This is a genomic window from Streptococcus sp. CCH8-C6, from assembly GCF_001557225.1.
GTDB classification, from domain to species: domain Bacteria; phylum Bacillota; class Bacilli; order Lactobacillales; family Streptococcaceae; genus Streptococcus; species Streptococcus sanguinis_C.
Genome location: NZ_LSJN01000032.1, coordinates 1 through 57,180 on the forward strand (window position 1 = coordinate 1; position 57,180 = coordinate 57,180).

A 57,180-nucleotide genomic window follows, 5' to 3' on the forward strand; every position below is an offset into this window, starting at 1 on the left:
TAGGATAGCTTTTTTGTTTTTCGTAATCAGAGATGGACTGTTTACCGATTCCTAAATCTTCAGCTAGTTGAGTTTGGCTTACCCCTTTTTCTATGCGTAGTCGTGCCAAATTGGGTCCAAAATTTTGAATAATAAAGGTCATGGGAAACTCCTATTTTTATTTTTAACTTATTTTATCACCTATAAACTTACAAATCAAGTTTTTAGTTGACTAACTAAAATATTTTTTATAAAATATATTTATAACTTAAAAATAAGTTATAAACGATAAAAATAGTTCATAAGTTTAGGGACAGTGAGTGAGGAGGAAGTTGAGGATGAGACTATGACTTATGACTATTCGAAGCCTTGGAGCTAGAAATTGTGTGGACAAGGACAAGGGACGAGCCTGACGGGAAGTCAGGCGAAGTCCTGAAGACTGCCGTCCAGACAATTTCTAGCCAAGCAAAAGCTGGCTATTCTAACAGCCAGCAAAAAGGTACACTTAGGGCAACGCCCAAAGAACGACGGAACGAGCAATCGTTGATTTGACGGTGTTTCTGAAACCTAAAAAATCTAAAAGAAGGGGGGACAATTTTGTTGGTTTCTATACAAGATTTAAAAAGTATTCAAGAACGATGTGATGTAGGAGAATTAGTACAGCGGTTAGATGTCAGTATTGATAGATTAACGGTTATCTGGGATACAGACATTGGTTCCCTAAGACAAATTTTTAAAAATCTGAAACAGGCAATAAGTACAAGAGTTGATTCATTTGAAATACATGATAACGTACGAGATGATGTCTTTACTTTAGCTAAAGATTTTAATGAGTATGATTCAATCAATATTATATTTTTTCAATTATCCACTTATGGAAATGAACAATTGATTCGAATTGATTTCAATCCTAATACTTTAAAAGAATTTGATGGAATGAAAGTATGGAGGCAATTAATGTACTTTGCTAGATTGAATTCATTGACAGTACGTTTGTCTCGTTTTGATTTGGCATTTGACATTTTCAATAGGCCTGAAATCGTTAATTTGCAACATATTAAAGGTGGTGTTACCCATAAGGTCTTCTATGGTAGAGGGGGTGAATTAGAGACGAAATATTGGGGTTCTAGCGGTAGTAATGTACAAGTTAGGTTATATGATAAGAATAAAGAAATCATTGCTCACAAGCGCGATGAGAAGCTAGATTTGGCTGTAAATCCGTTTTGGTGGAGACTGGAATTCCAACTTAGAACCAAAGCGATTGGTGAGGAGATGGTCCAAGATGTTATGAATCGACTTGATAATTTCGGATTTTATAAGCTAGAACATATTCGAGTGGAGCAAAGAGCATTTACAATTATCTTTCTCAACAATCCTGAACTGTTATCATTGGCTTTTCCAAATTTAAAATCAGACAGCATCAAAAAGAAAAAAACAAGAGTCCGCAAACTATTGAGAGAAGAAACGAATCAATTTGCGGAAGAACTAAAAGAAGTATTAATACAGAATCTCCCTAAATTAAATGCAGAATTACAACTACTTGTAGGCGAGTTTCTGAATTTAGAAAATAAATAAGGAGGATAACTATGGACAATAATTTAATTAGTAACAAAGAATTAATTGAAATGGGCTATCGCCCTCATACAGCAAATGATATCATTCATCAGGCAAGAGAATTACTTGTCTCACGAGGCTATACATTTTATAATCGCAAACGTTTGATGGTTGTTCCAAAAAGTGTTGTAAATGAGATTCTAGGAACTGAGGTGGCGTAATATGGCAAGTGTTCGTTATCGAAAGCGAGGAGATAGTAATTTATGGACCTATGAAATTCGTAGCGAAGGGAAAACAGTTGTTCATAATAGCGGTTTTAAAACAAAAAAACTTGCAGAGTCAGAAGCTGAACCGATTCTGCAAGAACTTCGTTTAGGGAAAAGAATTTCTAGAGATATTTCTCTTGTCGATCTATATCAAGAATGGCTTGAACTAAAAATTATACCGAGTAGTAGGTCGGAAGAGACAAAGAAAAAATATCTTCTCCGTAAAAACACAATTGAAAGATTATTTGGAAATAAAAAAGTCACTCAAATTCGTGCGAGTGAATACCAAAGAATTATGAATAAGTATGGACAAACAGTTGGTAGAAATTTTCTTGGTAGATTGAATACTGGGATTCATCAGAGCATCCAAATGGCAATTGCAGACAAAGTTCTAATAGATGATTTTACACAACATGTCGAGTTATTTTCATCCAAAGAACAACAGATGACAGAAGAGAAATATTTACATACAGAAAAGGACTATCTGGATTTACTTTTAGCAGTAAAGAGAAAATTTGATTACCAACGTTCAATTGTTCCTTATATCGTCTATTTTCTATTAAAAACAGGCATGAGGTTTGGAGAGTTAATAGCGTTAACTTGGAATGAAGTTGACTTTGACAGAGGACTGCTAAAAACATATAGGAGGTTTAATACCCTTTCTCATAAATTTGTCCCTCCAAAAAACAAAACGTCCATTCGGATGGTACCGATAGACGAAGAATGTATTAAGATATTACAAGCCCTAAAAATTGAACAAGAGAAGGCTAATAAAGAGCTAGGAATCAAGAATAGGTATAAAATGATTTTTCAGCATTATGGATATATTCACTTGGTACCAGATATTGCAAGTGTCAATAAAGCTTTGAGTGTTCTTTTAAATGAATTAGATATTTATCCAATTATCACGACAAAAGGAGCACGTCATACCTATGGAAGCTACCTCTGGCACAAAGGATTTGACCTTGGAGTTATTGCAAAAATTCTAGGGCATAGAGATATTTCAATGTTAGTAGAAGTATATGGACACACTTTAGAAGAGAAAATTTTTGAAGAATTTAATCAAATTAGAGATGTTTGGAAAGATTGCTCATAAAAAAATGTGGGGCAAATGATGGGGCAAATCAGTTATAGACAAGCAAAAAAGCCTTATAAATCAAGGCTTTTTCCTGTTGATTTAGATGCCCCCTGCAGGGATCGAACCTGCGACCCACGGATTAAGAGTCCGCTGCTCTGCCAGCTGAGCTAAGGAGGCAATAGAAAAAGCTGTATTGGTGCCGGACCTTCACGATTTGTATTGAACCCGCGCAATTAAGCAGGTGGGCAACTCGCTCTAACTGAAGCTGCTTCCGCGTGACACGGCTTGCATGCTGTTAGAAGTCTTTTGTTTCCCTAATAATACAAAAAATAGTCGGTCAACACTTAAGTGTGAAGTCGTACACCACAGCGTTTCTATAATTATAATACCATAAATTTTGAAAAATTCAAGAGAAAAATGTGATTTTTTGCAAACGATGTCATCATTTTTTTAAGTCATCAATCTTATCCTTAGTCATCCCAAGGGCTCGCTCGTATTTACCATTCTCATTAGGAGTGAAATAATTGGCGTCTTTTATCTTGTCGGGCAGATAGTCCTGCTTGACCCAATTGCCAGGATAGGAGTGAGGGTAGAGATAGTCCTGTGCGTTGCCCAATTCCTTGCTGCCGGCATAGTGTCCGTCGCGTAAGTGGCGGGGAATGGGAAGATTTCCATTCTTTCGTAAGTCAGCTAAGGCCTTGTCCATGGCCAGATAGGCTGAGTTGGACTTGGGCGATAGAGCTAGATCGATGACAATATTGGCAATAAGGATACGAGCTTCAGGAAAACCGATCCGCTGAGCTGCCTCCAGAGCTGTAACGGTATGGACTTGAGCGTCAGGATTTGCTAGGCCAATATCTTCGTAAGCGATAACGGTCAAACGTCGAGCTAGGCTAGGCAGGTCTCCTGCCTCAATGAGGCGTGCTGCGTAGTGGAGACTGGCATTGACATCGGAGCCACGGATAGACTTCTGTAGGGCAGAGAGGACATCGTAATGGCCATCCCCGTCCTTATCCATGGTGATATAGCTCTTTTGCAGGCTGTTTTCCATGACATCGAGCGTGATGTGGCGAATGCCCTTGCTATCTTCTGGGGTAGAGAGTACGGCTAGGTCCAGCGAGTTATAGGCGGAGCGCAGGTCTCCGTTGGTAGAGATAGCAATGAAATCCAGAGCCTCATCGTCTAGCTCCACTGGGAAATCAAATCCTCGTTCCTTATCCGTCAAGGCTAGCTGGATGGCTTTTCGGATGTCGTCGTTGCTGAGGGGCTCAAGCTCAAATATCTGAACCCGGCTTCGGATGGCAGGGGTGACAGAGAAGAAAGGATTTTCTGTCGTCGCTCCAATCATGATGACCAGACCGCTTTCTAAGAGCGGCAGCAGAAAGTCTTGCTTGGTCTTGTCCAAGCGGTGAATCTCGTCTAGCAGGAGCACCAGTCCGCCGGAAAATTTCGCTTCTTCAGCAATCTCTTGTAGGCGTTTCTTGCTATCTACCGTCGCATTAAAGGTCCGAAAGGCATATTTAGTTGTGCCGGCAATAGCCGAAGCGATGGAGGTTTTGCCGATGCCGGGTGGCCCGTAGAGAATCATCGAGGACAGGCGGTTGGCTTCAACCATGCGACGGATGATTTTTCCAGGTCCGACCAGATGCTGCTGACCGATAATCTGATCAATGTCAGTAGGCCGCATGCGCAGGGCGAGGTTTTCTGGCATAAGATTTCCTTTCTGCAAGTGTTTTTCTTGGTTTTTTGTGTTACTATTGTAGATAGTAATATTTTATCACAATGAAAAGAGGAAATCATGGCTAAGTACGGTTTTTTGGAGATATTGGACGAGGAAATGGGGAAGAGCTTTCCTTTTGACTATGAGATAAACTGGGATAAGAAAAATCACGCAGTGGAAGTGGCCTTTCTCCTTGAGGTGCAAAATCCAGGCGGGATTGAGACCGTTGATGCTGAGGGCAATGCCTCGGCTGAGGATATTTACTTTGAGGAAGCCGTGCTTTTCTATAATCCAATCAAGTCTCGTTTTGAGGCTGAGGACTATCTGGCAGCCCTGCCCTATGAGCCTAAAAAGGGGCTGTCACGGGAGTTTCTGGCTTATTTCGTGGATTTTCTAACCCAAACAGCTGAGTCTGGTCTCGATGCACTCATGGAGTTTTTAGCTGATCCAGAGGCAGCAGAGTTTGAGCTGGCTTGGAATGCTGAGGCTTTTGAAAATGGCAGAGCAGATTTGACTGAGACTGACTTTTATTCCTATCCGAGGTATTAGGAGGCGCTTATGGCAAATGCAGAAGGACTAGATTTACTGCACAAACAAATGGAATTTTCTGGCTGCAAGATTGCCTTGCTCTGTGATGATAAGCTACTGACTATCTTGCGAGACGATATTTCAACCATTCCTTGGCCCAATATGTGGGAGTTGCCGGGAGGTGGCCGCGAGGGTGAGGAGACGCCTTTTGAATGCGCCCAAAGAGAAGTTTTCGAAGAGCTTGGTTTGAAGCTTGAAGAAGCTTCCATTGTCTGGGCTAAGGAATATCAAGGAATGCTTGATCCTGACGAAACTTCTATTTTTATGGTGGGAACCATCACTCAGGAAGAATTTGCCAGCATCGCCTTTGGCGATGAGGGACAGGCTTATCAGATGATGGATGTGAGCCAGTTCTTATCAGATAAAAAGGTTATTCCGCAGCTACAGGACAGGTTGAGCGATTATTTGGAGGTGTGAGCATGATTTATATTGAACGGGCGGGAGCTGAGGATTTAGAAACCATTATTGCCATTCAGCGAGCAAGTTTTAAGGCTGTTTATGAGAAATATCAGGATCAATACGACCCCTATCTGGAGGAGCGAGAGCGGATTCGCTGGAAGCTGGTTGAGCGGCCCAATAGTTTTTATTATTTTGTCAAAGACGACGAGAAGATTCTGGGCTTTATTCGCTTGAATACAAATGATGAACAGACAGCGGGCTGGATTGGAACAGTGGCGATTTTGCCAGAGTACCAGAATAAAGGATATGGCTCTGAGGGGCTTGGTCTGATAGAGGAGAAATTCTCCACCATTAGGCAATGGGATTTGTGTACGGTTTTCCAGGATAAAGGCATGGTAGCTTTTTATGAGAAAAACGGCTATCATCAGACTCATACTGAGCCTGAAAAAGAGGGCATGGATATGGTTTACATGACGAAGACAATGAAATAAACAAAGAAAGGATTGTTCAGTTAAATTTCTAAACTGAACCCGCCCTAAACACTGTTCCAAAAAGATAAGGTTCTCTTAGACGCAAGCATTGTCAGAGAATTTCCTATTTTGGCTTTGTGTTTTACGGGCTTGGTATTTTAATGATGGACACTTGGCAGGAATTAACGATTGAAGTGAAGCGTGAGGCGGAGGAAGCAGCCTCTAATATTCTGATTGAGCTGGGCAGTCAGGGTGTAGCTATTGATGACAGCGCAGATTATCTGGGGCAGGTCGACCAGTATGGTGAGCTTTTTCCAGAAGTTGAGCAGAGCGAGCGGGTCAGGATTACGGGCTACTACCCAGATTCTGTGGATATAGAGGCTGTTGCGGCCCAGGCCAATGAGCGACTGGCTGAGCTGGATGGCTTCGGCTTGGAGACGGGAGATATTCAGCTCACTCGGCAGGAACTGGCTGAGGAAGACTGGGCGGACAACTGGAAGAAGTACTTTGAGCCGGCTCGGATCACCCACGACTTGACTATTGTGCCGTCCTGGACGGAGTATGAAGCGACAGCTGGTGAGAAGATTATCAAGCTGGATCCTGGCATGGCCTTTGGTACGGGCACTCACCCGACGACCAAGATGAGCCTCTTTGCGCTGGAGCAGGTCTTGCGAGGCGGAGAAACTGTGCTGGATGTGGGTACAGGCAGTGGCGTCCTCTCCATTGCCAGCTCTCTCTTAGGTGCTAAGGACATCTACGCCTATGATTTAGACGAGGTGGCTGTGCGCGTGGCACAGGAAAATATTGAGCTCAACCCTGATATGGAGAACATCCATGTAGCGCCGGGGGATCTTCTCCGAGGTGTGGAAATCAAGGCGGATGTTATAGTTGCCAATATCTTGGCAGATATTCTCATCCATCTGACAGAGGATGCCTACCGTCTGGTCAAGGATGAGGGCTATCTGATTATGAGTGGGATTATTTCTGAGAAGTGGGAAATGGTGCGCGAGTCAGCAGAAACGGCAGGATTTTTCCTGGAAACGCATATGATTCAGGGCGAATGGAATGCCTGTGTCTTTAAGAAAACGCAGGACATTTCAGGCGTGATAGGTGGTTAGATGCAGCAGTATTTTATAAAAGGAAGCCCTCAGTCTCCTCTGCTAGTCACGGATAAGGACACGGCCAAACATATGTTTTCAGTCATGCGGCTCAAAGAGGACGAACAAGTCACATTAGTCTTTGATGATGGTGTGAAACGGCTGGCTCGGGTGTTAGACCCCGGCCAGCAGAGCTTGGAAATCGTGGAGGAGTTAGCAGACAATACCGAGCTGCCGGTTCAAGTGACCATTGCTTCAGGCTTTCCCAAGGGTGATAAGTTGGAATTTATCACTCAAAAGGCAACGGAGCTAGGAGCCTGTGCTCTCTGGGGCTTTCCAGCTGACTGGTCGGTGGCTAAGTGGGATGGCAAAAAGCTGGCTAAAAAGAGTGAAAAGCTAGAGAAAATTGCTCAGGGAGCAGCAGAGCAGAGTAAGCGCAATCTGATTCCAGAGGTTCGGCTTTTTGATAAAAAGGCAGATTTTCTTGCCCAGCTCGGTCAATTTAACACGATCGTCGTGGCCTATGAAGAATCGGCCAAAGCAGGAGAATCTGCAGCTCTAGTCCGGGCTCTGTCGGGCTTGCCAGCCGGAGCAAAAGTTCTCTTTATCTTCGGACCGGAGGGCGGACTATCGCCAGATGAAATAGCAGTCTTTCGCCAAGCAGGGGCTGTGTCAGCTGGTCTAGGTCCACGTATCCTGCGTGCTGAAACCGCTCCGCTCTATGCCTTGACCGCAGTCAGTGTTTTGTTGGAATTGAGCAATGACAGTCTTTAAAAAGCAAAATCAGCAGCCATTTTGGCTGCTGATTTTTTAATCATTATTGTCTTTCACGTTTTTTAAAGGCGAAGATTCCTGCAAGTCCGGTCATGACAAGTCCCAAGAGTCCAAGTGAGGATGTCTTTTCTCCGGTTGCTGGGAAGCTTTCTGCTCCTGCCTGTCTGTGGGACGCTTGCTTGTTTGTGCTTGGGTCAACAGCAGTCAAGACAGGGAAGTCTACTCTACTATGCTGCAGATTGACTGCTTCGACTGCGATAGTCGGACGGCTTGGCTGCTCAATAGGAACCGGTTCAGTTTTCGGTGCGACATAGACGAATTTGTATTCGCCAAATCCTTCTTGGGCAGAAGCTGCTAGATAGACGATGTCTCCGTCTGTACCAATCAAGTTCTTGGCCTTATCAGCTGTCAGGAAGCGCAGGTCCAGTCCCTTGATGGTATCAGCGAAATGCCAGTTTTGATCTGCACTTGGATTGATATTTTTGACAGCTAAGATATAGTTGATGATAGCTTGGCGGTTTTCCAGATTGAGCAGACGGTTGAGGCTGGCTTCTCGAACACCAGGGAAATTACCGTTAGACCGGTAGTTGTTGGTCACGACGATAAATTCCTGATTGGGGTCAATCTCTTTGCCTTGGTATTTCAGATTACGGACCCGGCTGGCATTTGGGTTGGCCAGTTTGCCTTCGCGGTCGTATTTGTTCGGCTGGGTAATGTCAAACTCATAGGTAACACCGTCGATAACATCAAAGTTATAAGTCCGGTAGTCAGTATTGACAAGATTTTGCGGTTGGCTATTATTTGGATCAATGGTATTGAATTGTCCAGCTGACATTTCCAACCATTCTTTGAGCTGGGCACCGTTGACCTTGAGGATAGCTGTGACATTATCGTAGAGATAGAGGTCTGCTACATTCTTGATGGCAATAGGGCCAGCTGGAATGTCTGTGTAAGCCGTTGCGTCCCCACGAGTTCCTGCCTTGAAAGGCGCTGCTGCAGACAGGATAGGAAGATTGGCTTCAGGCGTGCCAGCCAGCTCTTGCTTAGCATACCAAAGCTGAGCATTATTGACGATTTGCACGGATGGATCGTCTTTGACCAGAGAGAAGTAGCTTGTAATGGGTGCAGTCGTAGTACCGACTTGCTGGCGGACATAGTTGATAGTCCCTTGGTGGGATTCTTTGGCAATGTCAATGACGCGCTGATCGGCTACATTAGACTTGGTATCTACCTTGCGGATAGAGCCCTTGCTGTCAGTGACTTTCCATTTGCCATCGGTATAGTTTAGCTTGAGGTCAATGACGCCCAGATGGTCGCCGTATTTTCCAGCCATGGTTACTGGAGTACCGTTGATTTTACCGTTGACACCGTCTACGCCAGGGTATTTTTCGTAGAAGCCAGTTCCGTTTCCGCTTGGGAATTCTGCGTGGGAATGGCCCGTTACAACAGCATCCACACCTGGCAGGCTAGCGATTTGATAACCTTCATTTTCCTCGCCTTTTTCATACTTGTCATCTCCGATACCAGAGTGAGAAAGTACCAAAGTGATGTCTGCACCAGCCTTGCGCATCTCAGGAATGATGTCTCGAATAGCCTCAACAGAATCGCGAACAACCACTTTTCCTTCTAGGTTCGCCTTATCCCAGTTGAGAATCTGCGGCGGTACAATCCCAGTCACACCAATCTTGACAGTCGTCAAGTGTCCCTGAGTATCCGTAAAGGTCTTTTCGATGATTTTGTAAGGCTGATAGATGAATTTACCAGTCGCTGGATCCAGCACATTGGCATTGACAATAGGCAGGCCAGCTGTCTCAATCACGCGGTTCAGATAGTCCAGACCATAGTTAAACTCATGGTTCCCTAGCGTACCAGCTTCGAAGCCCAGAGCTTGTAAGGCAGCGTACATAGGGTGCTGTTCGCCCTTCTCCACAGGATCTACAATTGCCTTATAGGTTCCCAGCGGCGTTCCTTGGATGGTATCGCCATTGTCGACCAAGAGGACGTTTGGATTTTCTTTCTTGGCCTTCTCGATCAGCACGGCTGTTTTAGCCAGTCCCAAAGTCTCCACCGGCTTGTCCTGATAGTAGTCGTAGTTGACCAAGTTGGTATGGAGATCGGTTGTTGCCAAGATACGCACATCAACAGTCTGTCCCTCCACGGGCTTAGTATCCTCAGTAGCTGCTACATTGCGAGCCATAGCCATCAGAGCATCAGTATTTCCACTAGCATTTTCTGGGGAAATAGCAGAGCTAGGCTCCGTGCTCTCTGTTGTCGCAGTAGTCTCAGTAGGACTTGCAGCAGTCGTTGGTTTTGCTTCCGCTGCGCTGCTTTCTACTGGAGCAGTATTGTCAGTGACAGCTGGAGCATTCTCATCAGCCTGAACAGCATTTACAGCTGCCGCAAGAGCTGCTGCGCTCAAAAGCACAACCGTTTTTTGAAGGGATGATTTAGACATAATATCTCCTTTGTTAAAATGAATTTCAGACTTATATTATACTATATTAAAACGCTATCATCAAGAAGAAATTTCCAGTTTAGAGCTTTTATGCTTTCTAATATTAGTTTGAAAATACTGAATGAAGACATCAGAGGATAAGTGAATAATCGGATGAAGGTAGAATAAAATAGAGTTTTAAAATTTATGGTACACTATACAGTGACTGAAATAAGTACTTTATTAAGTATAATAAACAAGGAAAATATCATGAAAAAGCGGATTTTTCTCAAAATATTATTTTTAGGGGGAGTGATGATAGGATTAATAGGATGTGGAGAAAAGAGCACCCGAGATTGGATTGAGAATCAGGTAGCTGAAATGAGTCGCGTCTATCCCACTGAAAATCTATTTGATTTGTTTAAGCAATTTCCGGATGGATTTAAAGTAGAGCAAGTGTATATCAAACGGGGGACCTATCTTATTGAAATCACTTTACAAGGAGATAGTAGTAATCACACAATTTCTGGAGTGCTAACCAAGACACGGGCTTCTGATGATATTACTGAAAAGCCAGAAGAAACAATAAGAGTTGATTATATAGACAGCAATTTTGTCTTTTCTGATGAGGAGAAAGCGAAAGAATTATGGCCTTTTGATGGATTCTTATTTCAAAAGTTAACAATTAATCAGTCTTTTCTATCTTCTTTATCTATGAAATCCAAAAGTTATAATGGCAACAACGGGGCGTTTGATATTGATTATTCGGTTCAAAATCAAACTATCAATCAGTATTTTCACAAAAACGAAAGAGAACAGGCAACTTTAGGTTTTGGAAGCTCAAACCGAAACGACGATTATTACTATTATTCAGTAACTGTCAACTACGACAATGTTTATTCATTTAGAGAAACCGTGTCAAATTAAGAGGAAAAAAATTTGTTAACAGTGACATTCCTACTTTAGATGCTTCAAATTTAGCATGTTATCTACTTTGATAAAATCATTATTAGGAGCAGCTGTCTCACTGCCTTGTATCCGCTTTCGTATTTTGGTATAATAGTGATGAACTCACTTGGGTAAGTCAGAAAGGAAAATAAAACGGAAAAAATCAGACTGCCTAAGCTGGGAAGCGTATCTGCATTTTGCCTGATAAGGAGAGGAGGTTCGCCATGACTATGTCTGCCTTATTTGAGTTGTTTGTCGCCCTTTTGGGTGTGGCATCTACTTGCTACCTTGTCTACGCTTATTGTCAATTTATCAAGGAAGAAGTTCATCACTTTCTTCACCACAACCCGCCCGTTTAAGGCGGGTTTTTATATGAACCGTCTTCTAGGTTTTCATATCGGGTTAAAAGTGATAAAATAGTAGGCAGGAATTGGAGAGACGAGATGCCAAAAGAAGTGAATTTGACGGGCGATCAGGTATTGGCCCTTACGAGAAAATATCTGGCTGCGGAGGATGTAGCCTTTATACAGAAAGCTTTGATCTATGCGATTGACTGTCATAGTGGGCAGTTTCGCAGGTCAGGCGAGCCTTATATCGTACATCCCATTCAGGTGGCAGGGATTTTGGCCAAGCTCAAGCTGGACGCAGTAACGGTCGCCTGCGGCTTTCTGCATGATGTGGTTGAGGATACCCGTGCGACGCTGGATGATTTGGAAAGAGAGTTTGGGACTGATGTGCGCGTGATTGTGGATGGGGTTACCAAACTGGGTAAGGTCAAGTACAAATCCCACGAGGAGCAGCTGGCAGAAAATCACCGTAAGATGCTCATGGCCATGTCAGAGGATATCCGGGTTATTTTGGTCAAGCTGGCAGACCGTCTCCACAATATGCGGACGCTCAAGCACCTACGCAAGGATAAGCAGGAGCGGATTTCCAGAGAAACAATGGAGATCTACGCACCCTTGGCTCATCGCTTAGGGATTTCCAGTGTCAAGTGGGAGCTGGAGGATTTGTCTTTCCGTTATCTCAATGAAGTGGAATTTTACAAAATTTCCCACATGATGAAGGAGAAGCGTCGGGAGCGTGAAGCTCTGGTAGAAGAGGTGGTTCAGAAGATTGAGACCTATGCTGGCGAGCGCAATCTGCACGGTAAGATTTATGGCCGGCCCAAGCATATCTACTCGATCTATCGCAAGATGCAGGACAAGAAGAAGCGTTTTGATGAGATTTATGATCTGATTGCTATTCGCTGTATCTTGGATACTCAAAGTGATGTTTATGCCATGCTGGGCTACATTCATGAACTTTGGCGGCCGATGCCGGGGCGGTTCAAGGATTATATTGCAAACCGCAAGGCCAATGGTTACCAGTCCATCCATACGACCGTTTATGGCCCCAAAGGTCCGATTGAGTTTCAGATTCGGACCAAGGAAATGCATGAGGTCGCTGAGTATGGGGTTGCGGCCCATTGGGCTTACAAGAAAGGCATCAAGGGACATGTAGACAGCAGAGAATCGGCCATCGGGATGAACTGGATCAAGGAGTTGATGGAGCTGCAAGACCAGTCTAACAATGCTAAGGATTTCGTTGACTCGGTCAAGGAGAGCTATCTGGCTGAGGAAATCTACGTCTTCACACCGGATGGAGCAGTGCGTTCTCTGCCTAAGGACTCGGGTCCCATTGACTTTGCCTATGAGATCCATACCAAGGTCGGTGAGAAAGCCACAGGAGCCAAGGTCAATGGCCGCATGGTTCCTCTGACAACCAAGCTCAGGACAGGTGATCAGGTGGAAATCATCACCAATGCTAACTCCTTCGGTCCTAGCCGCGACTGGCTCAATATTGTCAAGACCAGCAAGGCTAGAAATAAAATCCGTCAGTTCTTTAAAAATCAAGACAAGGAGCTGTCTATTTCCAAAGGCCGAGAGCTCTTGCAGGCTCAATTCCAGGAGCATGGCTATGTAGCTAATAAGTACATGGACAAGAAGCACATGGAAGAAGTGCTGCAGAAGACAAGTTATAAGACTGAAGAGGCGCTTTTTGCGGCGATTGGCTTCGGTGAGATTGGTGCCATTAGTATTTTCAATCGTTTGACAGAAAAAGAGCGTCGTGAGGAAGAACGTGCCAAGGCCAGAGCAGAAGCGGAGGAATTGGTCAAGGGCGGCGAGGTCAAGGTCGAAAACAAAAAAGACACACTTAAGGTTAAGCACGAAGGCGGTGTAGTCATTCAGGGGGCGTCTGGTCTCCTTATCCGGATTGCCAAATGCTGTAATCCTGTGCCAGGTGATGATATTGTCGGCTATATTACCAAAGGACGCGGTGTAGCCATTCACCGGCAGGACTGCATGAATCTCAAGGCCCAGGAAAATTACGAGCAGCGACTGATTGATGTGGAATGGGAAGACAACAACACGACCAAAGAGTACACGGCTCACATTGATATATACGGTCTCAACAGGTCTGGCCTCCTCAATGATGTGTTGCAGGTTCTGTCCAATACCACTAAAAATATTTCAACGGTAAATGCTCAGCCAACCAAGGATATGAAATTTGCTAATATCCACGTTTCTTTTGGTATTGCTAATCTGTCCATGCTGACGACGGTGGTGGATAAGATTAAGAGCGTGCCAGAGGTCTACTCGGTCAAGCGGACTAATGGCTGATTCTTTTCGGAAATCATTATTGAGCTGTAAGTTACCGTTAAATCAAAGGAAAAGATATGAAAATAGTGATTCAGCGCGTGAAACGTGCTCAGGTCAGCATTGACCAGCAGCTGCACAACAGTATTGGACAAGGTCTCCTGCTCCTAGTAGGCATAGGGCCTGACGATAGTCAAGAGGATATGGATTATGCAGTCAGAAAGATTGTCAATATGCGGATTTTTTCCGATGCTGAGGGCAAGATGAACCTGTCTATCAAGGACATTGGCGGAGAGATTTTGTCCATTTCCCAGTTCACTCTGTATGCAGATACCAAAAAGGGTAATCGGCCAGCCTTTGTCAAGGCGGCTCCGCCAGAGATGGCTAGCAGTTTTTATGATGCTTTCAATCTTGCCTTGCAGCAGGAGGTGCTGACTCGGACGGGGATTTTTGGGGCAGACATGCAGGTAGAACTAGTTAATGATGGTCCAGTAACCATTATCTTGGATACGAAGAATCGCTGAGAAGAAGTATGAAAAGGAGTTTGAACACTAGTGTTCAAACTCCTAATTTTTTTGCTTCTGTAGCAATGAATGTATAATTTCCTACAACATTTCTAAAAACCATCAATCATTTCTTGAGGAATGATTTCTTTGATGGTCGTTACTAGCTGATTGATAAGCTTTATGGCTTCAGCGGGCTCAGTGTAGAGTTTTTGAAAATAGGTCTGTATATTTTCTTCAAAATGCTGAGGCAATAGCGAGCAATTGGTTTTTGCAAACTCCAGCATTCTCTTTTCTCCAGGGTGCGTCTGTTCGTTTAGAGCGAAGAGCAAGTCAAAATAGGAAGCAAAAAATTCACTGCTACGGTGATTGATGCTGAGCAGGTCCTGACGCTTGAGCGCTTTTTCTATTTGTTTGGAGAAAGCTGGCATGGCTTGATCGAGTAGGAGGAGCTGCTTCTTAATAATATTCTTTTTGAGCTCAGCTGGATAAGGTCGTCTGTACTTGTTCTGAAGTGCCTCATAGTGACCATTTCGGTCGTAGATGATTTTACTGTGGAGCAGATTGTGCCACATACAGGTGGTATAGGCATTCTGGACTTGGTGGTCTAGGACTACAGTCTGGAGGTCTTTATCAAAGCTGTCCAGTGTACGGTAAATGAGCTCAATTTCGATCTTACTCTTTAGAACACAGTCATCCTCTAGTTCCCAAAACTGATTGCCGATTTCCATGTAGGAGCAGTACTTGCTGAGGATATCGCGTCGAGTCAGGGGAGCAATGGAACCTGTCAAGTAGATATAAACATCATAGTCTGAGTCTTTGTCAAAATGCTGTCCAGCACGAGAGCCACCGAGAACAATAGCTTCCACTTGATCTAGCTGGGCAAATTCTTTAAAGAGTTGTTGTGGCATAATTTTTCCTTACTGATTTTTGACATCATTGTAGCAAAATGTAAGCGGGTTGGCAAGAAGGGAAAAACAGCTTTTGGCATGGTACTAAGCCTGCAAAATTGAGGCCCCTAGGGGTAGGAAGTGGATGAGCAGGAGTTGGGAGACTTTGACTAAAAAGAAAATTATCTAGGAAAGGTAGGTTGAAAATTTGACTTTGTGTGCTAAAATTTTAGGACCTTTTTCCTCCTTTAACGCATTGTCAGTTTTCTATTTTTTAAACTCATCGCCTTATTTTTATCTGCAACTTTTCTTATATTGTTGAGATAAGTTTTTAAAGAGTTTTTGACATCATTTAGTCCAAAAATGAGAAGCATAGTAGGCAAGTGGAAGTGGCGATAATCCTTGATTTGTTTATGTTTATGATTTCTTTCATTCTTTAGAAATATTTTAGAATTACTTTATAAATTCTTGAAGTTTGTCTTGTATAATCATATTAAAGAAAAGAAAGGAGTCTCTTATCATGGAAAATCTAGTTCAACAGATGCTGAATGCTCTGATTCAAATTGCTTTGTTTGCTTTTCTTCCTTTTGTTTGGTGGTTGATAAGTGCTAGAAGAAAAAGTCCATTTTTAGAATGGCTTGGCTTAAAACCACTAAAAGATGCTGGCAGCCGAAAGATCTGGCTGTGGATTTTGTTGGGTTCGCTATCTTTCTTGCTTCTTTCGTTTTTGCTAGTATATCCTGCTGTAAAAAATCTGGATACAGCGACTTCGAATTTCTCAGGCCTAGGCTTTCAAGCCTTGCCAGCTGTTTTGATTTATGGTATTTTTCAAACTTCTCTGTCGGAAGAACTGCTATTCAGAGGTTTTCTTTTAAAGAGATTGGCTAGCCGCTTATCCTTTGTGGTAGCCAACACCATACAAGCTGCTCTTTTTGGTCTGCTCCATGGCTTAATGTCTATAACAGTGCTCTCTTGGCAGCAAACCCTGCTCATCATTTTGTGTACGGGTGGCATCGCGGCTTATATGGGCTTTGTCAATGAAAAGAAATCTGATGGCTCCATTTTAGCTAGCTGGATTATACATGCTTTAGTAAATGTGATTACGGGTAGTTTATTTGCTTTTATGCTGATTTGATAAATCGATAATTTCACTTCAAATCAAAAAGTTCCGATTTTCCTTGAGAATCGGAACTTTAGATTTAATGACAGGTGAGCAAAGGTTTAGGTGTAAGTCAAACGAAGCTGCTTCTACTGATTTGCAGGGCTGTCCAGTTTCATTTGCTTAAAAACATAAAGGAAGAAGTCCTTCGAAACTTCGAAATGTCCGTATCTTATCTGAGAAGCATATTGGCGCCACTGAGGATGTTGTCGGACTTGCTCAATGGGGCAGTCTTTGACAGGCTGGTAGTAGCTGACATCTCGCCGAAATGGGAAAAAGCCTTCAAACATCTCTACTTGATAAGCAGTGTCATCTAGAATCTTGCCAACTGCTGTAAAGGCCTGCAATTTTTCCTGACCGTTCAGTTGATACTTGGGGCTGTAGTACAGAAGATAGTCCCCCTTTTTCATTCGGTTCAGCGGTGCTTTCTTACCATGGCAGACTTGGCAAAATCCACCTTCTACACCTCTTAGGACGTGTTCTTTTGATACGACACCAATCCAAAATCTAGTCATTTTCTGCCTCCAGTTTGATTAAGAGTTGGTTTAATGTTTCTGTATTATTTTCTAATTTTCCAAAGAACGCCTGATCAATGCTTTCTACCAGAGGAAGGGCTTGGTTGACCTTTTGAAGCCCCGTATCCGTTAGAAGTATGATGTTGGCACGGCTGTCCTTGGGATGGACTTCCCGCATGATCAAACCTTTCTTGACCAAGAGGCGGATGATTTGGGATATGGTCATAACATCCATGTCAGAAAATTGGGCAATATGGGTCTGACTCACCCATTCTCGCTGACGCAGAAGCGCTGCAAGAGTGGTCAGAACGACAAACTGGGGATGGGTCAAATCAATCGTTCTCAGTTTGTTTTTTATCAGCCCATGCCACTTGTGGTAGGCACGGATAAAGAGCAGACCGGTTGATTTTTTGTATTCATCCTTGTAGATGGAGTTAAATTGCGATTTTTCCATTAGCTTCCCCTCTAGATTTTTATAAGTACACTTATTATATTCTGACATCTTATTTTTGTCAATAAAAACCCAGTTTAGACTAAAAAGTCCAAACTGGGTTCTGTTTATAGTTTTTCTACATAAATCTGCTGGGCAATCATAGGATTGATTTGGATTTCTTGGGTTTCTGTCTTGAGAAGATAGGCCTGAGCGAAAGAATCGTATTGGATGAAGGTGATGGTTTGGCCGATTTGCAGGTTATATTTTTCCAAGTATTTGAGCAAGTCAAAGTCGTCGTGTACGCGTTTGATGATATAGTCACCAGGGGCAGAAGCCTCTTCCAGAGTCAGTTGGTTTTCTTCGTCCAGAAGCTCTCCCTTGGCTGGGATGGTGCCTCCGTGAGGACAGGTCTTGGGGTACTGGAGCATGGCATCCAGACGCTCAACGAAACGCTCAGAAACAGTGTGCTCTAGGACTTCGGCTTCCTCATGGATTTCATCAGTCGAGTAGCCGAGATGATTGACCAGAAAGACCTCAATCAGCCGGTGCTTGCGATAGAGGTCGGAAACTAGCCTTAGCCCCAAATCAGTCAGCAGGTAGCCGGCTTTTTTATCCTTGACCAGAAGTTCTTCCGCCAGCATTTTTTTCATCATTTCCGTCACAGCTGGAGGTGAAACCTGCATGAGCTGGGCGATTTCTTTATTGGTGATTTTTTTGTGGCGGCTGCCAATCTCATAGATACACTTGAGATAGTCTTCTTTATTTGGGGTCATCTTGCATCCTCGCTGAACTTTCTATCATTAGTATAACAAAAATCGCTGCAAGAATACAGTGTCTAAGCCTTTCTTTGATGTTTAGATTTTCTTCATTCGCTTGTAATCGTTTTGCGATTATTATATAATCAAAGCGTACGATTTAAAAAATAAAAAGTAAAAATTCTTTAGCTGGTTTGCAGAAAATTGGCTTGCTTTTTACCTTTTTGCAAAAGGAGAATCCTATTATGAAAAAAAGACAAATGATGGCGTCTCGAGCAGAGAAGTTTACTCGTTTTGGCATTCGCAAATGCAGTCTGGGAGCAGTCTCGGTAGCGATTGCAACTGGTCTGGCCTTTCTTGGAAGTGGAGCAGTGCAGGCAGATCAGCTGGCACCTAGTCAGACAGCTGACAGTGTCGCTATCAGCCAGGCTGTGGAGAACCAAGCTAGCACAGCTACAACTCCGACTGTGACAGAAACCAGTCTGTCAAGTATGGATAAGGCTGCACCAGCACCGGAGGCTGTTAGTCCTGCAGCTAGTCAGATATCTACGTCTTCCGATACCAGTGCTCAGTATACTTCTTCAGATCCTGTAGAAAATGCCCAGCCGAAAAGCGATGTTGTAGCTTCAACAGAGAATCAACCTGCTGTAGCTGAGAACTCAGAAAAAAGTGATGCTTCTAATCAGCCAGCACAACCAGCTTCTGCTGCAGAGCACCCCTTGGCAGCAGCAGAAGTCAAAAAGCCACAGGGCAAGATCACTATTCAGAACAACAATCCGCAGACGGGTGAATTTGATATTGTCGTTTCTGATATTGTTGCCCCAGATGGTCTGAAGTCCGTTTATCTACCGACTTGGTCAGCTGCTAACGACCAAGATGATGTGCAGTGGTACACCGCTGAAAGACGAGCCGATGGGACCTATTTCAAACATGTCAGCTACCGCAATCATAAGAACTCTCTTGGTGAGTATAATGTGCACCTCTATTTTGTGAATGATGCAGGCCAGCTGCAGGGAGCAGGTTCGGCTAAGACGGTTGTTACTCGCGCGCAGCCACAAGGCAAGATTACTATTCAGAACAACAATCCACAGACAGGTGAATTTGATATTGTCGTGTCAGACATTGTTGCCCCAGATGGTCTAAAAGCTGTTTACTTGCCGACTTGGTCTGTTGCTAACGACCAAGACGATGTGCAGTGGTACACAGCCGAAAGACGCGCTGATGGGACCTATTTCAATCATGTCAACTACCGCAACCATAAGAACTCTCTTGGTGAGTATAATGTTCATCTCTATTTTATGAATGATGCAGGTCAGCTGCAGGGTGCAGGTTCGGCTAAGACGGTTGTTACTCGCGCGCAGCCACAGGGTAAAATTACCATTCAGAACAACAATCCGCAGACAGGTGAATTTGATATTGTCGTTTCTGATATTGTTGCCCCAGATGGCCTGAAGTCTGTTAGTCTTCCAACCTGGTCCACCGCTAACGACCAAGACGATGTGCAATGGTACACAGCCGAAAGACGAGCCGATGGAACCTATTTCAAGCATGTCAGCTACCGCAACCACAAGAACTCCCTTGGTGAGTATAATGTTCATCTCTATTTTGTGAATGATTCAGGCCAGCTTCAGGGTGCAGGCTCAACAAAGACGGTGGTTACTCGCGCGCAACCACAGGGCAAGATCACCATTCAGAACAACAATCCGCAGACAGGCGAATTTGATATAGTCGTTTCTGACATTGTTGCCCCAGATGGTCTGAAGGCGGTCTACCTGCCGACTTGGTCAGCTGCTAACGACCAAGACGATGTACAATGGTATACGGCTGAGCGCCAAGCTGACGGTACCTACAAAAAACATGTCCGAGCTCAGGATCATAAGTTTTCAGTAGGTGAGTACAAGGTTCATCTTTACTATCTAAACGAGGATGGCCAGATGCAAGGTGCAGGTGGCGAGAAGCTGATGGTTTCTGTAGCACCTGAAAACATCCGTGCGACTGGAAAAATCAATATCCAAAACAATAATGCTCGAACAGGAACTTTTGATGTAGTTGTGACAAATGTCTCCAATCCAGGCGGAATTCAAGCAGTCTATCTGCCAACTTGGTCAACAGATAAGGATCAGGATGATGTCAAGTGGTATTTAGCTCAAAAACAGGCGAATGGCACCTATAAGATAACAGTCCGAGCTAGTGACCATAAGCTTTCTACCGGCGAGTACAAGATTCATCTTTACTATAAACAGGACAATGGTCAGCTCATCGCTGTTGATGCTACAACGACTCAGGTCTCCAAAGCAGTTTATAATACTCCATACTACTCACAGCGTGATGGTCGCTGGGGTGGCAGGAAGTATGGTCCTTACAGCATGGATGCGACAGGATGCGTGCCGACAACGCTAGCCATGGTTATTTCTGGGATTACTGGGACAGAAGTGCTTCCGACAACTGTTGCGGATTACCTATATAACCATACCAATGAATTTAATAAAGATGGATTTGGCACCAGCAGCCGTGGTATTGTCCGAGCTGCCCAGCACTGGGATCTGACGACTGAGACCCTGTTTACAGCTTCTGCAGTCAAAGAAGCGCTTTCGCAGGGGCATCATGTCCTAGGTGCCGTTGGTACCAGCATCTTTGCCCACTATCCAGTCACTCATGAGCTGGTTCTCAAAGGCTATGACAATGGAAAAACCTATGTACGTGACCCTTATAATGCAGCTAATAATGGCTGGTATCCAGTAGACTATCTCTTTGGAGTCAAGAGTGTAGATCCGACGGATAATACTGAGGGCTCTCCCTTCATTGCCATCAAAGGATAAGAAATTCGTGAATAAGAGGACCGCTCGTTGCTTGACGGGCGGTTTTCTATGTAGGTATAATAGAAAAAAGAAAGGAGGGGAGCCATGTATCCGAAAGAAGGGAAAGAGCAGTTCTTTCAGCAATTGCAATCAATCGGTTGGTCTCAGACAGCGCTAGAACAAGTTTTTGCAGGGTTAAATAACGAGCAAGGGAAAACATTGACAGAAGAAAGAGATTACCTGCAGGAGGCTCAACTTTTTGGCAGTCCCTTCTTTCAAGAGCTCTGGCAGGCTGAGGAGACTCAAATCAGCAGGTTAGGAGCTCAGGAGCTGCTGGTTTTGGCTATGAATCTTGTTAATATGCCTGAGGAGCTGAGCGGAAACAAGGCAGAGACAGATCTTTTACTGGCTCGGATTGCTCCAAACCTAACACCACATGATCGCTTTTGGAAGATTTTTTCAAGCACCTTGCGCCAGGCTTTTCCAGCAGATGATTTTAGCCAAAGGGATGGCAATCAAAAGCTCAAAAGGCAGCTACATCAGTTTCGCTATGTCATTTCCTGCCAGCAGGCCCAGTGGGTCAGAGATTACTACCGTCAGACTGGTATGACAGATGCAGAAGCCTTGGCCTCCTATCTAAAGGCTTTTCCAGCGCTGCCTTATAACTTTCAAGAATCCTCTCGCTTGCATAATAAAGCCTATATTGATAAGATGTCTAGTCAAGCTATCTATCCGGATGGTCAAGCGAGTCAGGCCAATATAAAAATCCTGATTGATTTTCATACAGAGTTTATTCTGGATCAGGCAGATTGTTTTCTCAATATCATCGATCCAGAGGGGGCTAGCCAAAATGGTATTGTGAATGGCGCCAGCTTTAACTATGGTGAGCGCAATCGTCCGGTCAATCAGGCTTCTCATACTCGCTACGATGTCAAAACGCCTGCAGTCTGGGATCCTCACTTTCGAAGGCTTGCCATTGAAAATGGCGGTCGTAAGTTCAAGTCACCTCAGAATAATCGTGGTCCGCTGGGCTATCGTTCGGCTAAGAGCCCTTATGCTCGAAAGGGGCGGAGTGCTCAGAAACAGGTAAAGGCAGAGATTGCTCGGTTCAAGAAATTGCTGAATCGGCCATCCATCCTCTTGCGTTCCTGGGCTTGGTTCCGTCAGTTTTGGCAGAAGTTTTTCGCACAAAAAAATACGGACTAGCAGGTCCGTATTTCTATCTCTTATAAACTCTTAACTGCTGCAATCGCCGCATCATAGTCAGGCTCGGTATTGATATTGTCGACATATTCAGCGTAGGTCACAGTGTTGTTTTCGTCTAAGACAAGAACTGCACGAGCCAAAAGGTGCCATTCATTGATGAGGACAGCATAGTCATGGCCGAAAGAATGGTCGAAGTAGTCAGAGAGCATGACAGCATTCTCAATGCCTTCAGCAGCACACCACTTGCCTTGTGCAAAAGGCAAATCAACTGAAACCGTGATAACAACGGTATTATCCAAGTCAGAGAGCTCTTGGTTGAAACGACGAGTCTGAGTTGAGCAGACACCAGTATCGATAGATGGGATGATGCTCAGGACTTTCTTTTTGCCAGCAAAGTCAGCCATAGTTTTCTTTGAAAGATCAGTTGCTGTCAAGCTAAAATCGTGGGCAGTGTCGCCGACTTGCAGTTGCTTTCCAGTAAAGGTTACAGGATTTCCGAGAAAAGTTGTCATAGGAAGTCTCCATTCATGTTTGATAGCTTCATTGTACAGCGAATAATGATTTTTTTCGAATAATTTGACTGGAAATTTGAAATCGACTCTATGTGAAGCTCCTTCTCCAAAAATAAAGAGGTTAGGATTTTGTCTTCCTAACCTTTTATCATTATTTGGCCAAGCCTTCAGAAATTTTATCTAGATTGTATTTCATCATGCTGTAGTAGCTGTCGCCTTCTTCGCCTTCATCAGCGATTGAGTCCGTGAAGATTTTAGCGTGGATTGGGATGTTGGTGTCTTTAGAAACAGTCTTCATCGGACGGTCGTCCACACTTGATTCGACAAAGAGAGACGGCACTTTTGTCTTGCGTAGTTTTTCAACTAAGCTTTTGATTTGGTCTGGAGTTCCTTCTTCTTCTGTGTTGATTTCCCAGATGTAGGCCGACGGCACGTTGTAGGCCTTAGAGAAGTACTTGAAGCAGCCTTCGCTGGTCACAATCATTTTCTTTTCTTCTGGGATATTGTTGAATTTCTCCTTGGCCTCCTTATCCAAAGCGGTTAGCTTTTCCACATAGGCTTTAAGATTTTTCTCGTAAGTAGCCTTATTGTCAGGGTCTTTTTCAATCAAACGCTTGGCAATGTTTTGCGCATAGATAATGCCGTTTTCCAAGTTGAGCCAAGCATGGGGGTCTTCCTTACCCTTTTCACTTTGACCTTCAAGGTAAATGACGTCAACGCCATCGCTGACAGCATAGTAGTCCTTGTTTTCTTCCTTATTGGCATTTTTGACCAACTTGGTAAACCAAGCATTACCGCCAGTTTCCAGATTGATACCGTTGTAGAAGATGAGATCCGCTTGAGAAGTCTTTTTGACATCTTCAGGCAGGGGCTCATATTCATGGGGATCTTTGCCGACTGGTACAATGCTGTGCAGATCAATCTTATCGCCAGCTATATTTTTGGTAATATCAGCGATAATTGAGTTGGTCGCAACAACCTTGAGCTTGGACGAGTCACTGGACGCGTTCTTCTGATCGGAGCAGGCAAAGAGAGTGCAGACTGCTAGCAAAAGCAGGGATAAAAAACCTAATTTTTTCATGGGATTCCTCCATTAAATTTTATTTTAGTTTAGGTTGGTTTTTAAGTTTTAAATAGCGTTGCTTAGGGGCAATAAAGAAAGAGATGAGAAAGATGAGGGCCGAGGTCAGGACAATGCTGGATCCTGCAGCGACATTAAAGCTATAGCCGATAAAGAGTCCCAGCACAGAAGCCAGAGCTCCCAAACCCGAGGACAGCAGAATCATAGTTTTCAGACTGTTGGCATAGAGGTAGGCCGTTGCTGCCGGCGTTATCAAGAGAGCGACAATCAGAATGGTTCCCACGCTCTGCATAGCTGTCACAGAGACCAAGGTCAAGAGAATCATCAGCAGATAGTGATAGAAGCTGACTGGCATACCCATTGCTTGAGCCAGCAAGGGGTCAAAGGAAGTAATCAATAGCTGTTTGAAAAAGAGGGTGATGATTAAGAGCACAGCTATTCCGACTCCAATACTAATCCACATATCAATATCCTGAACAGCCAAGATATTCCCGAAGAGAATATGAAAGAGGTCAGTGGAGCTATTGGCAACGCCGATTAGGATCACACCCAGAGCTAGGAAGGATGAAAAGGTAATCCCAATGGCCGTATCGCTTTTGATAATGGAATTGCCCTTGATGTAAGTGATAATAATCGATGCCAAAAGTCCGAAAGTGATGGCTCCGATAAAGAAATTAATCCCTAAAATGTAGGACAGGGCCACACCGGGCAGAACCGCGTGAGAGATAGCATCCCCCATGAGCGACATGCCGCGCAGAATGATAAAGCAGCCGACAGCTCCAGCAACAATCCCAATGACGATGGCTGTGATGAGGGCATTTTGCAGAAAGTGAAAGTCCCGCAGCCCTTGGAAGAATTCTAAAATCATTCTAGTCACCTCCATTCATAAAGAGCTGGGAGCCGTAAGTCTTTTTCATATTGTCCTTGGTAAAGCTAGTCTCGGTAGGACCAAAGGCAATCAGCTTACGATTGAGCAGGATAACTTGGTCGAAATAATCAACAACCTTGCTCAGGTCATGATGGACAATCAGGATAATCTTGCCTGCGGCTTTGAGACTGCGCAGCGTAGACATGATAATCTCTTCGCTGACAGAGTCGATCCCGACGAAGGGCTCGTCCAAAAAGATACAATCCGCCTCTTGAACCAAGCAGCGAGCAATCAAGACCCGCTGAAATTGCCCGCCGGACAGCTGGCTAATCTGGCGCTCAGCCAAGTCTTCTAAACCGACAATTTTCAATGCCTCAGCCACCTTGTTCCAATGGGAACTCTTTAGCCCCTGAAAAAGCTTGAGCTGAGGGTAAAGCCCCAAAGAGACACACTCTTTGACTTTGATAGGAAAATGATAATCAATATTAATCTTTTGCTCTACGTAGGCGACCCTCTGGAGAGAGTTTTGCAGCGGCTTTTGATCCAGCAGAGTCTGGCCTTGGTGGTCAATAATCCCTAGCATGCCCTTGAGCAGGGTAGATTTTCCGGCTCCGTTAGGACCAATAATCCCAGTAATAGTTGGCTCCTTAATGGTTAAAGAAAGGGGCTCAAGAGCCAGCGTATCCTGATAGCTGACAGTCAAATCTTTAATCGTAATCATCTCATACACCTCTATGGTTTTAATATACATTTATGGTTTTAATATACATTAAAACAAAAATTAAGTCAAGTTAATTTTTAGTAAATTTTTAAAATTAATATAAGAAATGTTTGAAAAAAGAAGAGGATTTTGATAAGGTTATATCAAAAGCATGAAAGTGAGAAGAAGATGACACGACTACAAGATGATTTCTATGATGCAGTTAATGGTGAGTGGGCCAAGACGGTGGTCATTCCTGATGATAAGCCAGTGACGGGCGGCTTCATGGATTTGGCGGATGAGATTGAAGATCTTATGCTTGCCACGACCGACAAATGGCTGGCTGGCGATGGAGTGCCAGAAGATGCTATTTTGCAGAACTTTGTTGCTTACCATCGCTTAGCAACGGATTATGACAAGCGGGAAGTGGCAGGGATTGAGCCAGCGCGTGCTTACATTGATGAAATTCGCAACCTAACATCTTTTGAAGACTATGCTTCTAAGATTGCTGATTTTGAACTGGCTGGTAAGCCGACTTATTTCCCCTTTGGTGTGGCGCCTGACTTTATGGACGCCCGTATCAATGTACTCTGGGCAGACGGACCGGGAACAATTTTGCCAGACACGACTTACTATGCAGAGGACCATCCGCAGAAGGCTGACCTGCTTGCAAAATGGCGCAAGACACAGGAAGATTTGCTGGCAAAATTTGACTTTGCAGAAGAGGAAATCAAGGATCTTTTGGATAAGGTCTTGGAGCTGGATGCTGTTTTTGCTCAGTATGTTCTGTCTAATGAAGAAAGCTCTGAGTACGCTAAGCTCTACCATCCTTATAAGTGGGATGATTTCAAAGCCTTGGTACCAGAGTTGCCTCTGGCGGATATTTTCACCAAGTTAATCGGTCAAGAACCCGACCAAGTCATTGTGCCAGAAGAGCGTTTTTGGCAGGCGGCTAAGGATATCTATACAGCTGCTAACTGGGATAAACTCCATGCTCTGCTGATTCTCTCTGCGGTCCGCAATACGACACCTTATCTAACGGATGACATCCGTGTCTTGGCAGGAGCTTATCATCGTGCTCTATCAGGGACTCCTCAGGCTCAGGACAAGAAAAAAGCAGCCTTTTACCTGGCCCAAGGTCCCTTCAATCAAGCTGTCGGTCTTTGGTATGCTGGTCAGAAGTTCTCACCAGAAGCCAAGGCTGATGTGGAGCAGAAAGTGGCGACGATGATTGAAGTTTACAAAAACCGCCTGGCCCAGAATGACTGGCTGACACCAGAAACTCGGGACAAGGCCATTGTCAAACTCAATGTCATCAAGCCTTATATTGGCTATCCGGACGAGCTGCCTGAACGCTATTCCCGCAAGGTTGTGGATGAAAATCTGACTCTCTTTGAAAATGCTCAGAAGCTGAGCCAGATTGATATTGCTTATAGCTGGAGCAAGTGGAATCAACCAGTAGATTACAAGGAATGGGGAATGCCAGCCCATATGGTCAATGCCTACTATAATCCACAGAAAAACCTGATTGTCTTTCCAGCGGCTATCCTGCAGGCGCCTTTCTATGACCTGCACCAATCCTCATCAGCCAATTACGGTGGTATCGGAGCGGTCATCGCCCATGAGATTTCTCATGCTTTTGATACCAACGGCGCTTCCTTTGATGAAAATGGCAGTCTCAATAATTGGTGGACGGAGCACGACTATCAAGCCTTTACCGAGCGGACTCAAAAGGTCATTGACCAGTTCGAAGGACAGGATTCCTATGGTGCTAAGGTCAATGGCAAGCTGACCGTTTCAGAAAACGTGGCAGATCTGGGCGGCATTGCAGCAGCCCTAGAAGCAGCCAAGAAAGAAGCGGATTTCTCTGCTGAGGAATTCTTTACCAACTTTGCTCGCATCTGGCGAATGAAAGGACGCGAAGAGTATATGAAGCTCCTGGCAAGCGTCGATGTCCATGCTCCAGCCAAACTTCGTACTAATGTGCAGTTGCCAAACTTTGACGACTTCTTTACAACCTTTGATGTGAAAGAGGGAGATGGCATGTGGCGGAGCCCAGAAGAGCGGGTGGTCATCTGGTGATGCAGAGATAAGAGTACTTATCGAATCCTGCTCAAATCAAAAATAATCGAGTTCGTTTCAATAGTCTGCTTTTGTTTGTGAAAGCAGGCTATTTTGTCAAAGAAAATATAAAGCGTTTACATTTCTATGACCTTGTGCTATACTGTATTTGATAACAAAAAACAAACAAAATATCCAAATAGAATAGATTTCAAAGTGTTTATTAATGAATAATAAAGAAAAGAGATATTCTTATGGTAAAACGATTCATTAGTTCAAATGCTTCAGAAATTTTAAGTATGACTGCGCTGGAGCTGAAACAGAGCATCAAGGCCAGTGAGGGCCGCGTTATCCTATCTGAAAACGTAGCTTTTAAAGAATCTTATATCGGTGATGTGACCAATGCAGAGATTGCTCGGTCTTTTGGTGCTGACTTGATTTTGCTGAATGGGATTGATATCTTCCAGCCTTTTGTGGCTGGTCTGGACGCCAAGGAAGATTTTGTTCAGGAACTTCACCGCTTGGTTGGCCGTCCTATCGGTATCAATCTAGAGCCGGTGGACAGTCAGGCCCAGATGGCAGGAGAACGCCTGGTCATCAATGAGGGGCGTCAGGCTAGTCTAGCGACCATTCAGCGAGCAGAAGAGCTGGGTGTTGACTTTATCTGCCTGACGGGTAATCCGGGGACTGGTGTCACCAATCAGGCCATTATCGACACTATTCGAGTGGTCAAGGAGAATTTTTCAGGCCTGCTGATTGCAGGCAAAATGCATGCTTCGGGTGTGGATGAGCCGGTAGCAGACCTAGAAGCAATCGCTCAATTTATCGAGGCTGGTGTTGATATTGTCCTAGCACCGGCAGTCGGCAGTGTGCCTGGCTTTGATGAGCAGGACTTGAAGCAGATTGTCCGCCTGGCCCATCAAAAGGGGGCTCTGGTTATGAGTGCGATTGGTACCAGTCAGGAGAGTGCTGATGAGGATATTGTCAAGCAAATGGCCATCCGCAACAAAATCTGCGGTGTAGATATCCAGCATATCGGAGATTCAGGCTACGGCTGTCTGGCTCCGGTTGAAAATATCTTTGCCATGAGTAAGGCTCTCAGAGGACAGCGCCACACCATTTCCATGATTTCACGTTCGATTAATAGATAGTAAAATGAGACCGACTTTTAGGGGGGAAGCTCCTAGAAAGCCTGTCTCTTTTTTTGTAAAAAAAGACCGAGATTCTTGTCTCGGCTTTTATAGGTTTCCTTTTTTATCTAAAAATTCATGATAGACACAGAGGCTGACTGCAGAGCGGGCAATGCTGTATTTAGAGTAAGGAATAATGACAATCTCTGCTTGCTTTTGCTTTGGGAAGAGAGGTACTTCCTGCTCTAACTGAGCCAGAACCTGCTCGGCAATCACCGGATAAGAGAAGAGCTGGCCGTCTAGATAAATCCTTTCGCTATCAATAAGCTGGCAGAGGTTGGAAATGGAAATGGCCAGGTAGCGGCAGGCAGTATGAATCAACTCAATACTGCCCAAGTCTCCTAAGCGATAGGCGGTCATCAGACTTGTCAGATCAATGTCATTGACGTCCTCTACAAGGGTCTTTAAGAGCGAGGTCTGGGAAGCCCGATACAGGATAGCTGCTTTATCAATCAGAGCGCTTTCGCTGGCATAAACCTGCAGGCAGCCGTGCTTGCCGCAAGGACAGCGCTCGCCTTCAGGATTGATGACGGTATGCCCCACCTCTCCGATAAGATAATTTTCCTGACTGTAAATGCTACCCTTGTACATGTAAGAGCAATGAATACCTCTGGCGACATGATAGACGATAAAATTCCTGTCTGTCGGATGATAGCTAAAGAGGCGTTCAGCCATTGTCAAACAGTGGGACTTATTGGCAAAGTAGACAGGGAGATCAAAGGCTTCTTGAATAGTCCGCAGGTTAATCTGTCCCCAGTGGGGGTTTTTAGAAATGATAAAATCACTTTCAGAGAGATTCACATGTCCCGGTAGTCCGAGGGCAATCGCTGAGATGGAGTATTTGCTATTCTTTTTCAGAAAATCTTGAATCAGCCGGATAATTTCCTGGTCAGACGGGCCGCCTGTCACCTCAACCTGATAAGTCCGAATGCTGCTTTCTACAATCTCACCGGTATTGTCAGCGATGACCATAGTCAGCTGTTTTTCAGAAATCTCAAACCCCAGATAGTAGCGGCTATGAGGTGCAATATCCAGCAGGGTTTTCTTGCGGCCTACGCTCTCGTCATTGAGCTCGCCCAGCTCCAGTACCAAGCCTTCCTTGATCAGTTCATTGATGATGCTGCCAGTCGTGGCTGGTGTAATTTGAGTTTCTTTTGAAATATCAATCCGAGAAATCGGTCGTTTGGCATAGAGCTGATCCAGGACAGTTGCCCTTAGCTCGTTTTGTTTTCTAGTTCGTGTCATCTTGTTTCCTCTGCTGCTATACTATCAAAAAAAGCTAGAAATCTCAAATGTAAGCGTTGACATAGTACAGAAAAATAGTTATAATGTTTATAGAATATTAATAACATGGTGAAAAATATTCTTTTTTTGGGTTTTTGTTTATATATTAAAAACAAATAGCAAGCGTCGTTGCAGGCTAGGTCAGATTCATAAAGGAGGATGCCGATGGAAACAAAACAAATTATGTTAGTCTGTGCGGCTGGGATGAGTACCAGTCTCATGGTCAATAAAATGCAGAAAGCTGCAGAGGAGCGAGGCTTGGCTGCAACGATATTTGCGGTGCCAGTGTCAGAAGCAGAAGACTATCTAAGCGAGAAAAAGGTTGATGTCCTTTTGCTGGGGCCTCAGGTCCGCTATCTGTTGGAGGATTTGCAGGAAAAACTAGCTTCAAAAGGCATTCCGGTGGATGTCATTCCTATGACGGACTACGGAATGATGAAGGGGGATAAGGTCCTGGATCTGGCAGAGTCGCTCATGAAGTAGGTACTCCTATGGAAAATAAAGATTCCTTAGAGGTCGCTATGACCCTCATTATGTATGGCGGAGAGGCCAAGTCTTGTGCTATTGAAGCCATTGCAGCAGCAAAAAAGAAGGACTTTGACCGGGCTCAGGAGAGACTGAGTCAGGCTCAGAAAGCCCTGCTGCAAGCCCATCACGCTCAAGCTGAAATGCTGAGCAAGGAGGCGCAAGGAGAAAAGACAGAACTTAGTTTATTTATGGTACATGGGCAGGATCATCTCATGACCAGTATCGCCTTTGTTGATTTGGCAAAGGAGATTGTTGATTTGCATAAAAAATTTGATGAATAGGAGAAATGCAGATGAGTAGTTTGGTTGATAAATGGCAAGCGCGTCTCATGCCTATTGCCAATAAAATCGGCAACCAAAAATTTCTGGTTGCCCTGCGGGATTCCTTTATTGGGACCATGCCTGTGATTATGACGGGCTCTTTCGCCCTCATGGTCAATGCCTTTCTATCTGACTTGCCAGGACAGTTCGGCTGGACCTGGATTTCCTCTACCTTCCAGTGGCTGATTGATATTAACTGGCTGGTATTTAAGGGCAGTATTCCTATCGTTACCCTCTTGTTCCTCTTTACTTTCGGTGTCAATATCGCTAAGATTTACAATACTGATAAGGTATCTGCTGGTCTGGTAGCTGTTGCTTCCTATATTATTACCATTGGTGGCTCAGTTACTAAAACCTTTGAGTTGGCTGGCAAAACACCAGGGCTGAGCAAGGCGATTTCAAAACTCCCAGAGCTAAAACTTGACGGCAGTAATCTGTCTGTGACGATTAACAGTGTCATTCCAGGTGACCAGATTAGTGCGCGTGGTTACTTTACTGCCATTCTGATTGGTTTTGTATCTGTTATCATCTTTTGTAAGGTCATGAATCGTAACTGGACTATCAAACTTCCAGATTCTGTTCCGCCAGCTATCATGAAGCCGTTCCTGTCTATCATTCCGGCTGCGATTGCTATGTATGTCGTGGGAATTGCGACCTATCTCTTTAATCTGGTGACAGGCGAGCTGTTGATTGATTGGATTTACAAGATTCTTCAGGCACCGCTTCTCAGCTTGTCTCAAAGCTTCTGGGCTGTACTGCTCATTGTCTTTCTCAATAAGATTTTCTGGTTCTTCGGACTGCACGGCGGTAATGTGCTGGCGCCAGTTATGGCTAGTCTATTTGGTGTGACCATGCTGGCCAATCTGGAAGCTTATCAGGCTGGGCATGCGATTCCTTACATGTGGACGGATAATTCTTTCGGTGCTTTTGTCTGGTTTGATGCGATTGGAGTTGCCATTGCCATTCTCTGGCAATCTCGGAACAAGCACTATCGAGAAGTGGCTAAGTTAGGAATTTTCCCAATGGTCTTCAACATCGGTGAGCCGGTTATGTACGGTCTGCCAATCGTTTTGAATCCAATTATGTTTATTCCATACGTCCTGACGCCAATGGTCATGGTAACAGTAGCCTACTTTGCAACCTCTATGGGCTTGGTTGCGCCGGTTACTCAAAACGTTACTTGGGTAATGCCGCCGATTCTCTACGGTTTCTTTGCGACAGCCTTCGACTGGCGGGCAATTATTCTTTCGCTAGTTAACATCGCTATTTCGACCGCTATATATCTGCCCTTTGTTAAGATGGCAGATAAACAGGAGGAGCTTGGATAAATGGCAAAATTTGAAATTAAAGAAGAATTTTACTTGGATGGCAAGCCTTTTAAGATTTTATCGGGAGCTATTCAGTATTTCCGGCTTCATCCAGACCAGTGGCGAGATACCCTTTACAATCTCAAAGCTCTAGGCTTTAATACGGTAGAAACTTATATTCCTTGGGCATTGCATGAGCCTCAGGAAGGTCAGTTTAAGGCAGAGGGCATGCTGGATTTTGAAGCATACTTCAAGTTGGTTAAGGAGATGGGGCTTTATCTCATTGTCCGTCCGACACCTTACATCTGTGCAGAGTTTGACTTTGGCGGCCTGCCGGCTTGGCTCTTGAGATATCCTTCGATGCGCCTGCGGGTCAATCATCCGCTTTTTCTGGAAAAGGTCAGTCATTTTTATGACTGGCTCTTTCCCAAGCTTCTGCCCTATCAGAGTGATCAAGGCGGTCCTATCCTCATGATGCAGGTGGAAAATGAATACGGGTCTTATGCCGAGGACAAGGCCTACATGCGCAGCATTGCACAGATGATGAAGGTACGTGGCGTTACGGTTCCCCTCTTTACCTCTGACGGGACATGGATAGAGGCTTTGGAGTCTGGAACCTTGATTGAGGATGATATTTTTGTGACGGGGAATTTTGGCTCCCAACCCAAAGAAAATACAGACAATCTACGAGCTTTCATGGAGCGCTATGGCAAGAAATGGCCTCTTATGTGTACTGAGTTTTGGGACGGCTGGTTTAGCCGCTGGAGCGAGGAAATCGTTCGGCGAGAGGCAGAAGATTTGGCCCAGGATGTCAAAGAAATGCTGCAGCTGGGCAGCATGAACCTTTTCCTATTGAGAGGTGGGACCAATTTTGGTTTTATCAGCGGCTGTTCAGCCCGCAAGACAAAGGATTTGCCACAGATTACCTCCTATGATTTTGACGCACCCATTACTGAGTGGGGGCAGCCAACCGAGAAATACTACGCTGTTCAGCGGGTGACACACGAGGTCTTTCCAGAGCTTGAGCAGATGGAGCCGATTAGCCGACAGGCCAAGGCCTATGGCAGTTTTCCGCTGCTTAGGACTGCAAATTTGCTGGATGTTGCAGCGGACATCACAGAGGAAATTCTGCTGGATTATCCGCAGCCTATGGAGCAGATTGGGCAGAATTATGGCTATATCCTCTACCGTTCCGATATCAAAAATCAATACCATGAGGAAAGGCTCAAGGCCTTGGAGACTCATGACCGCTGCCATTTCTATGTCAATCAGGAACACCTAGCTACCCAGTATCGGGAAGAAATCGGTGATGAGATGCTCTTCTCAGCTGACACCGAGCGAATTCAGATTGATGTGCTGGTGGAAAATATGGGGCGTGTAAACTATGGTTACAAGCTGGGCGCACCTAGTCAATCCAAGGGAGTCAAGGGGGGTATCATGATTAACCACCAGTTCCGCAAGGGCTGGAAGCATTATGCGCTTAAGTTTGACCAGGAAATGCTGGCCAAGTTAGACTGCTACTCAGATCCACCGGAAAAAGTCAAAGCACCGACCTTCTATCGCTTTGAAGCAGAGTTGGATGATATCGCTGATACCTTCATTGATTGCTCCAAGTATGGGAAGGGCTGTATTTCGGTCAACGGCTTCAACCTAGGCCGCTACTGGAATGAAGGGCCGATTCACTATCTCTATGTGCCGTCTGGGCTGCTTAAGGAAAAGAATGAATTTATCGTCTTTGAAACTGAAAATGTCAAGATTGAAGAGTTGACCTTGCTTGACCATCCAGTCTATAAGAAATGAGGTGTTGCGATGAAATATATGACAGTCGGGAATGAACTGGAAGGAGCCAGTCAGCTGATTTTGGGCTGCATGCGTCTGGCAGAGCATGCTCCTGAAGAGGTCGTTTCCGTTCTTGAAACAGCATTAGAAGTGGGAATTAATTTCTTTGACCACTCAGATGTTTATGCTGGCGGCCAGTCTGAAGCCAAGTTTGCGCAGGCTCTTCGCTCGGCTAAGATTCCCCGGGACCGAGTTCTCATCCAGTCCAAGTGCGGACTGCGGGATGTTCACACCAACTACCATTTTGACTTTTCTAAGGATTATATCATCAGCTCGGTTGAAGGCAGCTTGGAGCGTTTGCAGACAGACTATCTGGATGTGCTCCTCCTGCACCGGCCAGATGCTCTCGTGGAGCCGGAAGAGGTGGCTGAAGCTTTCTCACGGCTGCACCAAGCTGGGAAGGTCCGCTATTTCGGAGTCAGCAATCAAAATCCTTATCAAATTGAGCTGCTGCAAAAGAGTGTGGAGCAGACCTTGATTGCCAACCAACTGCAGTTTGGTCCAGCTCACACTCCGATGCTGGATGCTGGGCTCAATGCCAATATGCTCAATCCTTTAGCAATCGTTCGGGACGGTAGTGTGCTGGACTATTGTCGATTGCATCATATCACGATTCAGCCTTGGTCACCATTTCAGGTTGACTTGAACCAGGGACTTTTTATGGAGCATCCTAAATATACTCAGCTTACAGAAACTCTGCATGCCTTTGCGTCAGACTATCAAGTTTCTTTTGAAGCCTTAGTTCTCGCCTGGATTTTGCGTCATCCAGCACAAATGCAGCCAATTGTTGGCTCCATGAATCCGCAGCGAATTCGCTCAATGGTGGCTGCTTTTGATATTGAGCTCTCTCGGGCTGACTGGTATAAGATATACAAGAGCGCGGGGAATCCTCTGCCCTAAACTTGTTTTTGCAGGGAGATTATTTGTTATTCAGAATCAATGAAGCCTAAGACCAGCGAATCGGTCTGCATATTTCATTGATTAAGCTCGACTCTGCACCTTATGAAAGGAGAATGATATGAATAATAAGTTTTCTTGGCAAGGCCTAGCAAACTCTGCTTCTGCTGCCAAGTATGGAAGTGGCTTGCTGCTATGTGTTTCCCTCTTGTCCTTAGCAGCTTTGACAGCTGTATCAAGAGTTGAAGCAGAAGATGTTGCGCCTGCCCCTGCCGCAGTAGCTGAAACGTCGGCTTCTCCAGCAGCGCAAGCAAGTCCTGAGGCTGAAAATCCAGCTGTGGCTGAACCCCAAGCAGCTCCTGCAAATCAGGCTGAATCAGCTGCAGCCGCTAGCGAGTTGCCAGCCAGTCAGGTCATGTCTGATGAGCAGAAGCAGCGCGCCATTGCTCAGATGGGAGCCAATCAAGGGGATGTCTGGGTTTGGTCGGAGGAAAATGTCGTTGAAGAAAATGGGGAGCGTCAAAAGCGCGGTCCTAATGGCGGTCCTGGCCAATTTAATGGCGGAGCCGTCGTATTAGGCGGCCGTCCGACTTATGACCCAGCAGCTGATTGGTACTACCTTGCTTATAAAGGCGAAGGGATGACCGATGAAGAAGCACAGGCTGTCTTTGACAAGGAACGCGGCAAATGGATGAATGAATTTGATCCTTGGGGCGTTGTGATGGAAATGACGGACAATAAGGCCAACAATGCTTGGGCGGATATTCGTAACATGCAGGCTTTCGTGCTCCGGAAGGACTCCAATGTCTGGGAGAAAATTGTGGATCACCCTCAAGGGGTTCAATGGGTTGCTCAATTCAAGGGCAATATGTCCAGCTACGTAGGAGATGCACGGCAGGAAGCCTTGGCTGGTGGGGGAACAGCTATTGAGGTATTACCTAAGCAGGATCGGGTTGCCCACTGGGGTTCTGATCAGGCCCGTGATATTCCAAATCCTCAAACCATTCGGGCTGTTTTAGTTTCCGTAGAAGCTCGTATTTCTGAAAAATCTGACCCAGATGCCAAGCTGGGTATTCAAGTTGGCGGTGACTGGAAGTTTGCTGAGGAAGTGAGTAAGCCGCTCTGGTATCCAGGAGCTGGTCTGGCTGGTATTCAGCGACTGACCAAGGATTGGGCGCGTTACTATTTTGTCAGTCTTACTGGTATTCAAGATGCAGTCGAAGAAAGGGCCATTTCACAAGATGTATTTATGAAGAGTATCGTGCCGTTGGCCGATATGGAGCAAGCCTCTCAAAATCAAGCCCAGCAGGCAACCCCTGCAAGGCCTGCTCCAATGGGTAGCCAGGTAGAAAATCTGACCTACAAAGCAAGCGGCCAGACGGATCCTCAAGCAGCGTTTCAAGAGCCAACTTTTGAGCAAGCTTCTTCCAAACAACTACCTAAGACCGGCAGCCAAAGCAGTCTATTGGCCAATCTGCTTGGACTCGGGCTCTTAGGGCTGGGTGCTGGCTTCCTTGGCCTGAAGAAAAAATCTTAGGTTTTGCAAGCTAGAGGAAAAATAATCTACAAAAAAGCAACAGCAGTTTCTAGCTGTTGCTTTGTGTTTGGCTTAGGTTTTACATGACAGGATGTTCAAAATTAGATGCTTGCGCAGCGGGCGGACTGCAGACAGGCTCTTGGTATTTTTGAGTAAAGCGGCATCTTGGGAAGTTGGAGCAGCCCCAAAATTGCTGACCGGCCTTAGAACCTTTGGCTGCTATACGGAGCACCAATCCATGCTGGCAGCGAGGGCAGATCTTTTCTGCTTCTCTACGTTGTTTATTCTGAGCAATGCTGTTAATATGGCGCTCTTTGATGACCTGTTTTCGCTTGGTCAAAGGTAGCAGCATACGATAGAGGTCGTCAATCTGCTCGGGCGACAGGTAGACTGGACTTTGGCAGGCCTGCCGGTCAATTGCTCCTATCACTTGCCAGGTCTGAATAACCTTATGCCTGTCACTGTTCAGATGGATTTCCTTAAGCTGACAGTCATTGCCAAAGACGATATAGGAATATAGATTTGGCGTGTATTGGTTGAGATAGTAGCTGAGCCATTTGAGATGGACTTTATTTTGAATAATGGGATTGAAAAAAGAATGCTTGTAAGATTTTCCGCGGCCACCGGAAAGAACCTGAGTCCAGTATTGCTGATTTTCTGAGCCGAAAATCCAGCCCTTGTAGTTTTTGGACTCAAAAATGTAAATTCCAGACGGGTGAATCAGCAGGGCATCAATCTCAGTGGTAGTGCCATCTTCTTTGAAGATATAGAGATTGTACAAAATCTTTTTGTAGCCATAGAGTTGGTTCAAGACCTGACCAAGCTGGTACTCTCCCTGTTTTCCCTTGTTGTATTTGAGTTCCCAAGGGGCAGTCTGGGTTTGCTGGAAATAGTCAGGCTCTGGGCTTTGGCTGGACGACCAATCCGAGTCTGTATCTTCTCGGTCTTCAAGTAGCTTATAACTGATAAAAAAGACGATGCCAAAGACAGCCACAAATGCGACGAAAAAGAATCCAAACATTTCCTAATCTCCCTTAAAATCCCTAATTCGAGTATAGCACAAAATAAAGGACGAAAGATTTTTATAAGTGTAAAAACACGGCAATTGAACAATAGATTAAAATATGTCTAAAAACAGAAAGCTATCCTTTAAAAACTTATTTTTCCAAAAACACCTCACAAACCTAAAAAATCATGTATAATAAAAAGACAGGAAAAGAATAGGAGTTACCATGTCTCAGGAATTAATCAGTGTTATCATCCCTGTTTACAATGTTGAGCAGTATTTAGCAGAATGTGTGAACAGCGTCTGTCGTCAGACCTATCAAAATCTGGAAATTATTCTAGTCAATGATGGTTCAACAGATGCTTCTGGCCAGATTTGCCAAGAGCTAGCTGATCAGGATGCGAGGATTCGCCTCATTCATCAGGACAATCAAGGTTTGTCCGGTGCCCGCAACACAGGGATTGAGCACTCTAGTGCAGACTATTTGATTTTTGTGGATTCGGATGACTGGCTACCTGAGCAGCATGTTGCCCGCCTCTATGAAAAGCTCAAGGAGTATGATGCGGACATTGCTATTGGTCACCACTGTAGTTTCCGTGCTGAGGATTCAGCCTTCCTCTACTATTCGACAGAGCATTTTGAAACCCTCTATACGCGAGAAGAGATAATCGAGGAGTACCCTAGACGTCGCATGGTAGACGGTGTCTTTCTCTGTGCCTGGGCTAAGCTCTATAAGCGTGAGCTCTTTGATACAGTGCGCTATCCAGTCGGCCGAGTGGCCGAAGATGCCTTCACAACTTATAAGCTGTACCTTCAGTCAGAGAAGATTATCTACCTCAATGAACCGCTCTATTACTATCGCTTGCGGCCAAATAGCATCTCCATGACTTGGAATGAGCAGTGGTTCCGAGACTTGATTATAGGTTTTGAGGAGCAGCTAGCCATTTTGGGTAAGCTGGGCTATGACCTGAGCTTCTACTACAAATACTACACTTTCCTGCTCCAGTATTGTCGCGACAGCGCTGCAGCTGTCGGTATGCAGTCCAGTCGGGTCTATCAGGAAATTGAAAGTAAACTCAAACTATTTGGAGAATAAACAAAACAAGCCACCTTTCAACCGCAGGGCTGACAGCGTGGCTTGTTTTTTGGTGTTTTAAAAATTAAAGACTAAAAGTAACAATTAATGTCATGCTTCAAAAAGACATCTTGGTATTCAAATAAGTCTTCGGGGTGCAAGGCCTTGACGTCTTCCATGTCATACTTTCGGCCGAGTAATTTGTATTTATTTTCGCCAAATTGATGGAAAGGCAGCAGCTGGACTTGATTGATGGATAGTTCATTAAACAAAGTCGCAAACCGCTCTGCATCTTCTAAGGAGTCGTTAAAATCTGGAATGACAGGAATGCGGAGAACAATCGTCTTTTGATGAGTAAAGGCGTAGTGGATATTCTGAACAATTAATTCGTTTTTTACTCCAGTCACCTTGCGGTGGTTGACAGAGTTATAATGTTTCAGGTCTGTATAGATAAAATCAACGTACTGGATGAGATCCACGAATTTTTCATGTTCTACAAAGGCAGTTGTTTCAATAGCGGTATGAATCCCTTTTTCCTTAGCCGCTTTGAGAATGGCCTTGGCAAATTCAAACTGGGCGAAAATCTCTCCGCCAGATAAGGTTAGACCACCGCCAGATTCTTCATAAAAATCTCTGTCCTTTAGGACTTCGTTGATAATCTCCTCGACACTTCTTTCCTCCCCCATAGTGATGCTTTTTTTGGTAGTGGCATCCAGCATAGGCTCGGGTCTGAATTGCTGTGATTCTGGATTAGAGCACCAAGGGCAACGCAGAGGACAGCCCTTGAGGAAAACCGTTGTACGAATCCCTGGTCCATCATGAATACTGAAATGTTGGATGTTGAAAATAATTCCTTTTGTTGTTTCCATACTCAGGCCTCCTTTGGATACAATCATTATAACTTATTTTAGAAAGAAAAACAATTACGAATGAAAGTTATTTTTATTTTATTTTTAAGACGTCTTTTGTTACAATAATAGCAGAGGTGATAGAATGGAACGTTTAGATGAAATTGTTAAATTAGTATCTGAATTTGAACGAATCGATGTCAATACTTTGTCTGACCGCTTAAAAGTTTCCAAAGTGACGATTCGCAAAGACTTGGATAAGCTGGAAACCAAAGGTCTGTTGCGCAGAGAGCATGGCTATGCTGTTTTAAATAGCGGCGATGATCTGAATGTCAGGCTTTCCTTTCATTATGATACCAAGCGCCGAATTGCCCAGGAAGCAGCAAAAATCGTTCAGGATAATGAAACCGTTATGATCGAATCAGGCTCGACCTGTGCCTTACTAGCTGAGGAAATCTGCCGAACGAAGAAGAATGTCAAGATTATTACCAATTCTTATTTTATTGCGGATTATATAAAACAAACTGATTCTTGTAAAATTATCTTACTGGGCGGAGAATTTCAGAAAGATTCGCAGGTGACAGTAGGGCCTCTTCTCAAGGAAATGATTCGGTTTTTCCACGTAGAACATGCTTTTGTTGGAACAGATGGCTATGATGAAAATCTAGGCTTTACAGGCAAGGATTTGATGCGGAGTGAGGTTGTGCAGTATATGTCAGAGGCATCTGACCGGATGATTGTCTTGACGGACTCAAGTAAGTTTACCAGAAAAGGAACGGTAAAGAGATTTGGCTTCAAGCAGATTGCGCAAGTGGTGACTGACAAGGCGATTCCTAAAGAGGCTGTTGAGCGCTTGAAAGCTGCCGATATCAAGCTGACTCTGATCTAGCAGAGAAGGAGATAAGATGAAAAATGAAAGAAAAAAACTATTGGCAAAAATTGCTTATCTCTACTATATCGAAGAAAGAAGCCAGTCTGACATTGCGGCTGAGACAGGGATTTATCGTACCACTATCAGCCGAATGCTGGCAGAAGCGAAAAAAGAGGGCATTGTAAAGATTGAGATTGAAGACTTTGATACCCGCTTGTTCCATTTGGAAAACTATGTAAAAGAAAAATACGGGCTCAAGGGAATCGAAATTGTCAGTAACTTAGTAGATGAATCTCCAGCAGACTTGGAAGAAAGGCTTGCTCAAGGTGCTGCGGGTATGCTACGTAGCCTGATTAAAGACAATGATAAAGTGGGATTTTCTTGGGGAAAGAGCTTGAGCCTTTTAGTAGAGCACTCCAGCAGCAAGCATTTGACAAATGTCCATTTCTTTCCTTTGGCAGGTGGACCGAGTCATATCCATGCACGCTATCATGTGAACACCCTCATCTATAGCATGGCTGGAAAATACCATGGGGACTGTCGTTTTATGAATTCCACGATTATTCAGGAGAACGAGCAACTGACAAATGGAATATTGGCTTCTAAATATTTTGAAGATCTAAAAAGCAGCTGGCAGGAGCTAGATGTGGCTGTAGTTGGTATTGGAGGGCAGGTTGACACGGGAAATCGCCAATGGCTGGACATGCTGACCTCAGAGGATTTTCTTGCTCTAGAGAGCCAGGATGCTGTCGGAGAAATCTGCTGTCGCTTCTTTAATAAAAAAGGGGAGATGGTCTACCAGCATTTGCAAAATAGAACGATTGCCATCTCTTTGGAAAATTTGAAAAAAGTGCCGCTTAGCCTAGCCTTTGCCTATGGCAGTCAAAAGTCTGCTGCCATCTTAGCAGTGTTGCGAGCTGGCTATGTTAATCATTTGGTGACAGATGAAGCGACGATTCTAAAAATGCTTGACTTGGACGGAGATAGGAGTTTCCTCACTTCTTGATAGTAGAGGCATCTCAGGTGCAAGAGATTTCCAAGACGGAATTCAGGAATCCCATTTTTAATAGTGAATTAGCACTTATATATGGAGGTGGATTCTTGATTTGAAAAAGTTAATGAAACGAAAATTGACTAGTTTAGCCACAGGAGAGCTAGTCGCTGTGCTAGTATTTTGGATGAATTTTTTCCTGCTCAAAAAATGGATTCTTACTACTGGAGCTTTGATTTCTATTTCTTTCTCCTTGTTTGTACTGAGTTTTATTTTGATACAGGGCTCTGTTTTCTGGTGGATTTTGATAAAAAGGATTTCCAATCCAAGATTTGCTGAAAGATATACAGGCGAGATTTACAGAATACTAAAGATCTTAGACCTTATTTTACTGGGTGTGGGAACCCTGATAATCATTTTTAATTCCAGTGATTTTTCCACCTTCATAATCTCTGTAGCAATTTGGTTTTTTGCTGTCATCGAGTGGATTAATTATTTTAAATGGCAATTATCCTACAGTCTGAATCCTGCTGTTTTATTGAAATACAACCTCCAGAGGAAATTGCGGAAAAGTAAAATAGCAAAGGAAATTGAGAAGGCTGTATAAAAAGATAAGTTTCGGTTTCTTAAAATAACATATATGAGGAAGTAGAAGCAAATAGCTGCTGCTTCTTTTTTGTGCCGAATCTGCTTATCGTTCTTATCTAATAGAGTGCCTTTGAATCGCAGATGAATACAGCTGTACAGAACTGTCCTTTATGGGGGAGTTTTTATTCTGCACAAATGTGCGAAAAAATTTAAATAAGCTAATTTGTTCTATAATGTATTGACGGACTGAGATAAAGGTGATACATTCTAGTTACAAACAAAAACAAATCACTTTCAAACAAAAGAACAGGTTTTTGTTAATTATAAAGATAGGAGCGGTTGTAACATATGGAAATGATTGTAGCAGATCAAATTATCATGGGCCTTATCCTAGACGCCGGTGATGCCAAGCAGCATATTTATCAAGCTTTATCACTAGCTAAAGATGGTAAGTTTTCAGAATGCGATGAGCAGATTGAGCTGGCAGATAAGGCGCTTTTAGAGGCCCATAACTTGCAGACCAAGTTCCTAGCTCAGGAAGCTGGAGGAACGAAAACAGAGATTACAGCGCTGTTTGTTCATTCTCAAGATCATTTGATGACTAGCATTACAGAGATTAACCTCATCAAAGAAATCATCGACTTGAGAAGAGAATTACAAGGGGAAAAATAAATCATCAGGAGGATGAAAAGATGGTTAAGATTGGTTTGTTTTGCGCGGCAGGTTTTTCAACAGGAATGTTGGTCAACAATATGAAAATAGCTGCAGCTGAAAAAGGGCTGGAAGCTGAGATTGAAGCCTACTCTCAGGCTAAGTTGGCTGATTATGCAGCGGATCTGGATGTCGCTTTATTGGGCCCGCAGGTAGCCTATACACTAGACAAATCTACAGCTATTTGCGACAGTTGCCATACTCCGATTGCAGTTATTCCGATGGCTGATTACGGTATGCTAGATGGCGAAAAAGTGTTAAACCTCGCTTTGAGTTTGTTGGATAAACATTAAAATCAAGGAGCTTCGTTATGTCTAAAGTGGATACTCAAAAAATCATTGCGCCGATTATGAAGTTTGTCAATATGCGCGGGATTATCGCCTTAAAAGACGGTATGTTGGCAATTTTGCCTCTTACAGTTGTGGGAAGTCTATTCTTGATTGTAGGGCAATTACCGTTTGAAGGTCTAAATCAAGCCATTGCTGGTGTGTTTGGGGCAGACTGGACAGAACCGTTTATGCAGGTTTATTCAGGGACCTTTGCCATTATGGGGCTGATTTCCTGTTTTTCAATCGGCTATTCTTATGCCAAGAACAGCGGCGTAGAGCCTCTGCCAGCAGGGGTGCTGTCTCTTTCTTCTTTCTTTATCCTCTTAAAATCCTCCTACATACCAGAAAAGGGTGAGGCGATTGCAGATGCGATTGCCAAGGTCTGGTTTGGCGGACAAGGAATCATTGGGGCCATTCTCATTGGTCTGGCAGTTGGCAGTATCTATACGATTTTCATTCAAAAGCATATTGTCATCAAAATGCCAGAGCAGGTTCCTCAAGCGATTGCCAAGCAGTTTGAAGCCATGATTCCAGCTTTCGTTATTTTCTTGCTGTCAATGCTTGTTTACATTATTGCCAAGATAGCGACTGGTGGCGGTACCTTTATTGAGATGATTTACGATGTTATTCAGGTGCCTCTGCAAGGTCTGACGGGCTCTCTGTATGGAGCTATCGGTATTGCTTTCTTCATTTCTTTCCTGTGGTGGTTTGGTGTTCATGGGCAATCCGTTGTCAATGGCGTCGTAACAGCCTTACTATTGTCCAACCTGGATGCAAATAAGGCTTTACTTGCTGCAGATAAGCTGTCAGTCAGTCAAGACGCTCATATTGTGACCCAGCAATTTTTGGATAGTTTTCTTATCTTATCGGGATCCGGTATCACTTTTGGAGTGGTCGTAGCCATGCTCTTTGCTGCCAAGTCCAAGCAGTATAAGGCCCTGGGGAAAGTTGCTGCTTTCCCGGCAATCTTTAATGTCAACGAGCCAGTTGTCTTTGGCTTTCCGATTGTGATGAATCCGGTCATGTTCCTGCCCTTTGTTTTGGTACCGGTTCTAGCCGCTTTGATTGTCTACATGGCGATTGCGGTCGGCTTTATGCAGCCATTTGCAGGTGTGACTTTGCCTTGGAGTACACCGGCTATCATTTCTGGCTTTATGGTCGCTGGCTGGCAAGGAGCAGTCATTCAAATTGTCATCTTAGCCATGTCCGCCTTTGTCTATTTCCCATTTGTGAAGTTTCAGGATAAGATTGCCTACAATAACGAGTTGAAAAATGAAGAGTAATCTGATTTTGATGGATAAAAACACAAAAGTTTCTTGGCTCAGATGGCACAAATGTGCAAAAAATCTTTAATTCTGTAATCGCCTATAAATGATTGAATTCTAGGATTTTGCATGTTACAATAGTTACGAAAGAAATAAATTAAATTTCATAAGAAAGGTCGTGGCCAAATGATTCAAGTAAAAGAAGTAGAAAAAACAACAATAAAAACAGACTATTTTGGCAGCTTAACAGAGCGGATGAATAAATATCGGGAAGATGTGTTAAATAAAAAGCCCTATATTGACGCAGAGCGTGCTGTCCTAGCTACCAAGGCTTATGATAAGCATAAGGAAAAGCCAAATGTGTTGAAACGTGCTTACATGCTCAAAGAGATTTTGGAAAATATGACGCTTTATATCGAAGATGAAACGATGATTGTCGGTAATCAGGCTTCATCTAATAAAGACGCGCCTATTTTCCCAGAGTATACTTTAGAGTTTGTACTCAATGAACTAGATCTTTTTGAGAAGCGGGACGGAGACGTCTTCTACATTACAGAGGAAACCAAAGAGCAGCTCCGCAGCATCGCTCCTTTCTGGGAAAACAATAACCTCCGTGCGAGAGCTGGAGCTTTACTTCCAGAGGAAGTTCAGGTTTATATGGAAACTGGCTTCTTTGGCATGGAAGGAAAGATGAACTCTGGGGATGCTCACTTGGCGGTCAACTATCAAAAACTCTTGGCCTATGGACTGAAAGGTTTTGAAGAAAAAGCTCGCGCAGCTAAGGAAGCCTTGGATTTGACCGATCCGGCTAGTATTGATAAATACCACTTCTATGATTCCATTTTCATCGTAGTAGATGCTGTGAAAGCTTATGCGGAGCGTTTTGTGGCCTTGGCCAATCAGCTTGCTGAAAAAGCAGAGCCTAAGCGCCGTCAAGAGCTCTTAGAAATCGCTAGAATCTGTTCTAAAGTGCCGTACGAGCCAGCATCAACCTTTGCTGAAGCTGTTCAGTCTGTTTGGTTTATCCAGTGTATCCTTCAGATTGAGTCCAACGGACATTCACTCTCTTATGGACGCTTTGACCAGTACATGTATCCTTATGTCAAGGCGGATTTGGAAGCTGGACGTGAGACAGAGGCTAGCATTGTAGAACGCTTAACCAATCTCTGGATTAAGACGATTACCATTAATAAAGTGCGCAGCCAGGCCCACACATTCTCATCTGCGGGCAGTCCCCTTTATCAAAATGTGACAATCGGTGGCCAAACGAGAGATAAGAGAGATGCAGTCAACCCGCTTTCCTACCTTGTGTTGAAATCTGTAGCTCAAACTCATCTTCCTCAGCCGAATCTGACTGTTCGCTATCATGCAGGCTTAGATGCTCGCTTTATGAATGAGTGTATCGAAGTCATGAAGCTTGGTTTCGGTATGCCGGCTTTCAATAATGATGAAATCATCATTCCGTCCTTTATCGCCAAAGGCGTTTTGGAAGAAGATGCATACGATTACAGTGCTATCGGCTGTGTGGAAACTGCTGTGCCTGGTAAATGGGGCTACCGTTGTACAGGTATGAGCTACATGAACTTCCCTAAGGTGCTTCTTATCACTATGAACGATGGGATTGATCCGGCATCTGGCAAGCGCTTTGCGCCAAGCTTCGGTCATTTTAAAGATATGAAGAGCTTTGCTGAGCTGCAAACGGCTTGGGACAAGACCTTGCGCCATTTGACCCGCATGAGTGTCATCGTGGAAAATTCTATCGACCTATCTCTTGAAAGAGAAGTGCCGGATATCCTCTGCTCAGCTTTGACAGATGACTGTATCGGACGCGGCAAGCATTTGAAAGAGGGCGGAGCTGTCTATGACTATATTTCCGGTCTTCAAGTCGGTATTGCCAATCTATCAGACTCACTGGCGGCTATCAAGAAGCTGGTCTTTGAGGAAGGCAGGCTGACTCCAGCTGAACTCTGGCATGCACTTGAAACGGACTATGCAGGTGAGCGTGGTAAAGAAATTCAAGAGATGTTGATTCATGATGCACCGAAATATGGTAATGATGATGATTACGCAGATAAGCTAGTGACAGATGCTTATGATATTTATGTGGATGAAATCGCTAAATATCCAAATACCCGTTATGGTCGCGGTCCAATTGGCGGTATCCGCTACTCTGGAACATCTTCTATTTCAGCCAATGTAGGTCAAGGTCGCGGTACCTTGGCGACACCAGATGGCCGCAATGCCGGAACACCGCTCGCTGAAGGCTGCTCTCCTTCCCACAATATGGACAAGAACGGCCCGACCTCTGTATTGAAATCTGTTTCCAAATTACCGACAGACGAAATCGTAGGAGGCGTTCTGCTCAATCAAAAAGTCAATCCTCAGACCCTGTCTAAGGAAGAAGATAAAGTGAAACTTATTGCCTTGCTTCGTACATTCTTTAACCGTCTGCATGGCTATCATATCCAATACAATGTCGTTTCTCGGGAAACCTTGATTGATGCTCAGAAGCATCCTGAAAAACACCGCGATTTGATTGTTCGCGTTGCAGGCTACTCTGCTTTCTTCAATGTGCTTTCCAAGGCGACACAAGATGATATTATCGGACGTACGGAGCACACATTGTAAAAGAGGTCCAATTTATGGAATTCATGCTTGATACTTTAAATTTAGAGGAGATAAAAAAATGGTCGGAAGTTCTCCCCTTGGCGGGAGTGACTTCCAATCCGACCATCGCAAAAAAAGAAGGAAAAATAGATTTCTTTGAACGGATTCGCGCTGTTCGGGAAATCATAGGAGAGGGTCCATCTATCCATGTGCAGGTTGTTGCCAAGGATTATGAGGGAATCTTGAAAGATGCTACTGAAATTCGAAAAAAATGCGGCGATGCTGTCTACATTAAAGTTCCGGTCACACCGGCTGGGCTGGCAGCTATCAAAACTCTCAAAGCAGAGGGCTACAAGATTACAGCGACAGCCATTTATACAACCTTTCAAGGGCTATTAGCCATTGAAGCGGGGGCTGACTATCTTGCTCCTTACTATAACCGCATGGAAAATCTCAATATTGATTCAGATGCTGTCATCAGCCAGCTGGCTCAGGCGATTGAGCGGGATCATTCCGCCAGCAAAATATTGGCAGCTTCCTTTAAGAATGTTGGCCAAATCAATCGTGCTTTTGCTGATGGGGCCCAAGCCATTACAGCAGGACCAGATATCTTTGCAGCAGCCTTTGCCATGCCGTCTATCGCTAAGGCAGTAGATGACTTTGCTGCTGACTGGTCAGCAATTCACAGTCAGGAATGCATTTAAAAGGCATATTTAATGCTCTATTTATGAATAAATGAAAGAGGTGTTCTATGAGAATTTTTGCAAGCCCGTCTCGTTATATTCAGGGAGAAAATGCCCTGTTTGAAAATGCAAAACAGATTCTTCAGTTAGGCAGCCATCCAGTCTTGCTTTGTGATGATGTGGTTTACCAGATTGTTGGGGAAAAGTTCAATGACTACCTTACCCGTTATGGCTTTCATGTGCTGCATGTCGCTTTTAACGGAGAAGCTTCTGATGCTGAAATTGATCGGGTCGTTGCTCTGGCTGAAAAAGACGGAGCAGACTTGGTTATTGGCCTAGGTGGTGGAAAAACCATTGACAGTGCGAAGGCGATTGCAGATATACTAGGACGTCCTGTGGTCATTGCGCCAACCATTGCCTCTACAGATGCCCCAACTTCAGCACTTTCTGTTATCTATACAGAAGATGGCGCCTTTGAAAAGTACATTTTCTATAGTAAAAACCCCGAACTAGTCTTGGTGGATACGAAAGTGATTGCTGGAGCGCCAAAACGACTTCTAGCTTCTGGGATTGCAGATGGCTTGGCGACTTGGGTAGAGGCGCGTGCTGTTCAGCAAAAAAATGGCACTACCATGCTGGGACAAAGACAGAGCTTAGCTGGTGTAGCAATTGCGAAGAAGTGTGAAGAAACATTGTTTGCAGATGGCCTGCAGGCTATCGCAGCCTGTGAAGCGAAAGTCGTGACCCCAGCTCTGGAAAATATCATTGAAGCCAATACCCTTCTCAGTGGCGTCGGCTTTGAGAGCGGCGGTTTAGCAGCAGCCCATGCTATCCACAACGGCTTCACAGCTCTCACAGGTGATATTCACCACCTGACCCACGGTGAAAAAGTTGCCTATGGAACCTTGACCCAGCTCTTCTTAGAAAATCGATCTAAAGAAGAATTGGAAAAATATATTCGCTTCTATCAAAAGATTGGAATGCCGACAACTCTGAAAGAAATGAATTTAGAAAATGCTAGCTATGAAGATTTGCTCAAAGTTGGTCAGCAAGCGACGATTGAGGGTGAAACTATCCATCAGATGCCATTTGAGATTTCAGCTTCTGACATTGCAGGTGCCATCCTGGCAGTCGACCAATATGTCAGGGATATGGATAAATAAAAGCAAAATACAAAACAAGCCACCTTCCAACCGCAGGGTTGACAGCGTGGCTTGTTTTTTGGTGAGATTACCAGAGGCAAGGAAAAACTCGGTATCTAACCTTTTGGCAATAAGTTTCGTAATTTTTCCCAAAGTGATTGCCTAAAGCTTTTTCTTCTACTCTAAGTCGAATGCTATATCCTACCACCAGTAAAATAAGACTGATAATGATTGTCAGAGGATTTAGTGATGTGATAGATAGACCAAGGATAGACAAGATACTGCCAGTATAGGCAGGATTTCTTACAATAGCATAAGGGCCATGGTCTACTAATTGTTGACTATCGGTTGTTTGAACGGCCAGTGTGAAGTTTTTTCCGAGATAATTGACTGCATAGACCCGCAATGCGAACCCTGCTAGAGAGATGAGGATTCCAAGATAGATAGTGAGGCTGGGTAAGTGGGGGACAAAGTCGAGAAATTGTCCGTTTATCAAAAATAAGCAGCAGATAACACTGCCGATAATGATGTAGCGGCTCCCTTTATCTGCAGAATCGTTTACATTGTTTGACTTAGTTTTATTTTTAATCCACATTTCTGTGCTAATAAAAATAACAAAGAAAACATAAGTGAAAATAGTTTGTAAATTCATGATTATTCCTCCGGTCAGAATTATACAACTTTTAATTTTAGAGGTCAATTAGAGATTAACTCCTTAGAGATGAGTTATAGTTTTTATTAATGAAAACTGGATTCCGTCTTTCAAAATCCCTTGAAAATGGTATAATAGAAACAGTACAAAAAATGGAGAAAAGAATGGCTTATTATAATCACAAAGAAATCGAACCCAAGTGGCAGAAATATTGGGCAGAGCACCATACATTTAAGACTGGTACGGACAAGGACAAGCCTAACTTTTATGCGCTGGACATGTTTCCTTATCCGTCAGGAGCGGGGCTCCATGTAGGGCATCCAGAGGGCTACACGGCGACAGATATCCTCAGCCGCTACAAGCGGGCTCAGGGCTATAATGTCCTGCATCCTATGGGCTGGGATGCCTTTGGTCTGCCGGCTGAGCAATATGCCATGGATACAGGGAATGACCCAGCTGACTTTACAGCGGAAAATATTGCCAATTTTAAGCGTCAAATAAATGCTCTAGGATTTTCGTATGACTGGGACCGAGAAATCAATACAACTGACCCTAATTACTACAAGTGGACCCAGTGGATTTTCACCAAACTGTACGAAAAAGGGTTGGCTTATGAAGCTGAAGTGCCAGTAAACTGGGTTGAAGAGCTGGGAACGGCTATCGCCAATGAGGAAGTTCTACCAGACGGCACATCTGAGCGCGGTGGTTATCCAGTTGTCCGCAAGCCCATGCGTCAGTGGATGCTGAAAATCACGGCCTACGCAGAGCGTTTGCTCAATGACTTGGAGGAACTGGACTGGCCTGAGTCTATCAAGGACATGCAGCGTAACTGGATCGGTAAATCGACCGGTGCTAATGTAACCTTCAAAATTAAGGATACAGATAAGGACTTTACTGTCTTTACGACTCGTCCGGACACCCTTTTTGGTGCAACCTATGCTGTTTTGGCTCCAGAGCATGCTCTCGTTGATGCCATTACAAGTGCCGAACAAGCCCAAGCAGTAGCAGACTACAAACATGCAGCCAGCCTCAAATCTGACCTGGCTCGGACTGATCTAGCTAAGGAGAAGACCGGTGTCTGGACAGGAGCTTATGCTATCAATCCTGTCAATGGCAAGGAAATCCCAATCTGGATTGCCGACTATGTGCTTGCAAGCTATGGAACAGGGGCTATCATGGCCGTTCCTGCCCACGATGAGCGCGACTGGGAGTTTGCTAAGCAGTTTGACTTAGAGATTATTCCGGTTCTAGAGGGGGGCAATGTTGCTGAAGCTGCTTATACAGAAGACGGTCCGCATATTAACTCTGGCTTCCTAGATGGCTTGGACAAGGCTGCCGCTATTGAAAAAATGGTTGCTTGGCTGGAAGCGGAAGGTGTCGGAAACGAAAAAGTCACCTATCGCCTGCGCGACTGGCTCTTTAGCCGTCAGCGCTACTGGGGTGAGCCGATTCCAATCATTCATTGGGAAGATGGTACTTCAACTTCTGTTCCTGAAAATGAATTGCCACTTGTCCTGCCGGTAACCAAGGATATCCGCCCTTCTGGTACTGGTGAAAGCCCTCTGGCCAATCTGACTGACTGGCTGGAAGTGATTCGCGAAGACGGTGTCAAAGGACGTCGCGAAACCAACACCATGCCTCAATGGGCTGGTTCTAGCTGGTATTACCTGCGTTACATTGACCCACACAATAATGAGAAATTAGCAGACGAAGAGCTGCTCAAGGCTTGGCTGCCAGTTGATATTTACATCGGTGGTGCAGAGCATGCCGTGCTCCATCTTCTCTACGCTCGCTTCTGGCACAAGTTCCTCTATGATCTTGGAGTAGTACCTACCAAAGAGCCTTTCCAGAAACTCTTTAACCAAGGGATGATTCTTGGGACTAGCTACCGTGATCACCGTGGAGCACTTGTGGCGACTGACAAGGTAGAAAAACGTGATGGTTCATTCTTCAACATCGAAACGGGAGAAGAATTAGAGCAAGCACCTGCTAAGATGTCTAAGTCTCTGAAGAATGTGGTCAATCCAGACGATGTAGTAGAGCAATATGGTGCCGATACACTGCGTGTCTATGAAATGTTCATGGGTCCGCTGGATGCATCTATCGCTTGGAGCGAGGAAGGTCTGGAAGGCAGCCGCAAGTTCCTGGATCGGGTTTATCGACTTCTTAACTCTAAGGAGCTGGTCACTGAAAATAGCGGAGCATTGGACAAGGTCTACCATGAAACAGTCAAGTCTGTCACAGAGCAACTTGAGGAGCTCAAGTTTAACACAGCCATTGCCCAGCTCATGATCTTTGTCAATGCAGCCAACAAGGAAGAAAAGCTCTATGTTGAATACGCCAAAGGTTTCATTCAATTGCTGGCGCCTTTTGCACCGCACTTGGCTGAAGAACTCTGGCAGGCAGTCGCTCAAACTGGCGAGAGCATTTCCTATGTAGCTTGGCCAACTTATGACGAAAGCAAGCTGGTCGAGGCAGAGGTCGAAATCGTAGTTCAAATCAAGGGTAAAGTTCGTGCTAAGCTTGTTGTAGCTAAAGATCTGAGCCGTGAAGAATTACAGGAAATCGCTCTGGCAGATGAGAAAATCAAGTCTGAAATCGCCGACAAAGAAGTCGTGAAAGTGATTAGTGTACCGAATAAACTAGTTAATATCGTGGTGAAATAATCAGTTTGTTTATTGCATTTGCAGGAGATTTCAATCAAGTCTGCATTAGACAACAAAATGCTATTGTTATCAAATACAAAGAAGACCTTGAGAAAATTTTCTCAAGGTCTTTTGTTAGAACAATTCCCAATCAAAACTTGAGAATTTCTTGGTCTGTGTCATATAAAAATGAGTAAAATGAATTTCCATTGCTAAGGTCATCAGAGTTGCGATAGCAATGACGATGGTTGGGCTGGCTGAAAAAAGGAATGAAAAGGCCAATCCGAGAAGGAAGATTCCTGCTTGGAACCCATAAAAGGACTTGTTATAGCGGAGGTAACTCTTGTTGAAGCGACCATTTGACAAGACCGCAGCTTGGAAGAGCCCGATACCAGCATAGAAGAAGCTAGTCGCAAAGAAACGATTTGCTTCTGGATTAACCAGAAAGCTCATGGAAACAGTGACCATAATTAAGCCGATAAAAATCGGATAGTGGCTATAAATTAGGAAGATTCCTTTATTCTCCCCTTTCTCATCAATGGCATGGTCAAACTGACCAAAGTAGTTCATAAAGAGGTTCACCATAATGATGAAGTAAAGGATAGAATGGATGGAGAAATGTTCAAGGGTAAAGAAATCAGCTAAGCCCATAATCATCTCACCAAAAGTGATGATAACTAAAAGCGAAATGCGTTCGATGAGATGGGGCAGATTGATTTGAAAATGGGAAACTTTTCGAGTCAATAGGACGGGCATGATAAAGGTCAGGAGAATCCCAGTCATGTAGACATGAATCCCAAGATGAATTGGCAAGAGAGCAGCTAGGTAGACCAAAATAGTTCGAAGACCGGTCATCCAAAGAAAACCTTTGATGCTTTTACGATTGGCAGAGCTTGTAGATTTTCGAAGATATTCAACCAGATATTGGAAAAATAAGGTCAAGGTCAGTGTCCCAATCGTCCAGCAGAAGGTATGAAAATAGGACTGCCAGTCATTAGTAATCATGTTTGATATCAAGAGCAGCATGGCCATATTGACGAACATGACGACCATATTGAAAAGAGAATTCTTTCCGTAACGATTCGTGTAGACAGTCTGAATCATCCAACAATTGACCAGAACCAGAAGTGTCATGAGAAAACCAAAGATAGCATCTAATGATAAGACTCCGTGGTGAAGGTGATGAATGAGGGCAGTTGTTTTGGAAATCGCATAGACAAAAACCAAGTCATAAAAAAGCTCGCTAAATTCCACCCGTTTGTGTTTGATAAGATTTGTCATTGTAAATCCTTTCGTGCTAATTTCTAACAATTCATTATAACAGAAAACGGGTATCAAGAGATACAAGTAAACTAGCAAAACTAAAAAAGTGGCCTAAACCACTTTTATTATCTTTTGATTAGAAATTTTGATGGCAAGCAGATTGACTGGGGATTTTTTGCAATAGCCGCCTTAAAAGCAAGTGTGCCAAGTTGGTAAGAATAGTTGTCAATGCTGGGGATATTGAGCAGTTTCCCAGACAACTGACTGGTTTGACTGACAATGAGTGGCGGTTCTATACCAGCTTTTTTATAGAATTCTAGTAGTCCGACTGCTAAGTCATCGCTATTAGAAACAATGCAGTCTAAACCTTTTTGCATGCACAGCTTTTCAAAAATCCATCCTGCATCCTCATATCTCATTAATCCCCCAAAAGTTACATACTCCACTCCCTTGAAAATTTCCTCAAAGACTGATAGGGTTTCACGAAAAGTGGGGCTGATTGGACTGTTTCGAGAGAATAACAAAGCTACTTTCTGGGGGTTATTCTTCTGAATCCATTTAAAGAGAGCTTGATATCCGGGCTTTCGGTCCACTGAGATAGAAATTAACTCAGGTAAGTCGGTTTCTTCCAGACAGACAATAGAGCCATATTTTCGGTAGCTAGCGATGGTCTGTATATCAATAGCCCGAGAAGTAAAGATTAGTGCATCAAAAGCATTGCTCCGTAGCTGTTCCAGATAGGCTTTCTCAGCTTCTATGCTGTAGTCTGATGGTAAAAATAGGAGCTGGTAATGACTCTCTAGGGCTGCGTCTAGCAACCCCTTTATCAATTCAGTAAAGTAGGTATGCCGAACATGAGGCACTACAACACCGATTTTTCGAGTATGGCCGGCACTTAAGTCTCTAGCAATCTGACTAGGGCTGTAATCTAGTTCTTTTATAATAGCTGAAATTGTTTTTGCAGCTTCTTGTGAGACATAACCTGATTTGTTGATGTAGCGAGAAACAGTTGAGATAGAATAACCAGATTGTTTGGCGATGTCACGTATGGAAACCATAGTACCCCCTTTCTTTATACACTATACCAAATGATAGGAGTTGTTGGCAAGTTTGGATTTACAGGAGAAAGTGATGGATACCATAGCCAACACCGTCTTCATCGTTAGTTTTGGTAATGAGTCTGACTCTGTCTTTGATTGCTTGACTAGCATTTTCCATTGCAATACTCAGTCCAACCCGTTCAAACATAGGGAGATCGTTGTGACCATCGCCGAAGGCGACTAGTTCTTTTTTATGTAGCTTTTCTTCTTTGATTATATAGTCAATTCCAACTGATTTTTTAGCTTTTTTGTGTGTAATTTCTAGGTAGAAGTCACCAGCTTGCTGTATAGAAACATTTGGAAGATTTAATTCTTCGAGTTTAGCTTTTAATGCTCTCATTTCGTTTCCATCAAAAGTGATGAGCATAATTTTAAAAATGCTTGTTTGAACTTTTAGGTATTGCTCCTCCCCGATAATAGTTGCCTCTAGTCTGGTCAATTGTTGCTCATAGTCGATTCCATTGTCCATTTTATAGGTATACCAGTTTTCTAAGTCGTAGTAAGATTGACTTACGTGAGGAAAATGCTGGTTGATAAAGTTGACTAAATAAGTGGAATCATTTCTTTCTAAAGCTTGCTGATGCAGGATTTTGATTTGATTTTGCTTGTAGGTATAAATCAATCCACCATTGAAACCAATCTGGGGGCCAGTCAGTTCTAATTTATTAATGGCCTCTTTCATCTCCATAGGTGCTCGTGCGGAAACCAGAGTGAAAGGAAGATTGGCCTGAGCAATAAGTTTAGCATTACTGTCAGTCAGTCTGCCTTGGCTATTCAATAGCGTTCCGTCCATATCGCAAAAAATACGTTTGATTGTCATATTATGAACCTCCGTTTGGTGTTTTTCTAAAGTATATCCTGTGGAACGCGTTCCATGTCAATGATTTTTTTAAAAAATTTTACAAAGTATTGCAATTCAGGTATTTGACCGGTTAAAAATGATATAGTAGAAGAAATACGCTTGCTTTTGTCGTAAATTGTCATTCCGTTGTCAGAATCTGTCATTTTCTTGTCGCTTCCTGTATCGTATAATAGTCTCATCAATCAAATGAAACAAAAGAGGAAATCAACATGTCAAACAAAAAAGTTATCTTAGTCACAGGCGCTTCATCAGGTATCGGTTACCAAACTGCTGAACAACTTGCTAAAGAAGGTCATATTGTCTATGGCGCTGCCCGCCGTGTGGATGCCATGAAACCACTTGAAGCCTTTGGTGTGACACCAGTTCGTTTGGATATTACAGATGATGCCAGCATTAAAGAAGCTCTTAATCTCATCATCAAAAAAGAAAATCGTATCGATGTCTTAGTCAATAATGCTGGTTACGGTTCATATGGTGCCGTTGAAGATGTAACGATTGAAGAAGCCAAGATGCAGTTTGAAGTGAATATCTTTGGTCTAGCTCGCTTGACACAGCTCGTTCTTCCTTATATGCGTAAGCAAAATTCAGGTTGCATTATTAATGTGGGCTCAATGGGTGGTCGTTTGACATCCTACTTTGGTGCTTGGTATCATGCGACCAAATATGCTCTTGAAGCTTTTTCAGATGGTCTTCGTATGGAAGTGTCTGATTATGGCATTGATGTCTCTATTATCGAACCAGGCGGTATTAAAACGGACTGGGGCTTCATCGCTGCTGACAAACTGGCCGAATCAGCTAAAGGTGGTGCTTATGAAGTAGCAGCTACCAAGGCAGCAGAAGGGATGCGTAAGCAATACTCTGGCAATATGATGTCAAATCCTAAAGTTATTTCAAACGTTATTTCAAAAGCAGTCAATAGCCATCGCCCTAAAACCCGCTACTTAGTAGGTATGGGAGCTAAACCTTTGGTATTCTTGCATGCTATCTTGCCAGATCGTTGGTTTGATGCCCTCATGAAGCGGGCTTCTTAAGAGAAAAAGGAGGAATCCTATGCGTCTGAGTCTCAGTCAGCAGTATATTGACAATTTGAAATTGATTGGCCTAGATCTGAATATGATTCTGGAACTGGCCAATCTTCCAGATACCACCTGGAAAGAAGAGATGAATCTCTCAACTCTGGATTACTACCATCTTTTGATGGCTTTTGATAAGGTAGCCAATGATGAGCAGATTATCGCTATGAGCCGTATCAAGGATATTCAGATGTTCATGCCCCCTTTCTTTGCGGCACTTTCGTCGAAAAATGGTCTCGCAGCGATGGAGCATTTTGCCAAATACAAGAAAATCACAGGTCCCATTGTCGTTAGTATTGAAACCTTTGAGGACCTTGTCCGTGTGAGCTATCGCTATGATTATCCAGGGTTTGACTTGCCTCGTTTCGCTCTCCTCAACGAACAGTTGTTATTGGTCGATTTGGTTCGGACAGGGACAGGAGAAAACATCACTCCAGTACACGTTGGGACTCCATATGTCTATGAAGAAGCGAGTATTGCGGTATTTGGTTGTCACGTGGAAGAAATGAAAGGCAATGAAGTCGTCTTTAAAAAGTCAGATTTGGAGAAACCATTTTTAACTGCCAATAATGTCATGCTAGACTACCTAGAGCCCCAACTTAAGGAGCGTTTGGCAGAAGCTACGACCAGTGAAAGTTTCACAGGAATTGTCCAGCAAAAACTCTATCAGGCTATCCCAAGCGGTGCCTTTGGTATTGAGGATATTGCAGCGACCCTTGGCATTAGTAGCCGAACCTTGCAACGAAACCTGACAGCAGAAGGCACTAAGTTTAACCAGGAATTGCAAAATGTGCAGAAGATTCTAGCCTTTGGTTACTTCAAAAATCCTGACATGACAACGGAAGATGTAGCCTATTTGCTTGGTTATTCGGAAGTATCTTCCTTCTCACGAGCCTTTAAAAAGTGGACAGGAAAGACGATATCGGAGTATCGAGAAGAGATTCAGAGATACTCCTAAAATATAAATATAACTTGAAAGGTATCAGAATAGTAGAAATCTGCTGTCTTTCTTCTATTAAATAGTAGAACTTTTCTCATTTTTCGATTTTCTCTTGTATTAGTTTTGGGTTTTATTTATAATCATTATAAATAAAAAGAAAGAGAAAATTAAAATAGTGGAAGAACATAAAATTGATACGA

General features: G+C 43.9%; 57 protein-coding genes and 1 tRNA gene (1 of these 58 only partly in view). 38 read left to right on the top strand and 20 right to left on the bottom strand.

Annotation, left to right across the window (positions count from 1 at the left end; all coding sequences use genetic code 11):
* Positions 1–142: helix-turn-helix domain-containing protein (locus tag AX677_RS03110; protein ID WP_048790918.1), on the bottom strand; the 142-nt coding region annotated here is incomplete at its 3' end.
* A 206-nt stretch (positions 143–348) separates the two neighbouring features.
* Here AX677_RS03110 and AX677_RS09495 point away from each other — a divergent pair.
* From AX677_RS09495 to AX677_RS03125, 4 genes are read left to right on the top strand one after another with little or no spacing between them, the layout of a single operon-like run.
* Positions 349–531, top strand: a complete 183-nt coding sequence (locus AX677_RS09495; RefSeq protein ID WP_002911103.1) for a hypothetical protein — start codon at positions 349–351, stop codon at positions 529–531.
* A 45-nt stretch (positions 532–576) separates the two neighbouring features.
* On the top strand, positions 577–1,554 hold the full coding sequence (locus tag AX677_RS03115; RefSeq protein ID WP_060976131.1) for a replication initiation protein: 978 nt from the start codon (positions 577–579) through the stop codon (positions 1,552–1,554).
* An 11-nt stretch (positions 1,555–1,565) separates the two neighbouring features.
* The gene (locus AX677_RS03120) at positions 1,566–1,754 is read left to right on the top strand and encodes a DUF3173 domain-containing protein (protein WP_000369785.1); all 189 of its coding nucleotides are present in this window, start codon (positions 1,566–1,568) and stop codon (positions 1,752–1,754) included.
* A gap of 1 nt (position 1,755) precedes the next feature.
* A complete protein-coding gene (locus tag AX677_RS03125) occupies positions 1,756–2,895 on the top strand; it encodes a site-specific integrase (RefSeq protein ID WP_060976132.1) in 1,140 nt (379 codons plus the stop codon).
* An 86-nt stretch (positions 2,896–2,981) separates the two neighbouring features.
* Here the strand turns inward: AX677_RS03125 and AX677_RS03130 are convergent.
* Positions 2,982–3,054, bottom strand: a tRNA-Lys gene (locus tag AX677_RS03130).
* 265 nt (positions 3,055–3,319) lie between these two features.
* Positions 3,320–4,588, bottom strand: coding sequence for a replication-associated recombination protein A (locus AX677_RS03135; RefSeq protein WP_060976133.1), 1,269 nt, complete (start codon positions 4,586–4,588; stop codon positions 3,320–3,322).
* Between the two features lie 87 nt (positions 4,589–4,675).
* Here AX677_RS03135 and AX677_RS03140 point away from each other — a divergent pair, with 87 nt between their 5' ends.
* The 5 genes from AX677_RS03140 (at position 4,676) to AX677_RS03160 (ending at position 7,925) form a co-directional block, all read left to right on the top strand.
* Positions 4,676–5,146 carry a DUF3013 family protein gene (locus AX677_RS03140; RefSeq protein WP_060976134.1) on the top strand — a complete coding sequence of 157 codons (471 nt, stop codon included), beginning with the start codon at positions 4,676–4,678 and terminating at the stop codon, positions 5,144–5,146.
* 9 nt (positions 5,147–5,155) lie between these two features.
* Entirely contained in the window at positions 5,156–5,602 is a 447-nt protein-coding gene (locus AX677_RS03145; protein WP_060976135.1) for an NUDIX hydrolase, read from the top strand.
* Positions 5,603–5,604: 2 nt separating this feature from the next.
* Positions 5,605–6,075, top strand: a complete 471-nt coding sequence (locus AX677_RS03150; RefSeq protein ID WP_002918261.1) for a GNAT family N-acetyltransferase — start codon at positions 5,605–5,607, stop codon at positions 6,073–6,075.
* Between the two features lie 143 nt (positions 6,076–6,218).
* The gene (gene prmA, locus AX677_RS03155; protein ID WP_032909253.1) at positions 6,219–7,172 is read left to right on the top strand and encodes a 50S ribosomal protein L11 methyltransferase; all 954 of its coding nucleotides are present in this window, start codon (positions 6,219–6,221) and stop codon (positions 7,170–7,172) included.
* A complete protein-coding gene (locus tag AX677_RS03160; protein WP_060976136.1) occupies positions 7,173–7,925 on the top strand; it encodes a 16S rRNA (uracil(1498)-N(3))-methyltransferase in 753 nt (250 codons plus the stop codon).
* 43 nt (positions 7,926–7,968) lie between these two features.
* Here the strand turns inward: AX677_RS03160 and AX677_RS03165 are convergent, their stop codons facing one another.
* Positions 7,969–10,380 carry a bifunctional 2',3'-cyclic-nucleotide 2'-phosphodiesterase/3'-nucleotidase gene (locus AX677_RS03165; protein WP_060976137.1) on the bottom strand — a complete coding sequence of 804 codons (2,412 nt, stop codon included), beginning with the start codon at positions 10,378–10,380 and terminating at the stop codon, positions 7,969–7,971.
* A gap of 249 nt (positions 10,381–10,629) precedes the next feature.
* Here AX677_RS03165 and AX677_RS03170 point away from each other — a divergent pair, with 249 nt between their 5' ends.
* The 4 genes from AX677_RS03170 (at position 10,630) to dtd (ending at position 14,470) form a co-directional block, all read left to right on the top strand.
* Positions 10,630–11,286 carry a hypothetical protein gene (locus AX677_RS03170; protein WP_060976138.1) on the top strand — a complete coding sequence of 219 codons (657 nt, stop codon included), beginning with the start codon at positions 10,630–10,632 and terminating at the stop codon, positions 11,284–11,286.
* 245 nt (positions 11,287–11,531) lie between these two features.
* Positions 11,532–11,666 carry a hypothetical protein gene (locus AX677_RS09565; RefSeq protein ID WP_002896703.1) on the top strand — a complete coding sequence of 45 codons (135 nt, stop codon included), beginning with the start codon at positions 11,532–11,534 and terminating at the stop codon, positions 11,664–11,666.
* An 84-nt stretch (positions 11,667–11,750) separates the two neighbouring features.
* Positions 11,751–13,970, top strand: coding sequence for a bifunctional (p)ppGpp synthetase/guanosine-3',5'-bis(diphosphate) 3'-pyrophosphohydrolase (locus AX677_RS03175; RefSeq protein ID WP_060976139.1), 2,220 nt, complete (start codon positions 11,751–11,753; stop codon positions 13,968–13,970).
* Between the two features lie 56 nt (positions 13,971–14,026).
* Complete coding sequence (gene dtd / locus AX677_RS03180) at positions 14,027–14,470, top strand: D-aminoacyl-tRNA deacylase (protein ID WP_060976140.1); 444 nt, start codon at positions 14,027–14,029, stop codon at positions 14,468–14,470.
* A 92-nt stretch (positions 14,471–14,562) separates the two neighbouring features.
* Here the strand turns inward: dtd and AX677_RS03185 are convergent, their stop codons facing one another.
* Positions 14,563–15,360, bottom strand: a complete 798-nt coding sequence (locus AX677_RS03185; protein ID WP_060976141.1) for a DUF4037 domain-containing protein — start codon at positions 15,358–15,360, stop codon at positions 14,563–14,565.
* A gap of 499 nt (positions 15,361–15,859) precedes the next feature.
* Here AX677_RS03185 and AX677_RS03190 point away from each other — a divergent pair, with 499 nt between their 5' ends.
* Positions 15,860–16,474, top strand: coding sequence for a CPBP family intramembrane glutamic endopeptidase (locus AX677_RS03190; RefSeq protein WP_002911124.1), 615 nt, complete (start codon positions 15,860–15,862; stop codon positions 16,472–16,474).
* A gap of 113 nt (positions 16,475–16,587) precedes the next feature.
* On the opposite strand, the gene AX677_RS03195 is transcribed toward AX677_RS03190, so the two are convergent.
* The 3 genes from AX677_RS03195 to AX677_RS03205 form a co-directional block, all read right to left on the bottom strand.
* On the bottom strand, positions 16,588–17,013 hold the full coding sequence (locus tag AX677_RS03195) for an EVE domain-containing protein (protein WP_060976142.1): 426 nt from the start codon (positions 17,011–17,013) through the stop codon (positions 16,588–16,590).
* Positions 17,006–17,467 carry a MarR family winged helix-turn-helix transcriptional regulator gene (locus AX677_RS03200; RefSeq protein WP_060976143.1) on the bottom strand — a complete coding sequence of 154 codons (462 nt, stop codon included), beginning with the start codon at positions 17,465–17,467 and terminating at the stop codon, positions 17,006–17,008. The genes AX677_RS03195 and AX677_RS03200 overlap by 8 nt, the downstream gene beginning before the upstream one ends.
* 104 nt (positions 17,468–17,571) lie before the next feature.
* A complete protein-coding gene (locus AX677_RS03205) occupies positions 17,572–18,219 on the bottom strand; it encodes a metal-dependent transcriptional regulator (protein ID WP_002896686.1) in 648 nt (215 codons plus the stop codon).
* Between the two features lie 227 nt (positions 18,220–18,446).
* Between AX677_RS03205 and AX677_RS03210 the strand changes: the two genes are divergently transcribed.
* On the top strand, positions 18,447–21,020 hold the full coding sequence (locus AX677_RS03210; protein WP_082730213.1) for a GBS Bsp-like repeat-containing protein: 2,574 nt from the start codon (positions 18,447–18,449) through the stop codon (positions 21,018–21,020).
* 84 nt (positions 21,021–21,104) lie between these two features.
* Positions 21,105–22,205 carry a DUF3114 domain-containing protein gene (locus AX677_RS03215; protein WP_060976145.1) on the top strand — a complete coding sequence of 367 codons (1,101 nt, stop codon included), beginning with the start codon at positions 21,105–21,107 and terminating at the stop codon, positions 22,203–22,205.
* 20 nt (positions 22,206–22,225) lie between these two features.
* Here the strand turns inward: AX677_RS03215 and tpx are convergent, their stop codons facing one another.
* The 4 genes from tpx to AX677_RS03235 form a co-directional block, all read right to left on the bottom strand.
* Positions 22,226–22,717 carry a thiol peroxidase gene (tpx, locus tag AX677_RS03220; RefSeq protein ID WP_002910774.1) on the bottom strand — a complete coding sequence of 164 codons (492 nt, stop codon included), beginning with the start codon at positions 22,715–22,717 and terminating at the stop codon, positions 22,226–22,228.
* A 151-nt stretch (positions 22,718–22,868) separates the two neighbouring features.
* A complete protein-coding gene (gene ssaB, locus AX677_RS03225) occupies positions 22,869–23,798 on the bottom strand; it encodes a metal ABC transporter substrate-binding lipoprotein/adhesin SsaB (protein WP_009659801.1) in 930 nt (309 codons plus the stop codon).
* Between the two features lie 19 nt (positions 23,799–23,817).
* Positions 23,818–24,666 carry a metal ABC transporter permease gene (locus tag AX677_RS03230; RefSeq protein ID WP_009659779.1) on the bottom strand — a complete coding sequence of 283 codons (849 nt, stop codon included), beginning with the start codon at positions 24,664–24,666 and terminating at the stop codon, positions 23,818–23,820.
* A 1-nt stretch (position 24,667) separates the two neighbouring features.
* Positions 24,668–25,387 carry a metal ABC transporter ATP-binding protein gene (locus AX677_RS03235; protein WP_032915396.1) on the bottom strand — a complete coding sequence of 240 codons (720 nt, stop codon included), beginning with the start codon at positions 25,385–25,387 and terminating at the stop codon, positions 24,668–24,670.
* 168 nt (positions 25,388–25,555) lie between these two features.
* Here AX677_RS03235 and AX677_RS03240 point away from each other — a divergent pair, with 168 nt between their 5' ends.
* Together AX677_RS03240 and AX677_RS03245 are read left to right on the top strand one after the other, a co-directional pair.
* Positions 25,556–27,448 carry a M13 family metallopeptidase gene (locus tag AX677_RS03240; protein WP_060976146.1) on the top strand — a complete coding sequence of 631 codons (1,893 nt, stop codon included), beginning with the start codon at positions 25,556–25,558 and terminating at the stop codon, positions 27,446–27,448.
* A 233-nt stretch (positions 27,449–27,681) separates the two neighbouring features.
* Positions 27,682–28,578 carry a hypothetical protein gene (locus AX677_RS03245; RefSeq protein WP_060976147.1) on the top strand — a complete coding sequence of 299 codons (897 nt, stop codon included), beginning with the start codon at positions 27,682–27,684 and terminating at the stop codon, positions 28,576–28,578.
* Positions 28,579–28,665: 87 nt separating this feature from the next.
* Here AX677_RS03245 and AX677_RS03250 read toward each other — a convergent pair whose 3' ends face one another.
* On the bottom strand, positions 28,666–29,862 hold the full coding sequence (locus tag AX677_RS03250; protein ID WP_060976148.1) for an ROK family protein: 1,197 nt from the start codon (positions 29,860–29,862) through the stop codon (positions 28,666–28,668).
* A 204-nt stretch (positions 29,863–30,066) separates the two neighbouring features.
* Here AX677_RS03250 and AX677_RS03255 point away from each other — a divergent pair, with 204 nt between their 5' ends.
* From AX677_RS03255 to AX677_RS03280, 6 genes are all read left to right on the top strand, one after another.
* Complete coding sequence (locus AX677_RS03255; RefSeq protein WP_004188921.1) at positions 30,067–30,384, top strand: PTS sugar transporter subunit IIB; 318 nt, start codon at positions 30,067–30,069, stop codon at positions 30,382–30,384.
* Positions 30,385–30,392: 8 nt separating this feature from the next.
* Positions 30,393–30,710 (top strand): PTS lactose/cellobiose transporter subunit IIA, encoded by a 318-nt coding sequence (locus AX677_RS03260; protein ID WP_060976149.1) that lies wholly within the window; start codon positions 30,393–30,395, stop codon positions 30,708–30,710.
* Positions 30,711–30,715: 5 nt separating this feature from the next.
* Positions 30,716–32,077, top strand: coding sequence for a PTS sugar transporter subunit IIC (locus AX677_RS03265; RefSeq protein WP_002896670.1), 1,362 nt, complete (start codon positions 30,716–30,718; stop codon positions 32,075–32,077).
* Entirely contained in the window at positions 32,078–33,856 is a 1,779-nt protein-coding gene (locus AX677_RS03270) for a beta-galactosidase family protein (protein ID WP_060976150.1), read from the top strand.
* Positions 33,857–33,865: 9 nt separating this feature from the next.
* On the top strand, positions 33,866–34,795 hold the full coding sequence (locus AX677_RS03275; protein WP_060976151.1) for an aldo/keto reductase family oxidoreductase: 930 nt from the start codon (positions 33,866–33,868) through the stop codon (positions 34,793–34,795).
* Between the two features lie 118 nt (positions 34,796–34,913).
* Positions 34,914–36,329, top strand: coding sequence for an LPXTG cell wall anchor domain-containing protein (locus AX677_RS03280; protein WP_060976152.1), 1,416 nt, complete (start codon positions 34,914–34,916; stop codon positions 36,327–36,329).
* Positions 36,330–36,408: 79 nt separating this feature from the next.
* Here the strand turns inward: AX677_RS03280 and AX677_RS03285 are convergent, their stop codons facing one another.
* Positions 36,409–37,350: a nuclease-related domain-containing protein gene (locus AX677_RS03285; RefSeq protein ID WP_060976153.1), complete on the bottom strand. Its 942-nt coding sequence runs from the start codon at positions 37,348–37,350 to the stop codon at positions 36,409–36,411.
* Between the two features lie 211 nt (positions 37,351–37,561).
* Between AX677_RS03285 and AX677_RS03290 the strand changes: the two genes are divergently transcribed.
* The gene (locus AX677_RS03290; protein WP_060976154.1) at positions 37,562–38,431 is read left to right on the top strand and encodes a glycosyltransferase family 2 protein; all 870 of its coding nucleotides are present in this window, start codon (positions 37,562–37,564) and stop codon (positions 38,429–38,431) included.
* Positions 38,432–38,502: 71 nt separating this feature from the next.
* Here the strand turns inward: AX677_RS03290 and AX677_RS03295 are convergent, their stop codons facing one another.
* Positions 38,503–39,279, bottom strand: a complete 777-nt coding sequence (locus tag AX677_RS03295) for a glycyl-radical enzyme activating protein (RefSeq protein ID WP_060976155.1) — start codon at positions 39,277–39,279, stop codon at positions 38,503–38,505.
* A gap of 124 nt (positions 39,280–39,403) precedes the next feature.
* On the opposite strand from AX677_RS03295, the gene AX677_RS03300 reads away from it, so the two are divergent.
* The 9 genes from AX677_RS03300 (at position 39,404) to AX677_RS03340 (ending at position 48,466) form a co-directional block, all read left to right on the top strand.
* A complete protein-coding gene (locus AX677_RS03300; protein WP_060976156.1) occupies positions 39,404–40,147 on the top strand; it encodes a DeoR/GlpR family DNA-binding transcription regulator in 744 nt (247 codons plus the stop codon).
* Positions 40,148–40,163: 16 nt separating this feature from the next.
* Entirely contained in the window at positions 40,164–41,135 is a 972-nt protein-coding gene (locus AX677_RS03305) for a sugar-binding transcriptional regulator (RefSeq protein ID WP_060976157.1), read from the top strand.
* Between the two features lie 100 nt (positions 41,136–41,235).
* On the top strand, positions 41,236–41,727 hold the full coding sequence (locus tag AX677_RS03310; protein WP_197416882.1) for a hypothetical protein: 492 nt from the start codon (positions 41,236–41,238) through the stop codon (positions 41,725–41,727).
* 329 nt (positions 41,728–42,056) lie between these two features.
* Complete coding sequence (locus AX677_RS03315; RefSeq protein ID WP_002896659.1) at positions 42,057–42,380, top strand: PTS lactose/cellobiose transporter subunit IIA; 324 nt, start codon at positions 42,057–42,059, stop codon at positions 42,378–42,380.
* 20 nt (positions 42,381–42,400) lie between these two features.
* The gene (locus tag AX677_RS03320; RefSeq protein ID WP_002896658.1) at positions 42,401–42,712 is read left to right on the top strand and encodes a PTS sugar transporter subunit IIB; all 312 of its coding nucleotides are present in this window, start codon (positions 42,401–42,403) and stop codon (positions 42,710–42,712) included.
* 17 nt (positions 42,713–42,729) lie between these two features.
* Complete coding sequence (locus tag AX677_RS03325) at positions 42,730–44,031, top strand: PTS sugar transporter subunit IIC (protein ID WP_060976159.1); 1,302 nt, start codon at positions 42,730–42,732, stop codon at positions 44,029–44,031.
* A 168-nt stretch (positions 44,032–44,199) separates the two neighbouring features.
* Positions 44,200–46,641 (top strand): glycyl radical protein, encoded by a 2,442-nt coding sequence (locus tag AX677_RS03330; protein WP_002896656.1) that lies wholly within the window; start codon positions 44,200–44,202, stop codon positions 46,639–46,641.
* A gap of 14 nt (positions 46,642–46,655) precedes the next feature.
* Positions 46,656–47,324 (top strand): fructose-6-phosphate aldolase, encoded by a 669-nt coding sequence (locus tag AX677_RS03335; RefSeq protein WP_060976160.1) that lies wholly within the window; start codon positions 46,656–46,658, stop codon positions 47,322–47,324.
* Between the two features lie 47 nt (positions 47,325–47,371).
* Entirely contained in the window at positions 47,372–48,466 is a 1,095-nt protein-coding gene (locus AX677_RS03340; protein ID WP_060976161.1) for a glycerol dehydrogenase, read from the top strand.
* 67 nt (positions 48,467–48,533) lie between these two features.
* Here the strand turns inward: AX677_RS03340 and AX677_RS03345 are convergent, their stop codons facing one another.
* Positions 48,534–49,097: an isoprenylcysteine carboxylmethyltransferase family protein gene (locus AX677_RS03345; RefSeq protein ID WP_060976162.1), complete on the bottom strand. Its 564-nt coding sequence runs from the start codon at positions 49,095–49,097 to the stop codon at positions 48,534–48,536.
* A 164-nt stretch (positions 49,098–49,261) separates the two neighbouring features.
* Between AX677_RS03345 and leuS the strand changes: the two genes are divergently transcribed.
* Positions 49,262–51,763, top strand: coding sequence for a leucine--tRNA ligase (leuS, locus tag AX677_RS03350; protein WP_060976163.1), 2,502 nt, complete (start codon positions 49,262–49,264; stop codon positions 51,761–51,763).
* Positions 51,764–51,877: 114 nt separating this feature from the next.
* Here the strand turns inward: leuS and AX677_RS03355 are convergent, their stop codons facing one another.
* The 4 genes from AX677_RS03355 to AX677_RS09315 form a co-directional block, all read right to left on the bottom strand.
* Complete coding sequence (locus tag AX677_RS03355; RefSeq protein ID WP_060976164.1) at positions 51,878–53,023, bottom strand: low temperature requirement protein A; 1,146 nt, start codon at positions 53,021–53,023, stop codon at positions 51,878–51,880.
* Positions 53,024–53,130: 107 nt separating this feature from the next.
* Positions 53,131–54,063, bottom strand: coding sequence for a LacI family DNA-binding transcriptional regulator (locus tag AX677_RS03360; protein ID WP_060976165.1), 933 nt, complete (start codon positions 54,061–54,063; stop codon positions 53,131–53,133).
* Between the two features lie 58 nt (positions 54,064–54,121).
* A complete protein-coding gene (locus AX677_RS03365) occupies positions 54,122–54,925 on the bottom strand; it encodes a Cof-type HAD-IIB family hydrolase (protein ID WP_060976166.1) in 804 nt (267 codons plus the stop codon).
* A gap of 26 nt (positions 54,926–54,951) precedes the next feature.
* Positions 54,952–55,110, bottom strand: a complete 159-nt coding sequence (locus AX677_RS09315; RefSeq protein WP_156445979.1) for a hypothetical protein — start codon at positions 55,108–55,110, stop codon at positions 54,952–54,954.
* 66 nt (positions 55,111–55,176) lie between these two features.
* Here AX677_RS09315 and AX677_RS03370 point away from each other — a divergent pair, with 66 nt between their 5' ends.
* The 3 genes from AX677_RS03370 to AX677_RS03380 all read left to right on the top strand — a co-directional run.
* On the top strand, positions 55,177–55,998 hold the full coding sequence (locus tag AX677_RS03370; RefSeq protein WP_060976167.1) for an oxidoreductase: 822 nt from the start codon (positions 55,177–55,179) through the stop codon (positions 55,996–55,998).
* Between the two features lie 19 nt (positions 55,999–56,017).
* Complete coding sequence (locus AX677_RS03375; RefSeq protein ID WP_060976168.1) at positions 56,018–56,998, top strand: AraC family transcriptional regulator; 981 nt, start codon at positions 56,018–56,020, stop codon at positions 56,996–56,998.
* Positions 56,999–57,155: 157 nt separating this feature from the next.
* Positions 57,156–57,180: the start of a VIT family protein gene (locus AX677_RS03380; protein WP_004193549.1), read on the top strand. It continues 665 nt past the right edge of the window; only the first 25 of its 690 coding nucleotides appear in the window; the start codon lies at positions 57,156–57,158; its stop codon lies beyond the right edge, outside the window.

Bases quoted from the DNA above. Each gene is read 5' to 3' on its own strand.
- AX677_RS03245 (WP_060976147.1), top strand. From the start codon at position 27,682: ATGGTAAAACGATTCATTAGTTCAAATGCTTCAGAAATTTTAAGTATG.
- AX677_RS03235 (WP_032915396.1), bottom strand. From the start codon at position 25,387: ATGATTACGATTAAAGATTTGACTGTCAGCTATCAGGATACGCTGGCT.
- AX677_RS03375 (WP_060976168.1), top strand. From the start codon at position 56,018: ATGCGTCTGAGTCTCAGTCAGCAGTATATTGACAATTTGAAATTGATT.
- AX677_RS03135 (WP_060976133.1), bottom strand. From the start codon at position 4,588: ATGCCAGAAAACCTCGCCCTGCGCATGCGGCCTACTGACATTGATCAG.
- AX677_RS03365 (WP_060976166.1), bottom strand. From the start codon at position 54,925: ATGACAATCAAACGTATTTTTTGCGATATGGACGGAACGCTATTGAAT.
- AX677_RS03340 (WP_060976161.1), top strand. From the start codon at position 47,372: ATGAGAATTTTTGCAAGCCCGTCTCGTTATATTCAGGGAGAAAATGCC.
- AX677_RS03270 (WP_060976150.1), top strand. From the start codon at position 32,078: ATGGCAAAATTTGAAATTAAAGAAGAATTTTACTTGGATGGCAAGCCT.
- AX677_RS03335 (WP_060976160.1), top strand. From the start codon at position 46,656: ATGGAATTCATGCTTGATACTTTAAATTTAGAGGAGATAAAAAAATGG.
- AX677_RS03320 (WP_002896658.1), top strand. From the start codon at position 42,401: ATGGTTAAGATTGGTTTGTTTTGCGCGGCAGGTTTTTCAACAGGAATG.
- AX677_RS03315 (WP_002896659.1), top strand. From the start codon at position 42,057: ATGGAAATGATTGTAGCAGATCAAATTATCATGGGCCTTATCCTAGAC.
- AX677_RS03195 (WP_060976142.1), bottom strand. From the start codon at position 17,013: ATGACTAGATTTTGGATTGGTGTCGTATCAAAAGAACACGTCCTAAGA.
- AX677_RS03295 (WP_060976155.1), bottom strand. From the start codon at position 39,279: ATGGAAACAACAAAAGGAATTATTTTCAACATCCAACATTTCAGTATT.
- AX677_RS03145 (WP_060976135.1), top strand. From the start codon at position 5,156: ATGGCAAATGCAGAAGGACTAGATTTACTGCACAAACAAATGGAATTT.
- AX677_RS09565 (WP_002896703.1), top strand. From the start codon at position 11,532: ATGACTATGTCTGCCTTATTTGAGTTGTTTGTCGCCCTTTTGGGTGTG.
- AX677_RS03370 (WP_060976167.1), top strand. From the start codon at position 55,177: ATGTCAAACAAAAAAGTTATCTTAGTCACAGGCGCTTCATCAGGTATC.
- AX677_RS03250 (WP_060976148.1), bottom strand. From the start codon at position 29,862: ATGACACGAACTAGAAAACAAAACGAGCTAAGGGCAACTGTCCTGGAT.
- AX677_RS03160 (WP_060976136.1), top strand. From the start codon at position 7,173: ATGCAGCAGTATTTTATAAAAGGAAGCCCTCAGTCTCCTCTGCTAGTC.
- AX677_RS03230 (WP_009659779.1), bottom strand. From the start codon at position 24,666: ATGATTTTAGAATTCTTCCAAGGGCTGCGGGACTTTCACTTTCTGCAA.
- AX677_RS03240 (WP_060976146.1), top strand. From the start codon at position 25,556: ATGACACGACTACAAGATGATTTCTATGATGCAGTTAATGGTGAGTGG.
- AX677_RS03125 (WP_060976132.1), top strand. From the start codon at position 1,756: ATGGCAAGTGTTCGTTATCGAAAGCGAGGAGATAGTAATTTATGGACC.
- AX677_RS03290 (WP_060976154.1), top strand. From the start codon at position 37,562: ATGTCTCAGGAATTAATCAGTGTTATCATCCCTGTTTACAATGTTGAG.
- prmA (WP_032909253.1), top strand. From the start codon at position 6,219: ATGGACACTTGGCAGGAATTAACGATTGAAGTGAAGCGTGAGGCGGAG.
- AX677_RS03190 (WP_002911124.1), top strand. From the start codon at position 15,860: ATGGAAAATCTAGTTCAACAGATGCTGAATGCTCTGATTCAAATTGCT.
- AX677_RS03300 (WP_060976156.1), top strand. From the start codon at position 39,404: ATGGAACGTTTAGATGAAATTGTTAAATTAGTATCTGAATTTGAACGA.
- AX677_RS03210 (WP_082730213.1), top strand. From the start codon at position 18,447: ATGAAAAAAAGACAAATGATGGCGTCTCGAGCAGAGAAGTTTACTCGT.
- AX677_RS03345 (WP_060976162.1), bottom strand. From the start codon at position 49,097: ATGAATTTACAAACTATTTTCACTTATGTTTTCTTTGTTATTTTTATT.
- AX677_RS03165 (WP_060976137.1), bottom strand. From the start codon at position 10,380: ATGTCTAAATCATCCCTTCAAAAAACGGTTGTGCTTTTGAGCGCAGCA.
- AX677_RS03260 (WP_060976149.1), top strand. From the start codon at position 30,393: ATGGAAAATAAAGATTCCTTAGAGGTCGCTATGACCCTCATTATGTAT.
- AX677_RS03205 (WP_002896686.1), bottom strand. From the start codon at position 18,219: ATGACCCCAAATAAAGAAGACTATCTCAAGTGTATCTATGAGATTGGC.
- AX677_RS03330 (WP_002896656.1), top strand. From the start codon at position 44,200: ATGATTCAAGTAAAAGAAGTAGAAAAAACAACAATAAAAACAGACTAT.
- tpx (WP_002910774.1), bottom strand. From the start codon at position 22,717: ATGACAACTTTTCTCGGAAATCCTGTAACCTTTACTGGAAAGCAACTG.
- AX677_RS03255 (WP_004188921.1), top strand. From the start codon at position 30,067: ATGGAAACAAAACAAATTATGTTAGTCTGTGCGGCTGGGATGAGTACC.
- AX677_RS03150 (WP_002918261.1), top strand. From the start codon at position 5,605: ATGATTTATATTGAACGGGCGGGAGCTGAGGATTTAGAAACCATTATT.
- AX677_RS03200 (WP_060976143.1), bottom strand. From the start codon at position 17,467: ATGGAAAAATCGCAATTTAACTCCATCTACAAGGATGAATACAAAAAA.
- AX677_RS03305 (WP_060976157.1), top strand. From the start codon at position 40,164: ATGAAAAATGAAAGAAAAAAACTATTGGCAAAAATTGCTTATCTCTAC.
- AX677_RS03275 (WP_060976151.1), top strand. From the start codon at position 33,866: ATGAAATATATGACAGTCGGGAATGAACTGGAAGGAGCCAGTCAGCTG.
- leuS (WP_060976163.1), top strand. From the start codon at position 49,262: ATGGCTTATTATAATCACAAAGAAATCGAACCCAAGTGGCAGAAATAT.
- AX677_RS03170 (WP_060976138.1), top strand. From the start codon at position 10,630: ATGAAAAAGCGGATTTTTCTCAAAATATTATTTTTAGGGGGAGTGATG.
- AX677_RS03175 (WP_060976139.1), top strand. From the start codon at position 11,751: ATGCCAAAAGAAGTGAATTTGACGGGCGATCAGGTATTGGCCCTTACG.
- AX677_RS03360 (WP_060976165.1), bottom strand. From the start codon at position 54,063: ATGGTTTCCATACGTGACATCGCCAAACAATCTGGTTATTCTATCTCA.
- AX677_RS03140 (WP_060976134.1), top strand. From the start codon at position 4,676: ATGGCTAAGTACGGTTTTTTGGAGATATTGGACGAGGAAATGGGGAAG.
- AX677_RS03265 (WP_002896670.1), top strand. From the start codon at position 30,716: ATGCAGATGAGTAGTTTGGTTGATAAATGGCAAGCGCGTCTCATGCCT.
- AX677_RS03185 (WP_060976141.1), bottom strand. From the start codon at position 15,360: ATGCCACAACAACTCTTTAAAGAATTTGCCCAGCTAGATCAAGTGGAA.
- ssaB (WP_009659801.1), bottom strand. From the start codon at position 23,798: ATGAAAAAATTAGGTTTTTTATCCCTGCTTTTGCTAGCAGTCTGCACT.
- AX677_RS03285 (WP_060976153.1), bottom strand. From the start codon at position 37,350: ATGTTTGGATTCTTTTTCGTCGCATTTGTGGCTGTCTTTGGCATCGTC.
- AX677_RS03325 (WP_060976159.1), top strand. From the start codon at position 42,730: ATGTCTAAAGTGGATACTCAAAAAATCATTGCGCCGATTATGAAGTTT.
- AX677_RS03280 (WP_060976152.1), top strand. From the start codon at position 34,914: ATGAATAATAAGTTTTCTTGGCAAGGCCTAGCAAACTCTGCTTCTGCT.
- dtd (WP_060976140.1), top strand. From the start codon at position 14,027: ATGAAAATAGTGATTCAGCGCGTGAAACGTGCTCAGGTCAGCATTGAC.
- AX677_RS03120 (WP_000369785.1), top strand. From the start codon at position 1,566: ATGGACAATAATTTAATTAGTAACAAAGAATTAATTGAAATGGGCTAT.
- AX677_RS09315 (WP_156445979.1), bottom strand. From the start codon at position 55,110: ATGACAGATTCTGACAACGGAATGACAATTTACGACAAAAGCAAGCGT.
- AX677_RS03355 (WP_060976164.1), bottom strand. From the start codon at position 53,023: ATGACAAATCTTATCAAACACAAACGGGTGGAATTTAGCGAGCTTTTT.
- AX677_RS03215 (WP_060976145.1), top strand. From the start codon at position 21,105: ATGTATCCGAAAGAAGGGAAAGAGCAGTTCTTTCAGCAATTGCAATCA.